At 51.3% G+C, this 57,067-nt stretch carries 54 protein-coding genes and 5 pseudogenes; 37 read left to right on the top strand and 22 right to left on the bottom strand.

The features are described from left to right. Positions 1–268: 268 nt before the first annotated feature. The 5 genes and pseudogenes from ACIOU6_RS13700 to ACIOU6_RS13680 all read left to right on the top strand — a co-directional run. Positions 269–970: pseudogene (locus ACIOU6_RS13700) on the top strand (mechanosensitive ion channel domain-containing protein); the annotation flags it as partial. 77 nt (positions 971–1,047) lie between these two features. Further along, positions 1,048–2,499, top strand: a complete 1,452-nt coding sequence (locus tag ACIOU6_RS13695; protein WP_017337087.1) for a site-specific integrase — start codon at positions 1,048–1,050, stop codon at positions 2,497–2,499. Beyond that, positions 2,465–4,357 carry a hypothetical protein gene (locus tag ACIOU6_RS13690; RefSeq protein ID WP_031318517.1) on the top strand — a complete coding sequence of 631 codons (1,893 nt, stop codon included), beginning with the start codon at positions 2,465–2,467 and terminating at the stop codon, positions 4,355–4,357. The genes ACIOU6_RS13695 and ACIOU6_RS13690 overlap by 35 nt, the downstream gene beginning before the upstream one ends. Continuing rightward, entirely contained in the window at positions 4,354–6,354 is a 2,001-nt protein-coding gene (locus ACIOU6_RS13685; protein WP_017337084.1) for a hypothetical protein, read from the top strand. The genes ACIOU6_RS13690 and ACIOU6_RS13685 overlap by 4 nt, the downstream gene beginning before the upstream one ends. Before the next feature lie 25 nt (positions 6,355–6,379). Further along, positions 6,380–6,823 carry a hypothetical protein gene (locus tag ACIOU6_RS13680; protein WP_017337083.1) on the top strand — a complete coding sequence of 148 codons (444 nt, stop codon included), beginning with the start codon at positions 6,380–6,382 and terminating at the stop codon, positions 6,821–6,823. Between the two features lie 273 nt (positions 6,824–7,096). Here the strand turns inward: ACIOU6_RS13680 and ACIOU6_RS13675 are convergent, their stop codons facing one another. Together ACIOU6_RS13675 and ACIOU6_RS13670 are read right to left on the bottom strand one after the other, a co-directional pair. Further along, positions 7,097–8,215, bottom strand: coding sequence for a reverse transcriptase family protein (locus ACIOU6_RS13675; RefSeq protein ID WP_401136990.1), 1,119 nt, complete (start codon positions 8,213–8,215; stop codon positions 7,097–7,099). A gap of 72 nt (positions 8,216–8,287) precedes the next feature. Beyond that, entirely contained in the window at positions 8,288–8,542 is a 255-nt protein-coding gene (locus ACIOU6_RS13670; protein ID WP_017337081.1) for a hypothetical protein, read from the bottom strand. Between the two features lie 226 nt (positions 8,543–8,768). On the opposite strand from ACIOU6_RS13670, the gene ACIOU6_RS13665 reads away from it, so the two are divergent. Then, a complete protein-coding gene (locus ACIOU6_RS13665) occupies positions 8,769–8,918 on the top strand; it encodes a hypothetical protein (protein ID WP_017337080.1) in 150 nt (49 codons plus the stop codon). Between the two features lie 315 nt (positions 8,919–9,233). Further along, positions 9,234–10,061, top strand: a complete 828-nt coding sequence (locus ACIOU6_RS13660; RefSeq protein WP_401136986.1) for a hypothetical protein — start codon at positions 9,234–9,236, stop codon at positions 10,059–10,061. Between the two features lie 588 nt (positions 10,062–10,649). On the opposite strand, the gene ACIOU6_RS13655 is transcribed toward ACIOU6_RS13660, so the two are convergent. Continuing rightward, complete coding sequence (locus ACIOU6_RS13655; RefSeq protein ID WP_401136983.1) at positions 10,650–11,498, bottom strand: hypothetical protein; 849 nt, start codon at positions 11,496–11,498, stop codon at positions 10,650–10,652. 501 nt (positions 11,499–11,999) lie between these two features. Here ACIOU6_RS13655 and ACIOU6_RS13650 point away from each other — a divergent pair. Further along, entirely contained in the window at positions 12,000–13,505 is a 1,506-nt protein-coding gene (locus tag ACIOU6_RS13650; RefSeq protein WP_401136981.1) for a hypothetical protein, read from the top strand. 884 nt (positions 13,506–14,389) lie between these two features. Next, positions 14,390–15,145, top strand: coding sequence for a hypothetical protein (locus ACIOU6_RS13645; RefSeq protein WP_054044287.1), 756 nt, complete (start codon positions 14,390–14,392; stop codon positions 15,143–15,145). A gap of 321 nt (positions 15,146–15,466) precedes the next feature. On the opposite strand, the gene ACIOU6_RS13640 is transcribed toward ACIOU6_RS13645, so the two are convergent. The 4 genes from ACIOU6_RS13640 to arsN2 form a co-directional block, all read right to left on the bottom strand. Continuing rightward, the gene (locus tag ACIOU6_RS13640) at positions 15,467–16,003 is read right to left on the bottom strand and encodes a hypothetical protein (RefSeq protein ID WP_401136977.1); all 537 of its coding nucleotides are present in this window, start codon (positions 16,001–16,003) and stop codon (positions 15,467–15,469) included. After that, positions 15,996–17,168, bottom strand: coding sequence for a DUF3800 domain-containing protein (locus tag ACIOU6_RS13635; protein ID WP_401136975.1), 1,173 nt, complete (start codon positions 17,166–17,168; stop codon positions 15,996–15,998). The genes ACIOU6_RS13640 and ACIOU6_RS13635 overlap by 8 nt, the downstream gene beginning before the upstream one ends. A 61-nt stretch (positions 17,169–17,229) precedes the next feature. Then, positions 17,230–17,598 (bottom strand): hypothetical protein, encoded by a 369-nt coding sequence (locus ACIOU6_RS13630; protein ID WP_055135320.1) that lies wholly within the window; start codon positions 17,596–17,598, stop codon positions 17,230–17,232. A 72-nt stretch (positions 17,599–17,670) separates the two neighbouring features. Continuing rightward, the gene (gene arsN2, locus ACIOU6_RS13625) at positions 17,671–18,135 is read right to left on the bottom strand and encodes an arsenic resistance N-acetyltransferase ArsN2 (RefSeq protein WP_401136972.1); all 465 of its coding nucleotides are present in this window, start codon (positions 18,133–18,135) and stop codon (positions 17,671–17,673) included. 129 nt (positions 18,136–18,264) lie between these two features. On the opposite strand from arsN2, the gene ACIOU6_RS13620 reads away from it, so the two are divergent. The 7 genes from ACIOU6_RS13620 to ACIOU6_RS13590 are packed head-to-tail and all read left to right on the top strand — an operon-like array spanning position 18,265 to position 23,150. Continuing rightward, positions 18,265–18,687, top strand: coding sequence for an arsenate reductase ArsC (locus ACIOU6_RS13620; RefSeq protein WP_401136969.1), 423 nt, complete (start codon positions 18,265–18,267; stop codon positions 18,685–18,687). Continuing rightward, positions 18,684–19,040: a metalloregulator ArsR/SmtB family transcription factor gene (locus ACIOU6_RS13615; RefSeq protein WP_401136967.1), complete on the top strand. Its 357-nt coding sequence runs from the start codon at positions 18,684–18,686 to the stop codon at positions 19,038–19,040. Before ACIOU6_RS13620 ends, ACIOU6_RS13615 begins: the two co-directional genes overlap by 4 nt. Before the next feature lie 24 nt (positions 19,041–19,064). Beyond that, positions 19,065–20,348 carry an arsenic transporter gene (locus ACIOU6_RS13610; RefSeq protein WP_401136964.1) on the top strand — a complete coding sequence of 428 codons (1,284 nt, stop codon included), beginning with the start codon at positions 19,065–19,067 and terminating at the stop codon, positions 20,346–20,348. 16 nt (positions 20,349–20,364) lie between these two features. After that, positions 20,365–20,835 carry an arsenate reductase ArsC gene (locus ACIOU6_RS13605; protein ID WP_401136962.1) on the top strand — a complete coding sequence of 157 codons (471 nt, stop codon included), beginning with the start codon at positions 20,365–20,367 and terminating at the stop codon, positions 20,833–20,835. Positions 20,836–20,882: 47 nt separating this feature from the next. Further along, the gene (gene arsH / locus ACIOU6_RS13600; protein ID WP_401136959.1) at positions 20,883–21,596 is read left to right on the top strand and encodes an arsenical resistance protein ArsH; all 714 of its coding nucleotides are present in this window, start codon (positions 20,883–20,885) and stop codon (positions 21,594–21,596) included. A 20-nt stretch (positions 21,597–21,616) separates the two neighbouring features. Next, the gene (arsC, locus tag ACIOU6_RS13595; protein ID WP_032894877.1) at positions 21,617–22,039 is read left to right on the top strand and encodes an arsenate reductase (glutaredoxin); all 423 of its coding nucleotides are present in this window, start codon (positions 21,617–21,619) and stop codon (positions 22,037–22,039) included. Between the two features lie 37 nt (positions 22,040–22,076). Beyond that, positions 22,077–23,150: an ArsO family NAD(P)H-dependent flavin-containing monooxygenase gene (locus ACIOU6_RS13590; protein WP_032894876.1), complete on the top strand. Its 1,074-nt coding sequence runs from the start codon at positions 22,077–22,079 to the stop codon at positions 23,148–23,150. Between the two features lie 26 nt (positions 23,151–23,176). On the opposite strand, the gene ACIOU6_RS13585 is transcribed toward ACIOU6_RS13590, so the two are convergent. Both ACIOU6_RS13585 and chrA read right to left on the bottom strand, forming a co-directional pair. After that, positions 23,177–23,728, bottom strand: coding sequence for an arsinothricin resistance N-acetyltransferase ArsN1 family B (locus tag ACIOU6_RS13585; protein WP_032894875.1), 552 nt, complete (start codon positions 23,726–23,728; stop codon positions 23,177–23,179). 289 nt (positions 23,729–24,017) lie between these two features. Beyond that, positions 24,018–25,211, bottom strand: a complete 1,194-nt coding sequence (gene chrA, locus ACIOU6_RS13580; RefSeq protein ID WP_401136954.1) for a chromate efflux transporter — start codon at positions 25,209–25,211, stop codon at positions 24,018–24,020. A gap of 178 nt (positions 25,212–25,389) precedes the next feature. Here chrA and ACIOU6_RS13575 point away from each other — a divergent pair. The 4 genes from ACIOU6_RS13575 (at position 25,390) to ACIOU6_RS13560 (ending at position 30,044) form a co-directional block, all read left to right on the top strand. Next, positions 25,390–26,573, top strand: a protein-coding gene (locus ACIOU6_RS13575; protein WP_339464584.1) for an IS3 family transposase whose coding sequence is annotated in 2 segments (ribosomal slippage) — positions 25,390–25,654 and positions 25,654–26,573 — 1,185 coding nt in all. Because the reading frame shifts where the segments join, the coding sequence is not laid out codon by codon here. 494 nt (positions 26,574–27,067) lie between these two features. Further along, on the top strand, positions 27,068–28,555 hold the full coding sequence (locus ACIOU6_RS13570; protein WP_401136951.1) for a SulP family inorganic anion transporter: 1,488 nt from the start codon (positions 27,068–27,070) through the stop codon (positions 28,553–28,555). Between the two features lie 11 nt (positions 28,556–28,566). Then, the gene (locus tag ACIOU6_RS13565; RefSeq protein ID WP_032894871.1) at positions 28,567–29,418 is read left to right on the top strand and encodes a universal stress protein; all 852 of its coding nucleotides are present in this window, start codon (positions 28,567–28,569) and stop codon (positions 29,416–29,418) included. A gap of 92 nt (positions 29,419–29,510) precedes the next feature. Continuing rightward, on the top strand, positions 29,511–30,044 hold the full coding sequence (locus ACIOU6_RS13560; protein WP_401136948.1) for an NUDIX hydrolase: 534 nt from the start codon (positions 29,511–29,513) through the stop codon (positions 30,042–30,044). A gap of 112 nt (positions 30,045–30,156) precedes the next feature. On the opposite strand, the gene nhaA is transcribed toward ACIOU6_RS13560, so the two are convergent. The 5 genes and pseudogenes from nhaA to ACIOU6_RS13535 form a co-directional block, all read right to left on the bottom strand. Then, the gene (gene nhaA / locus ACIOU6_RS13555) at positions 30,157–31,359 is read right to left on the bottom strand and encodes a Na+/H+ antiporter NhaA (RefSeq protein ID WP_401136945.1); all 1,203 of its coding nucleotides are present in this window, start codon (positions 31,357–31,359) and stop codon (positions 30,157–30,159) included. 154 nt (positions 31,360–31,513) lie between these two features. Next, positions 31,514–31,765, bottom strand: a pseudogene (locus ACIOU6_RS13550) (inorganic diphosphatase); the annotation flags it as partial. Beyond that, entirely contained in the window at positions 31,758–32,504 is a 747-nt protein-coding gene (locus tag ACIOU6_RS13545) for an S-methyl-5'-thioinosine phosphorylase (RefSeq protein ID WP_401136943.1), read from the bottom strand. The pseudogene ACIOU6_RS13550 and the gene ACIOU6_RS13545, both read right to left, overlap by 8 nt. A 420-nt stretch (positions 32,505–32,924) precedes the next feature. Beyond that, entirely contained in the window at positions 32,925–33,692 is a 768-nt protein-coding gene (locus tag ACIOU6_RS13540) for a haloacid dehalogenase type II (RefSeq protein WP_401136940.1), read from the bottom strand. A gap of 151 nt (positions 33,693–33,843) precedes the next feature. Next, positions 33,844–34,416 (bottom strand): carboxymuconolactone decarboxylase family protein, encoded by a 573-nt coding sequence (locus ACIOU6_RS13535; RefSeq protein ID WP_401136938.1) that lies wholly within the window; start codon positions 34,414–34,416, stop codon positions 33,844–33,846. A gap of 322 nt (positions 34,417–34,738) precedes the next feature. On the opposite strand from ACIOU6_RS13535, the gene ACIOU6_RS13530 reads away from it, so the two are divergent. Both ACIOU6_RS13530 and ACIOU6_RS13525 read left to right on the top strand, forming a co-directional pair. Beyond that, positions 34,739–35,269, top strand: coding sequence for a TetR/AcrR family transcriptional regulator (locus ACIOU6_RS13530; RefSeq protein ID WP_401136936.1), 531 nt, complete (start codon positions 34,739–34,741; stop codon positions 35,267–35,269). 55 nt (positions 35,270–35,324) lie between these two features. Further along, positions 35,325–36,005, top strand: a complete 681-nt coding sequence (locus ACIOU6_RS13525) for a haloacid dehalogenase type II (protein ID WP_401136934.1) — start codon at positions 35,325–35,327, stop codon at positions 36,003–36,005. A 159-nt stretch (positions 36,006–36,164) separates the two neighbouring features. On the opposite strand, the gene ACIOU6_RS13520 is transcribed toward ACIOU6_RS13525, so the two are convergent. The 4 genes from ACIOU6_RS13520 to ACIOU6_RS13505 all read right to left on the bottom strand — a co-directional run bounded on the left by ACIOU6_RS13520 (position 36,165) and on the right by ACIOU6_RS13505 (position 38,851). Then, positions 36,165–36,866, bottom strand: a complete 702-nt coding sequence (locus tag ACIOU6_RS13520) for a TIGR04283 family arsenosugar biosynthesis glycosyltransferase (protein ID WP_401136932.1) — start codon at positions 36,864–36,866, stop codon at positions 36,165–36,167. Then, on the bottom strand, positions 36,856–37,542 hold the full coding sequence (locus ACIOU6_RS13515; RefSeq protein WP_401136929.1) for a DUF2064 domain-containing protein: 687 nt from the start codon (positions 37,540–37,542) through the stop codon (positions 36,856–36,858). The genes ACIOU6_RS13520 and ACIOU6_RS13515 overlap by 11 nt, the downstream gene beginning before the upstream one ends. 98 nt (positions 37,543–37,640) lie before the next feature. Continuing rightward, entirely contained in the window at positions 37,641–38,282 is a 642-nt protein-coding gene (locus tag ACIOU6_RS13510) for a DUF1109 domain-containing protein (protein ID WP_401136926.1), read from the bottom strand. Continuing rightward, positions 38,279–38,851 carry a sigma-70 family RNA polymerase sigma factor gene (locus ACIOU6_RS13505; RefSeq protein ID WP_401136924.1) on the bottom strand — a complete coding sequence of 191 codons (573 nt, stop codon included), beginning with the start codon at positions 38,849–38,851 and terminating at the stop codon, positions 38,279–38,281. Before ACIOU6_RS13505 ends, ACIOU6_RS13510 begins: the two co-directional genes overlap by 4 nt. A 247-nt stretch (positions 38,852–39,098) precedes the next feature. Here ACIOU6_RS13505 and ACIOU6_RS13500 point away from each other — a divergent pair, with 247 nt between their 5' ends. The 11 genes from ACIOU6_RS13500 to ACIOU6_RS13450 all read left to right on the top strand — a co-directional run bounded on the left by ACIOU6_RS13500 (position 39,099) and on the right by ACIOU6_RS13450 (position 51,512). Then, positions 39,099–39,371 carry a DUF2282 domain-containing protein gene (locus ACIOU6_RS13500; protein WP_401136922.1) on the top strand — a complete coding sequence of 91 codons (273 nt, stop codon included), beginning with the start codon at positions 39,099–39,101 and terminating at the stop codon, positions 39,369–39,371. Between the two features lie 27 nt (positions 39,372–39,398). Continuing rightward, positions 39,399–40,253, top strand: coding sequence for a DUF692 domain-containing protein (locus ACIOU6_RS13495; protein WP_401136919.1), 855 nt, complete (start codon positions 39,399–39,401; stop codon positions 40,251–40,253). Continuing rightward, complete coding sequence (locus ACIOU6_RS13490) at positions 40,250–41,014, top strand: putative DNA-binding domain-containing protein (RefSeq protein WP_401136916.1); 765 nt, start codon at positions 40,250–40,252, stop codon at positions 41,012–41,014. Before ACIOU6_RS13495 ends, ACIOU6_RS13490 begins: the two co-directional genes overlap by 4 nt. 34 nt (positions 41,015–41,048) lie before the next feature. Then, positions 41,049–41,522, top strand: coding sequence for a DoxX family protein (locus tag ACIOU6_RS13485; protein WP_401136913.1), 474 nt, complete (start codon positions 41,049–41,051; stop codon positions 41,520–41,522). Positions 41,523–41,855: 333 nt separating this feature from the next. Then, positions 41,856–42,833, top strand: coding sequence for an arsenosugar biosynthesis radical SAM (seleno)protein ArsS (gene arsS / locus ACIOU6_RS13480; protein ID WP_401136910.1), 978 nt, complete (start codon positions 41,856–41,858; stop codon positions 42,831–42,833). An 11-nt stretch (positions 42,834–42,844) separates the two neighbouring features. Continuing rightward, a complete protein-coding gene (locus tag ACIOU6_RS13475; RefSeq protein WP_401136908.1) occupies positions 42,845–44,230 on the top strand; it encodes a sodium:solute symporter in 1,386 nt (461 codons plus the stop codon). Next, a complete protein-coding gene (locus tag ACIOU6_RS13470; RefSeq protein WP_401136905.1) occupies positions 44,227–45,210 on the top strand; it encodes a hypothetical protein in 984 nt (327 codons plus the stop codon). The genes ACIOU6_RS13475 and ACIOU6_RS13470 overlap by 4 nt, the downstream gene beginning before the upstream one ends. Next, positions 45,207–47,396, top strand: coding sequence for an FAD-dependent oxidoreductase (locus ACIOU6_RS13465; RefSeq protein WP_401136902.1), 2,190 nt, complete (start codon positions 45,207–45,209; stop codon positions 47,394–47,396). Before ACIOU6_RS13470 ends, ACIOU6_RS13465 begins: the two co-directional genes overlap by 4 nt. Continuing rightward, positions 47,393–48,469, top strand: a complete 1,077-nt coding sequence (locus ACIOU6_RS13460) for an FAD-dependent oxidoreductase (RefSeq protein WP_401136899.1) — start codon at positions 47,393–47,395, stop codon at positions 48,467–48,469. The genes ACIOU6_RS13465 and ACIOU6_RS13460 overlap by 4 nt, the downstream gene beginning before the upstream one ends. Positions 48,470–48,527: 58 nt before the next feature. Further along, on the top strand, positions 48,528–48,926 hold the full coding sequence (locus tag ACIOU6_RS13455) for a DoxX family protein (RefSeq protein ID WP_401136897.1): 399 nt from the start codon (positions 48,528–48,530) through the stop codon (positions 48,924–48,926). 1,014 nt (positions 48,927–49,940) lie between these two features. Continuing rightward, positions 49,941–51,512 carry a diguanylate cyclase gene (locus ACIOU6_RS13450; RefSeq protein WP_401136894.1) on the top strand — a complete coding sequence of 524 codons (1,572 nt, stop codon included), beginning with the start codon at positions 49,941–49,943 and terminating at the stop codon, positions 51,510–51,512. A 546-nt stretch (positions 51,513–52,058) separates the two neighbouring features. Here the strand turns inward: ACIOU6_RS13450 and ACIOU6_RS13445 are convergent. From ACIOU6_RS13445 to ACIOU6_RS13435, 3 genes are read right to left on the bottom strand one after another with little or no spacing between them, the layout of a single operon-like run. After that, positions 52,059–52,757: a glutathione S-transferase N-terminal domain-containing protein gene (locus ACIOU6_RS13445; protein ID WP_401136892.1), complete on the bottom strand. Its 699-nt coding sequence runs from the start codon at positions 52,755–52,757 to the stop codon at positions 52,059–52,061. A gap of 12 nt (positions 52,758–52,769) precedes the next feature. Beyond that, complete coding sequence (locus tag ACIOU6_RS13440; protein WP_401136889.1) at positions 52,770–53,447, bottom strand: glutathione S-transferase family protein; 678 nt, start codon at positions 53,445–53,447, stop codon at positions 52,770–52,772. A gap of 21 nt (positions 53,448–53,468) precedes the next feature. Beyond that, entirely contained in the window at positions 53,469–54,080 is a 612-nt protein-coding gene (locus tag ACIOU6_RS13435; RefSeq protein ID WP_401136886.1) for a TetR/AcrR family transcriptional regulator, read from the bottom strand. 263 nt (positions 54,081–54,343) lie between these two features. Between ACIOU6_RS13435 and ACIOU6_RS13430 the strand changes: the two are divergent. The 4 genes and pseudogenes from ACIOU6_RS13430 to ACIOU6_RS13415 all read left to right on the top strand — a co-directional run. After that, positions 54,344–54,468: pseudogene (locus ACIOU6_RS13430) on the top strand (transposase); the annotation flags it as partial. 67 nt (positions 54,469–54,535) lie between these two features. Next, complete coding sequence (locus ACIOU6_RS13425; protein ID WP_401136883.1) at positions 54,536–54,832, top strand: ArsR/SmtB family transcription factor; 297 nt, start codon at positions 54,536–54,538, stop codon at positions 54,830–54,832. Between the two features lie 56 nt (positions 54,833–54,888). Next, positions 54,889–55,899 (top strand): NAD(P)-dependent alcohol dehydrogenase, encoded by a 1,011-nt coding sequence (locus tag ACIOU6_RS13420; protein WP_401136881.1) that lies wholly within the window; start codon positions 54,889–54,891, stop codon positions 55,897–55,899. Beyond that, positions 55,900–56,031, top strand: a pseudogene (locus ACIOU6_RS13415) (transposase domain-containing protein); the annotation flags it as partial. It lies immediately after the preceding gene. A 115-nt stretch (positions 56,032–56,146) separates the two neighbouring features. On the opposite strand, the pseudogene ACIOU6_RS13410 reads toward ACIOU6_RS13415, so the two are convergent. Continuing rightward, a pseudogene (locus ACIOU6_RS13410) lies at positions 56,147–56,559 on the bottom strand (transposase); the annotation flags it as partial. Positions 56,560–57,067: the final 508 nt, after the last annotated feature.

Raw genomic sequence — 57,067 nt, 5'->3', positions numbered from 1 at the left:
AAAAATACTTCGAACAACAAAATAAACAACGTCCAATACAATCATAACCAAAACGACCATCTACAAATCTCAAAACACGGGTGCTACCTCGAAGATATGCAAAAAAACAGCTGCATAGGTTACCGGTTTCGAGCGCTCAGGCCGAGTTTCTTTATACAAACGGTGCTAATCAGTGGTTTTTTGTTGCCTGATTTGTCTCTTACGGTAATACACAGCGTCTTAAATGCTCTAATCGCCCATCGCGTCTTACAGAAGAATCGTTTCTCTTATGGATTTCAAACAGCTCTGGCTCAACGCCCAGGACCTCTGGGGCACCCTGGAACAGCATCCACTCTTGCAGGCCGGCCTGGCTTTGGCAGTGTTGCTGGTGATCGCGCTGGTACTCGGACGAGTGGCGCGCTACCTGATCCTGCACGCCAGCCGTATGCTAGGCCGCCAGCCTTCGCTGCACTGGATCAATGATTTTCGCCATAACAAGGTGTTTCAGCGTCTGGCGCAAATGACACCATCGCTGGTCATCCAGTTCGGCCTGCATCTGGTGCCCGAACTGAGTGACACCGCCATGACCTTTCTGGGCAACGTGGCGCTGGCGTTCACCATCCTGTTCCTGTTGCTGTCGGTCACCGCCCTGCTCAACGCCTTGCTCGACATCTATGCACGCACCGAACACGCCCGTACTCGCTCGATCAAGGGCTATGTGCAACTGGCGAAAATGGTCTTGTACGTGTTTGGCGCAATCATCATCGTCGCCACCCTGATCGACCGTTCACCACTGTTGCTGCTCTCGGGTCTGGGCGCGATGTCGGCGGTGATTCTGTTGGTCTACAAGGACACGCTGCTGTCGTTCGTCGCCAGCGTGCAGTTGACCAGCAACGACATGCTGCGGGTCGGCGACTGGATCGAGATGCCACAAGTCGGTGCCGATGGCGACGTGGTCGACATCACCCTGCACACGGTCAAGGTGCAGAACCACGCGTGAGCTCCTGCGATTTGACGGATCCCGTGAGCTGACCTTAAATGGACGGACATCCTCATCGAGCCTTGTCCATGACTGAATCAGCCGGAGTTTCCCAAGGCAACTATCACAAGGTTATCCTGAAGAATGTCCGTCTTTGGGAGCCCTGTAGTGACCAGGATTCAACTGAATGGCTTGCGCTTCCAGCTAATACCACAGGCGACCGCAAGGGCTATTCGATAAGGCCTATGCACCTCCAGCCGCAGTCCGCTCCACGACTCTACGTAATTGTCCAACCAGATGGGAGTCTTTGGCTTGAAGGCTGCCTCTACTTATTCTGGTGCTGGTCTGTAAAGGGAATCAAAGATTCCACCGCTTCGAATGCCGCCGGCGACCTCTCAGACATGATGAACAAACTGACAGACGGTGAAAGAACTTATGACATCTTTCGGGGCCCCCAGTCAGAACGGCCAACGTATTACTACAAATCTGAGCTGAAACTTGAGATCGCTCGGGGCCAAATTAAGCGGAAAACAGCGAATCGCAAAATCGGTAACATGATTGGTTTCTACACATGGAAAGTAATGTGCCGGAACTTTAAGCCCGAAGCCGAAATGTGGATTTCGACAATTAAGCGCCGTCGTTACACAGACGTATATGGAGTCATCCAGGTGAAAGAAGTGATGGCGACTGACTTGCCTTTCAAAAACAAAGAATCCATATCGACTGGCCGCTTCATTCGTGATGGGGGAAAGCTCTTTCCTATTACTCGCGAAAACCAACAGTCCCTTCTCGACGCCTTAATCCAACTCGGGAATACAGAAATGCTACTCACCCACATCGTGGGACTTACAACCGGAATGAGAATTCAGTCAATCCTGACGCTTCGACACAACTGCATAATTAGTGGCATAGGAGCGGACAACGATCCTTTCAAATACTCATTACACCCTATAACTATAGGAGACGGACAAATGACCGAAGCCAAAGGTGGTAAAAACCAGGTTGTCGAAATGCCCGCATGGGTTCACCACATGCTAAACACCTATATACACTCTCAACGACATACAGAGCGAGCAGCAAAATCACCAATAACCAACAAAGATGACCAATACGTATTCCTCACAAGGACGGGCAAACCATACTACGTTGCTGAAATCGATCAATCGCTGTTTGACTTCAGCGCTGAAAAGGGATCGGCAATCCGTCAATTCGCGAAGGTAATTCAGGAGCAACTCATGAAAAACAACACTTCATTCAAATACCAGTTTCACGACCTACGAGCCACCTTCGGCATGAACCTACTCGAAGACTATATGCAAAAGAGGGACAAGGGCGAAATGAATCAATTAGAACTCTTGGACAAACTAAAAAACAGGCTGAATCATGAAGACGTGAACGTAACAATAGGATACATCAAGTATAGACAGGATCATCCGATCCTTGCTCAAGCTCAGTCCGAGGTTGAGGCACACCTGGAAGCTATCGTCCGAAGGGAGATATCTAAGCATGATAAATCAAGAGCGTCACCCCTACGAGATTAAACTTCACGAGCACACGTTTGACCAATTCCGCACCGTTGTTACGACCCGACCTATCGAAGGGCTCATACTCCGATGTACCGATGATCGTAGAATTGATCTCGGCGCGCTCTGTTATACCGAGCGAAATTTTGATAGCCGAAAAATACCCAAGCCACTCCAGGCTGATTCTATTGCGCCTCATCGCAAACCTTACATCCAACATTGGTGTCTCGAGTATGCCGCAGCATATTATCTTGGCGGCAGTCCCTATACTCTTTATACAAATGCTGTGGAACTGGTGGCGTTTTGTGATTGGACTGATGGCAATGGACACAATGATTTTCTTGAGGGTGCGAGTTTTTACAAGCGTGCACTTGATGGCTACACTTATCATTTGACAATTGAAATGAGCCGTGAAAACGGAATCTCTGAATACACGGCGAATCGACTCCAATCACAAGTATTGAAAACCGCTTCGCTTTTTTATCCAGAAGCCACCATCAATTTTCGAAACGACCTGCCAATCATCTCTGCTACCGTTTCCTCCTCAAATCCTACGAAAACACCATCAGAGCAAGCCATGGCGGAACACTTAGTGGTCTGCCAATACTTATTTGACGGTCTTTCCGATTTCGTCCTTCAAGGAAAACCTTTTCCCCATCGAATTCCATACATGGAGACCGAAGCACTTCTGTTACCTGCCGAGTATGCAATCACGACGCCGGCAATTATTGAATCAACTTGGAAGGTGGGCCAAAGCGTCATTTGGGATTACAGATCTGGGAAAGTCAACTCTCTCGAACAGTGTATGGTCAAAGCAAACCAGTCGCGTCATCAGCTGATCCCCCAGCGGGAGCAGGCGCTAGAACTTCTTCGACACGCAAATGCTGATGCTTATCACCACAAGCGTCTGTGGCTAGCTGGGCTGGCGCAAGATGCATTTATCTCCATGTTTGTTGCGAACGCAGGTATGAACGAATCTCAGCTGAGAAGGCTTCTATGGTCTGAAAGCTATGAAACATCCCCTAGCGAGCATGCAGGCTTCGTTGTAATCAAGTATCGGGCTGGCGACATGGAGCAGCAGTTTGAGATCAAAAAGACATTTCATAAGCAATTTACGAAATTTCTTAAGCTACGTGGTTTTCTATGTCGCAAGAAGACTTCCACCTACTTATTTATAAATTACAAGAAAAACAACACGGCGAATCGCCCTATCAAAGCTAACACCATTCACAGCTTTAACTCTCAGGTACGCAGCTTCCTTGACCCTTTACATCAGGGGCTAAACTTCCAAGGCTTGAGAAAGTACAAGTCCGTCTACCTTCTATCCCAAAACTATACTATCAGCACCGTTTCTGCAGTAATGCAGAACAGCAGTGACACCATTTTGAAACATTATGCACAAGCGGAAGAGAAGCAAGCAATAGACGAGATATCCACCACATTAAGCTATGTCATCACCATTCTGGAGCGCGAACTTAAACTCCCTACCCCAGGGGGAGGATGTTCCGGGGAGCCTCCTTCTGAGGTAGAGGAAACGCCGGAGAACTATCAGCCTGATTGTCGAAACTTTGTTGGGTGTGTTTTCTGCGATGAGTTTCGATTGCACGCTGATGAAGACTCTGTACGCAAATTGCTCAGCATGCGATACGTAACCAGAGAAAGATTGTCTTCATGCGAGGACATAAAGCAATTTAATGCGGTACATGGCAAAGCCATTGAAAAAATCGACTCTATCCTGGCAGAGCTCTTAGAATTAAGGCCAGACATGAAGCCTTTGATAGAACGCGTGCAGGATGAAGTTGAGCTAGAATACAAACTGTCTCCCTACTGGGAGTCCCTCTACGGGCGTTTACTTCGACTCAAGGTGATCAAATGACAGACAACACTCAAAATTCGGGTCGAGCCCACTCTAATAGTTTTTCTGTTTTCCCTACCGATCTCAGCTTTCTGGGCACAGATGTATTCTATGGAATGTCCTTTGCTAGACTCGATTCGAACACGGTGGTTTCCCGCACGCAAAACGGTGAAATCCTGTCACGACTATCATCCGACGAGTGGATTCTTCCCGCCTTTGCTTTCCATGTGGGCGACAATATCTATTTTAACTTCCTGCCATTCTATAACGTTTGCGATCACAAAAACCATAACGTTGAGACTTGCAAAAAGCTTTTCATTATCAAGATGTTTTCAAAAAATCTGAAAAGTGGTCGACCACTACGATTGAGCACCATGCACTCAACGCATCAACTGCTCGCTAAAATCAATGACCATTGCGTATTACACAATCTTAAGCTGGAAAGCATTTTCGAAGAGTTTGACCTTTTCAAAAATTTTCAAGAGGAACTGACTCCTAGCATGAATAAAGCGCTGGTTGCGCTTGTCCGAACTTTGAACAGCATTGACAGCCTTGAACGCGGATTCCCATTGAATGGAACAATATTTCCATACATGCAAAAAGCAGCAAAAGCCATTAGAACTGAGGGCAAACAATTCCCTATCATCCCCAGCAGGATCCTTCTATTCAAATATCGCCAATATCACGCTCACATAGATGATTTCTTAGAACATCACCAAAATTTATTCGCCTTGTTAGATCGCGCAGCGGAAAACCCGTACTATGGGAAATCCAATAAAATCCACACCAATCCAAATACGAGAGCCTCAAAACTAGCGACGGCGGAACACTTAGCGCTGCATATAGATAATCCAACCAATTTCAAGAAAGCTGTTCAAGAATACAATCTTGATACCTTGTGCGAAAAATATCAATGGAAGGCGATCATTAACGTTCTTGGCTTTATTACTAAAGTATCGCACTGCGCCAAGAGCCTGATCCACCTATACACCTTGATGCGCGACCACGAAGTTAAAGGATTAACCACCGATTGCTTAGAACGCGTTAAGGGATGGAATAATGATGCACTCTACGTCGCCGGCATCACGACAAAACTCTATAGCACATCGAAGCCGACAAAATGGATTACCACAGATGCAATCCTAAAACCGGTCGACACTCTTACCAAAATCAACCGATTTCTCTCACCGCATTTCAAAACCCCCAATAACCACCTTTTAATTTCGGCAGCAGTACACCCTGTTGCAAATACCAAACCGTCGAAGGACTACTTGGTAAAAAGAATGGGAGTGGAGGCTGGGTTAGACCCTATACTCATTACAGAGGCTGACATTCAAGAACTTGAAGCAGTCGACCCCCTGAGAAACTGGCGTAGCGATCCGAAATACAAGATAGGAGCTCCTTGGATAATATCTTCTCATCAATTTCGTCGCACCATGGCAGTATTTTGCGCGCAAACAGGACTCATCACTTTACCTTCGTTAAAGAGGTTATTGGGACATCTGACCAAGGTGATGAGCCTCTACTATACTAGGGGATGCTCCGCTCAGAATTACCACTTCAACCTTATCAATCCTGAGCTCGCAGCCGAGCTCAGGAGGGCAAAATCCGAAGCTGACGGTGCCATGTATATTCGTGAAGCACTAAGAACCTCAGAAAAACTGCTAGGCCTCAAAGGTATGGATATCTCAGGCCAGCGCTCAAGTTCCGTTTGGGTAGATCGCGCCGTAGCTGAGACGGTGCAACTAGCAGCTAAAGGCCTAGCGGCCTACACCGAGATCCCACTAGGTGGTTGCGCCTCGCCCGTGCCCTGTGATAAGCGTGCTCATGGTAATTTTTTCACGTGCCCTGGATGCCGCCACCTAATCGGGAAACAATCTGTCCTAGATGCCACATTAGAAATCATGAAGTTTGATATTTCAGAGCTTGACTCCGACAGCATGGAGTACAAAGCTGAAATGCAAAATTTTAAAGATTTTACTGAGCTTCGCGACAGGCTTATAGCCAAATCAAAATAATTTTTTTGTTAAGTATGGAGCGAGCATGTCTACTACAGAAAACTTTACGACCACCCTTAAGCCTTATTACGACGCCCTCAATCGCATTATCGACGGCTCACCCGACATTGTAGACAAGGATACTAAAATCACCTTGAACGCTGTAGCTATTGAGGCTGGCAAAAGCCCAGGAAGCATTAAGAAGAGCCGAGACGTATATAAGCCACTAATCGAAGAGATTTTAACCCGAGCCGAGCAACAAAAAAAGCTGGTAAAACCGGGCGCCTCACAAGTTCAGCATGCCAAAATCAAAGCCAGCAAGGCAAAAGCAGTTGCTGATGATTACAAATCTAAATATGAGGCAGCGTTAGCACGGGAACTCATGTTAATAATTGCTTGGGATGACGCCAACCAAGAACTACGAAAAGGCAAAGTCGTACCGATAAGGCCCCATGTTAGGCCTCTGACTGATTCTAAAGAGAAAGAATAATGGGGCAAGGTACTTGAAGTTACTCCCCCGGAGCACTCAAAGCCAAGATCCGTCCCGGCTTTACCACCGTCAAAATCAAGCAAGCCCTCAAGCGCTACCTGGGGAAATCGAATCGAGCCGCCACAGCGCTATCCTTGCAATTGTTGGAAGATGCCTGCCCTTCAAGCGCTTGAGGACTCAGAGATAGTGTGCAGCAGGCGGCAGCAGACCAGTGACTAGGCGTACAGCAGCCACTTCCAATCCTTCACTCTCATCCTGGCTGCGCGGCTTTTGCTAGCCCGCTTCCCACGGCAGATCCACCGGCAGCTCAATTTGCAATTTGCTGGCCGGAATTAAGCTCAGATCTGCGGAGACTTCCCTAACCATCTGTCGCTGAGACTCGGTGCCTGCATATCGCTCCAGGAGCGGTGGCCGAGTCAGCAACACTCGAATACGAGCCTTTAGACGCTGCCCCTCTGGATGCCCACAAGCGATCAACCTGCCTATGCGCCCCATCACTCGACGCACTTCCTTATCATCCTCAGCGGATAGATGACCTGAATTACCTCTGACGCGATCCTCCAGCTGTTTTACGGCAGAACGGATAGCCAGCCGGGCTTTTTTGGGAAGCGCCGGTATCGGCCCGTTAACCACCAATCCGGTCACAGTGACGGCCTCGGCTTTCTCTCCAGTAATCAATGCTTGCCCACGCTTACGAACATGCAGCTTGCTTCGCTTCTGCAGGCAGCCTTTTTGTCCGAGCATCCATGTGACAGAGGCAATAACTTGGGTGGTGGTAGCTTGATCAATACGAGTTTTGCTAGATACAGTAATGTCATCTGCGAAGCGCGAATACGCCAGTCCCTGAGCTCTAAAGCGAGTGACGAGCGCCGGCTCGATATCCCAAAACACTAGGTTGGCCAAGTAGCTACTTGTACTCGCCCCTTGTGGAACCTGGCCCTCACGAGTAACTAGATCCGCAAGCAGAGTGGCTACATCTGCGGAGAAGCGGAAGAGACCCACGAACAAGCGATGAATGTGCTCGTTTGTAATTGAGGGGAAGAAATCAGCGATGTCCTGAAGAATGACTGTCTTGGCGCCGGTATGAACCCGAGCGTTCGAGTAAATGCTGCGGGGTAGCTTGGGATCTCTGATACCGCCGTGCAGGTATCCAGGGAACGCAACCTTGCTGAGGATCCGATCCACGATCTTGCGCTGGATCGTCTTCAGAGGCTCATGAGCATCATAGGTATGTCTGGGTGTTATGCCGTCTTTTTTTGTTTGCGGGACATATCGATAAAGGCGAGAGCTACGATGAGTAAGTGCGATTAGCCTCTCGACTGGCTCTCCGAGAGCACGTGCTAAGGCGCTGATGCTGTGGATAGGGCTATGAGGATAGAACGGAGCATCCATGTCCAAGCTTCCGTTGATGGGCCGGCCCCGAAGAACCGGCCCCTCTGAATTCGAATGATGTGGTTTGTTGTGTCATGGGAGGTTCTCAATAAATGGAATCACCACTGTCTCGACAAAATCCCAGCCCTCAACAGCCTTTTCCCATAACCAGATGCATAGACGAATACGTGCGATCCACTTGAGCAGGGTTACTGCCTTCGCCTTTACCCACGCAATCCGACCCGCTTTAGGTTCTTGAGATGGAGCTGTCTCGATGACACGAGCATCTTCACTGTTGTGCATAGACTGACGCGCCTTGCGGCGCGCTAGGTTCTTTAAATTAACCATGACTGATGTTCCCAACGACAGGCGAAATTGCCCCGCCGCCAAGCATTCCGGGCCGAAAGGAACGCTGAAGATGCCACTACAAACCACAGTTCTGCTTATCAAGTCCCTTGATAAGCCGTCCGCCGCATTACCGCCGCATCACATTTCGCCTCAACGCATCAAACGATCAGAGACAAACCCTTGGATCACCTTTGGGATTGCCCTAGGCGCTAAGCACTGAGGAGCGATGGGCAGCACCAACCTGCGCGGCGAAGAAAGCCAAGGCGAACACCAAGGCGACCAGTTTCCCGGTCAAAAACCGCAAGCCCAAATTTCAGTCATATTTAAAGAGCACTTGGGTGGTAGCACCCAACAGATGCAGTATTTATCAGAATAAACAAACCGGCGACAACTGTTATTTTTTGCAAGAGTTGTTTTTCGTCTAAGTCGTATTTTTGACTATATAAAGCGTCAAAATTTAAGTGTCGCTCGTATTAACGCCACCTAGGAAATTTAGCATCTTTCGAGTTGTCGAGTTGGGCTCGTTGACCTATGATCCCAATAGGCGGTGATGGTCGCCTGGCGCCTGTTTCGCGAAGCAATAGCCCATCTGTGACACCCTTCAGTTTTACATCGGCATGTCCCTAACCAGACGCTGCCCGGTGAACAGGCAATCGGACACCTAAGCGTCGTTGATTTAGGAACCTTTGCCATGTCTGATTTTTCCCCGCTAAACATCTTCAAATCCCAAGCTAAACAGCTTGCTCGTGATCAGGGCCTGAAGCTTTCTGTTGCTCAAGAAACCCATGTCCAAAAAGCGGGCTTCGCTGATTACCATGAGTTTTCTGTCGTCGCCCAACGGAACCCCAAGGATCCGCGTCTGATGTTGGCCGTTTTTGGGATCAAAGACTTTTCCCAAGCGATCCATGAGGATGATGTCTACGCCGACCTGGATCTAGAGTTGGAGGATCAGCTCTCCGGTGCGATTGCGGATACCAATGCGAGCGGATTCACGATTAATGTTCTTGAAGTGGAAACCACGGCCTACAGCGATACAACCGGAAAGCTGACGTTGGGGCTCTCCCTTACGTATCAGGGGCAGCAAGACCAAGAGAGGATGTATCACGGTGCAGCGTTCTATCTTAAAGCCACGGTCGAATTGCTACGCCGTGATGGTATATGGCTGCTTGCTGAGGAAGGCGTGGTCATCTCCAGCAGTGAGTCTGATGCTGATCGCGACCGTAGGTCTGAATGGGAGCACTGGGCCCAGGTTAAAGAAGCTGAACGCGGCAACCGCATAACCATGGCCCAAGCCTTGGCGTGCGAGTTGGACATATCTGTAGAAGACGCAGAGCTTCTGTCCGATGCGGAGGTCACGATTAATGAATCGGATGAGGGGCTCGTATACAGCTACTGGATCAATCTTGAACCTGTAGCCGAGGGTAAGGTGAGAGCAGACCTCCTAGCGCGATTTGGTTCTCTGGAGTACGAGCTAGGCCCGAACTTCTTCGACGATATTGAGCACAACCTCCGAGATTGATGAAGTGGTGGCCGGCCTCACCGCTGACCATTATGTCTTTCAGCATATCCAGGCTCCGTAAATCCGCTTTCACTGGCTGGTCTGTCCTTCCCTGTTCAAGTTTCAATACTAGATACCGAACCCTGGGTGGTTATGGCGTTAATATCTTCGCCGGAACAGAGATCTCATCGAGGCCTACTGGCGCGTCTAAAACTTTGAGGTGACCGAAGACTCGCTTGCCGTGTACCTACAGCAGCATATGCCCGAGGTGTATCGGTGCCACACCCAGGCGATGTACTTCTTCCCTGAGCGGTTGACGCTACAGCATGTCAGCGGCCACATTCGAAGCGGTAATATCCGATAGGCGCGTAACGGGCCGGTGAACGTGAGATTGCAATACATCAGCGATCACTCGAGATCAAGATGTTGGTGCACTGGGACGAAGAGGTCTAAATGCAGGTGATCTGCGTACCGCAGGCAATACGGCGCTTCAAGCGGATCATGCAACTCCTGCAGGAAGGCCAGTCATTCGTGATCACTAGGAATCGAAAGGCCGCCTGCAAGCGACCGCCTGAGGTCAATTGACTCAAGGAATTGGCAAGATTAGATTTATCCCTTTTTACAGTTCCGCGCTGATTTTTTCTTGGCTTTGGCAACAAAATCCTCCGCCGCTGAGGCAGCCTTGTTCAAACTAGGAAGCTTTTCAAAGGCCTCGATAAAGCCTGGGAATTTTCGCCGATCAAGATGATCGTCGGGCAGACCAATAAGTGGTTTTCTAGCAGCTTTGTAGCGTTTGTGCATCCAAACGTATTTTTCGAGAACGCCCGGATGAGAGCTTTTTAAACCCTTCTCAATCATCCCAGACAAAGTTTTCAAGTATTTTGGATATTTCATGGGGTCACCCCCAACAACATCAACGACCACATTAATTGAAATATAGTCGAAGTACCAAAGCTTACATTTCTTATCCCACTTTAAAAACTTTTTAACGGTTTTGATAGTGTCATGAGTGGGATTAAATAGGACGTCATTGAATTCAACAGGGTCAAGAATGACGCGAGGCACCTTAGCGACCTGGGACTCGAGGTGGTATGCCCGGCTCATGGCAGGCCCTAAAACAAGCTGTTTGGTATGGAGAAGATCCCCAAATGTCAGGCCTCCGCGAATGAGATACCCTAGCTCTGCTGCTCGTACCACAACGTGGCTTAGCTTGTTCACAATGTCAAAAATCAGATTAAAATCTTTCACTCCATAGGAGAGTACCAGGCAATCCGAGAACTGCGAAACCTCAAACTCCTTGGGGTCGCCCTCTTTGGCTATGGTTGCCACCTCGGTCATCACATAAACCAATTCCTGCAAAGATTTATTATCACTTTCTGTTTCTTCGATCTTTTCCTTAAAGCCCAAAAAATCAACGAACAAAGTTAGCCGAGTTTCATAATTAATCTTCTTATCCATTACTCCCCCAAGGAAACACAAAAAATACCTCCATTTAAAAAACTGGAGTCGCTTAAGATAACTCACAGTGAGCGAAATACACTACCAGCTTTGAGGCGACTTATGAGCCCTGGATACGTCGAGAAGACGTATTCGTGTCCACAGGGGCAAGTTGCATGGTAGGTCTACCGTCCCCTGATTTCTCCCTGGATCAAACGATTGTCTCGTGGGATGCAACATTATTTCTCCTCGGACGCATCTCATCGAGTCAGCGAGCAGCCGACACCCTGACGACCGGAGATTTACTTACAAATCCCAGTCCATCCAGACAATCCTATACGGAACCGTAGTGTCAGAAGCTTGGCCAAGCAGTTGAGTGGCGTTTCCGTATTGAGTTGAGCGTCACGCCGCCGGCGAATGGGCGTCCGTTATCAACCCTCATCAGCTCAAACTGGCATCGCCAAATCGTAAAATATGGCACTATGCCATCCAATTCACCCCCCCCTTTACATGGAGTTTGTTGTGGATATAGAACTGTTTCGGCACCTTATTGAACACGATGTCAAAAAGAGCTTTGGCGAGGATGCCATGTTTGCCTCACACGAATATGTACATCACCGCAAGTTTAGAAAAAGTCGCGTAAACAATAGAATTCTGGGTGGTGGGCCAGAAGGGGTGAGCCAACTGTATGAGTTGGTTAATAGAATACTGACTGATGAGGAACGAGACAAAGTATTTCCTGGAATGTTTGATCTTGGGAACTTCCGGGAGGCTCCAGAATCGTTCAGAAAATATGTGCACTTGGAAGAAGAATTGCTCAATGAAAATGACGTAGACCCGCGCGACACTTTAAAAACAATAAAAACCCGTATCACTTCGATTCTTGATAAACAGTTTTCCGAGTTTTTTGAAGAGGACAAGTCCAAAGCCCTCAAGGTGCTCAAGACGCTTTACAGATTTCAGCGTGATTATTCGACGTTATTTACGCTCTTAGCACCACCACAAAAAAGTGGCAAAGCTTCGTTTGAAGTTCGTGACTCATATGGTATTGATGGCTCCAGTGAAGAGGTGGAAATCATAGCAGATCTGAAAGCACATTTGAGCTTTGAGATACCGCGTGAACGGCTGAAGAACATTATGTCCACTTATGGGCAAATGCGAAGTGTACTGGATAGTGTTGAAGAACTGCTGGCTAATAGCGCAGCGTATCAGAGTCAGGGCAACCTTAAAGTCTACGGCGATCTGGCCCTGCATATAGCAGAGTGCACTACCCGGATTCTTGATTTTTCAGAACGTCAACCTGCAAAGCTGCCACTGGACGAACATCTATTCACGTACATGATTCAGCTTGAGCACTACCATCATATGCAGGCCTACGCTGAGTTACATGATATTGTCGTCGCGGCTGAACCACCATTTGGCAGCGCCATTGAAGACATCGAAACGCTGATGCAGAATGTTGACCTTGGCACCACCTCTCCACAGATAGTTTACATAAAGACCAACAGTTGTGAGAGTTTCTTCCAAGACTATCAGCCTTGCTTCATTCACTTCTACTCCAAGTTATTTGGCAGGCCCATCGACGAACTAACATACAAAAAAGCAATTCCGCATATAGGTAAGCTCTCAGAAATGTTCGCACGTGCGGAGCTTGATGACAAAGTCACTCTCATGACGCTTATTGGCATGGTTGCACTGGTACTAACTGAGCAAGCTAAAAGCACTCCCTATAAGCCTTTCTGGTACGGTAGAGGAAACATATCGGGGGGCCTAATTGAGTTCTTGAACAAGGTTGACTTGAAGCATATCAATCTTAATGCTTCGGAAGGTTCGCTTCGTTATTGGATGGCCCGCGCAAGCTACATGGTGTCGACCATTCTAGGGCAACAGGAAATCTACAAACTACGCCTACATATAACGAAGTGCGTTAACGAGGGGATCACTCGCATCCTCGACACCCGTGACCTCGCTCTGCTGGATGAGAAGCTGTCTTTGTTTGTCTCTACCGACGGAGGCACGGCCCCGTAGAAATGGAAAAGACCCGCCTGAGTTGCCTCAGGCGGGTTACTGGTTAAGGATTGTGACGGTCATAGTAGTCAAGTACCGCGAGGCACGCACGGAGCACTCGAGACACATCAACCACCAAGCGCCAAACAGATCGGACGAAGTCTTTCATTCTGTTCACCGTTTTCGCGGCGTTCACCCTGCACAACCGTCGTTGCCATGTACAGGATCGCTATCGTCCAAGGACGACGCGGCGAACGCAGTGGCCTTCAGGCCGACGCCGGAATTCCTTCCGGGGCTTCCCCAAACCCAAGGGGAAGGCGAACGGTGTGAGTCAATCAAAATCCTACCGTCCAAGCGACAAGCCGCTACTGCACATCTATGCGCAAATGGACGGTGACATGTGTCTCCCCACAGCTTTCACCGGACAGGCCATACGAGATGGCGTCTGTCTGGATGCGATTCTGAGGACTCACCGCGAAGGCTTGTAGGGGACTAAAATAAATCTATACAAATCAATTGGTTAACAATAAAACTAACCATTAGGAATCTGACGGCTATCGAGCTGAAATACCAGCGCTGGTGACACTGCGAGACCTTACACGCAGGCGCCTGGGGCACGCAACAAGACTACAGCCCAGTGCCCGAAGATGTTCAATTCCTAGCTGTAGGGGTGCAGTTGAACGTAATGCCATCCACCTCTTTCGGGAGCGTCGGAAGCTGCCCTTCCATCCAGTTAGCATCAAGGCTGAACCTCAACCCGATTTTGATGACGCCGTAATGGGATTCCAGGGCGGTCAAGCCATTGTCATGTGCCCGTCAGTAGGACTGGCATCTCGGGTTCCAGCTTGACCTGCTGCAGGGCAAATTACACACTCGTGGCTCCCCCTTCTGCTGTGATGGAAAACATGCTTCGACTGGTTGGCAGCTCCCTCGATATCACATCAGCCATCAACGACTTCAGGCTGTCCTACCACCAGGACTTCTCAAACGTGCAATCGTTTGCATATCGATATCTCAATGCGCCGTCGGGCCGCGCAAATGCAGCACTACTCGCCCAGGCGTTATCGATAGCGTTACGCAACTGGGGCGCTTGCAGACGGAGAAGCCCAATTCTTCGCCCCGTCCCGCAAATCGTAAGTGCTCTGAAGGACAAGCGGCTTCATGAGCGCCTACTCAAACTGAGCCAGCAAAGCCTTGCGGCATTCAGCCTCAATCTGCAGGAGCATCGTCTCCTGAACAGCGATGCACCACTCAATGATGTTGGAGCCTTCGACCAGGAAATTCTGGGGATCCTGAATACGCTGGCGGATGTGCTGTTTTTCAACAACACCAGCATCACTTATCCCATGAAAGCCCTGCTTCTCATCACCGGGCTGATTCCTGCACTGGATAGCCAGGTAAGGGGTGGGCTAGCTCGAGCGGGGAAAGCGGGCTTTACGGGACAGCAACTCCTGCCGAGGAACGTACAGCAAGCAGCAGGCCGTCGAATCTGCGAGCTACCGTTTTATCTGGGGCACTGCTGGAACCTAAACCGGGAAGTATTCGAGGAGGGGATTCTGACGAGCAACCACAAGGGACTAGAAGACACCCCAGGCCGGGTTTTCGACATCCTGCTGTTCATGCAGAACCAAGCTAGCCGGAATCAAATCCTCGCCCTTTAAATGGAGCGTGAATGGCCATAACAGCCATGCCTTCCACTACTCCAATTAAGACTAAAGGGTTGGGTAGTCGGTGTTCCACCTGCGGTCAGCTTCATTGAGTGGGCATCAGTAATGTTCAAGACCACCGGCACCCTAGTCGGCAATTGAAGGATGTTCAGCATGTTGTCCCGTACAGTGGCAGCAATTGTCACTGGTTGCCGCAATCCATCCCTCATCCCAATGTACCCAAATAGGGCCATTAAGCCTAAAAATGATGGTTAATGTGCCTTATTGGGGACATTAAATATGTATCTCAGAGCAACATACCACTAGCGCTCGATTCTAGGAGGGAAGTAGATTCTCTGATTCGCTGGCCTCGTGGCGAGCCCAGCGCAAGGTAGCTATCGACATGAATTGCCTAATCGCCAGAGCTCCCCGTTCATTTCTGGCTTTCGACCCTGGCAGGGTCAGCGCTGCCTCTACTTTGGCACGACTCGCTTCGTACATTGCAAATGCGTTGAACTCAGAATCAAGCAGCACTAAGAGCACAATATCGAAGGGCTGTCGTAGATCAATTGCGCCCATGCGGCCCGTAATCTTTAGCGGGTTCAGGATACAGCGGCCCTTGATCTGGATTCTCGCGACGCCATCTTCCAGCGTCTCTGTAGCGTCGTAACCTGCCTGCCTTGCAGGATGTAGTAACAGGCCGAGTCGAGTAGCAGCTTCGTACTCTGCGACCTCGCCTGTCACGCCCAGCGGCTTGCCGGTCAAGCGATAGAATCTAAGCGCAAGCACCTTGGCTTCTTTCAAGATCTCTAGGATTTCATCCTGGATCAATGCAGCCTGCTGAGGTTCGTTGCCATGACTGAGTTCAGTCATCTGCAAACGCCTCGAGCGCAGTGAGCAGCTTGGCAAGCTCAGCCAGGTTGGCTGCCGTCACGATGTCATATTCTCCTCGACTACTCAGCCGATATACTTCTCGAGCCTTTTTGACCCGTTCCAGTAGAGGAACAACAATGCCTGACGCTCTTTCAAGAAATTCGTTAATGTCCGCCCGTGTTTGAGGGATCTTGTAGCCTTTGGCCGCACTTGTGATGATGACGTCCGCATCCCGGAGCTTGGCAATGCCACTGGATCGGATTCTCTGGCCGTTGACCTCTCCCAATCCGCTGTCTTTTAGATGGGCCATGATCTCCGTAGTCAGCACGTAATCCTTGGTGACGAATTCGCTTTGAAATCTTAAGAACCGCAGGATGCTCAATTGCAGGCGCTCATCCTCATCAGGGTGCTCACCAGCCCGCTCGCTAAAACGATCAGCTTGGCGGAGAGCTTCTTGGTGTACCTGGTAGTCTGCATACCCAGATTCATGCGTCGGCGGCGGCAGAAGAGACTGGTACTTGGATGGCCACTCAAGCATTCCGAGAGTCAGGCTGCGGAGGATTTTCTTGTAGGCAAGAACAGCTTCTTCCGAAGCTTTCTCTTCGTAGATCTGAGCGACTGAGCCAGCGAAGAAATCTGCAACCTGAACCAAAACGTTGTCCTTACTGGCCATCGTCTGGAAGGCATCCTTATCGCCAAATAGGTCGTCCACGAATCGTTCTGCAACGTAGCTTTTGAGGCTCTCCTGAAATTCCTGGCCACCATGCTCGTCAACGATCATCTGGAGGTCAGGGTATGCGCGGAACAAGCGTTCATAGAGCAACCCGTTCACGTATTTTATGAACGAGGTCTTGATACGGAGGCCGCCGTCTTTGTGGATTCGGGACTTATCAACGACGGTGAAATAGAGCTTGAATGGCAGCTCGGCTAGCTCGTTTAGGATCCGGGCGCGGCGATCTGAATCCTTGGGCTTCAGATTGCTAGATTTGATCTCGCCTGTTTGAAAATGCCGCTTGCGGAGCGCTTCAGCTTGGGCATAAGCAGCCTCCAGGTCTTTCTCTGCCACTAGAATGGAGCACACGATGAAGAAGTCCGAGCTTCCAGCTTTCGACGTATCAAGGTCGGAATTCCCGGACTCATCCACGAAGGCATATGTTCTGTCCATGATCTTGCTCCATCAACAACGTACTGAGCGCGGTGGGTCGCCCGATGGCAAGGTGGCGAACTTAGTTCGTCGCTGTGGTAGTGCCTGGAGCGGGGCCTTCGCTGAACGTGTAGTTGATGACCACATCATTGCGGATCAGGACATCAAGCGTTTTCTGTGTGCCAGTAGTCGTCACCTTCATGGTGACCACGTAGCTTTGGGCATGGGCTGAGCCATTGGTGTAGGTGTAGATCCACTTTTCGTCAGTCTCGCTGACAGCACTCTTGGCGTAGGGCTCACCAAACAGGGACTTCAACTCAGCAGTCGTGGTTTTACCTTTGGTGATGCTCGCTACACTGGCCGAAGGAAAGTCTCGGCCTGCCGTGTAATGGGACGTAGCGCAACCGCCAAGTGCGACACAGATCCCCATTACTGCGATGAGCTTTTTCATATCCTTCCTTGATCGTAGAAAGCTCCAAATCTAGCCGGCATCGAGGCTAAAAGCCATCACCAAGGTGATCAGCTACTTTCGTGCATTCGCAGATAATGCCTTGCACATGTAGCAAGCCGAGCCAGGGCAAAGCCCCCTGAACTGCTCCGTCTGAGAAATCAGAGGCGGCGCAGAGCCTCGTTGATTCACTGCATAGCCATGTTGCTCAAAAAAGCCTGACGCAGTTGTTGTCAGCAAATGAAGTCGAGCAATTCCCTGCTCGGCGGCTATCGCTTCAATGAACCGAAGCACCTCGACACCGACCCCCTTCGATCTATATGTCGACACTACGACCAGAGAACGCAACAACCCGTCCCTACCATGCGTTTCGAATCCTCCCCATGCGACCGTCTCACTGTCCAGTGTGAACTCAAAAAAGGTTCGGCCTGGAAGATCAATATCGTCTGCGGGAAGGTCGGCGGATTTCAATGCAGCGCGAAAACGCTGCCATTGCTCTCCGGCAATTTTCGTTGCCTGGATCATCATCTTCCTCTCCATGCTTTTATCTCCTTTATGCCGCTTTACATGGACTGTTACAGCTCAAGCCGAAGCAGCACTCATCATATTCGCTTTACCGAATATTCGCCAAAGCGTATATTCGATTTTCCGTATATATTGAGTCCTACCATGAGCCCTGCGTTCAAAGTGCTTTTCGTGTGCGTTGCCAATTCAGCCCGCTCCCTGCTTGCAGAGGCTTTGCTGCGGCACACCGACCCGCGCTTCGAGGCCTTCAGCGCAGGATCCGAACCGTCTGAGGTTGATCCGCGCACGACTCAAGCATTGGAGGCAGTTGGAGTCGATGCAACGGGCCTGCGCAGCAAGTCCCTCAGCGAGTTTCAAGCTGATCGATTCGATTACGTAATCACTCTTTGTGATAAATCCGCAAGCGAGTGCCTACCAATGCCCAGTGCAGATGAAGTCATTGCCTGGGGTTTTCCTGACCCAGTAACTAGCGATGATCCTGCCGCATTTCGCCATACGCTCCACGACATCCACGAGCGCATCAAGCTCTTCGTTTTGGTCAAGACCAAACACCTGGAGGATCTATGACAGAAGCCATGAACCCCATCACGCTATTCAAGTGCCTAGCAGACGACACCCGAACCAAAATTACGATGCTCGTCGTGAGTGAAGGCGAGTTATGTGTCTGCGAGCTGACAGCCGCTCTTGAGATGAATCAGCCCAAAATTTCTCGTCACTTGGCGCTGCTTCGTTCAGCAGGCTTGCTGATGGATCGTCGCCAGGGTCAGTGGGTGTACTACCGCCTGAATCCCGATTTGCCTGCGTGGGTAACTGCGGTTTTGAAAGAAGTCGTACACGCCAATCAGCAATGGCTGGAAACCGAGACTAAACGCCTGTGCGGTATGAACGACCGTCCGATCAACCAGGCCGTGTGCAGCTGATTCACGCCCAACCGGATTAACGAAATGCTGATTGCCGTATTGATCTTTATCGCCACCATCGTCCTGGTCATCTGGCAACCCAAGGGGCTTGGGGTAGGCTGGAGTGCGATGTTCGGTGCCATCGTGGCGTTGCTCGCAGGCGTCGTTACACTTGCCGACATACCAGAGGTTTGGCGCATCGTCTGGAATGCCACTGGGACTTTCATCGCGGTCATCATCATTAGTCTGCTGCTTGATGAGGCAGGTTTTTTCAAGTGGGCTGCGCTGCATGTGGCCCGATGGGGAGGCGGGAGCACCCGCAAGCTTTTCGCATTTATCGTACTGCTGGGCGCAGCGGTGTCGGCCCTGTTCGCCAATGACGGAGCAGCATTGATCCTCACACCCATTGTGATCGCGATGTTGCTGGCGTTGCGTTTTTCTCCTGCTGCTACGTTGGCATTCGTTATGGCAGCCGGTTTTATCGCCGATACGGCGAGCTTACCGCTGGTAGTTTCCAATCTGGTCAACATCGTTTCTGCCGACTACTTCGATATCGGCTTTAACGAATATGCTTCGATCATGGTGCCGGTAAACATCGTCAGCGTTGCGGCGACATTAGCCATGCTGCTGTGGTTTTTCCGCAAAGATTTACCAAAGACCTATGACCTCAACCAACTGGACAATCCGGACGAGGCAATCCACGACCGAGCCACTTTTGTAGCCGGTTGGTGGGTGCTGGCACTACTGCTGATCGGCTTCTTTGTCATTGAGCCATTGGGGGTGCCAATCAGTACCATTGCAGCGGTCTGTGCATTCATTCTTTACGTCATCGCGGCTCGTGGTCACGCCATCAACACATGCAAGGTGCTCAAAGAGGCGCCATGGCAGGTGGTGATTTTTTCTTTGGGTATGTACCTGGTTGTTTATGGCCTGAAGAACGCCGGCCTGACCGACCACATCGCGCAGATCCTGAACGTGTTCGCCGGTTATGGCGTTTGGGGCGCGTCCCTTGGGACAGGGCTGCTGACAGCGTTGCTGTCTTCGATCATGAACAACATGCCCACCGTTCTGGTAGGCGCCTTATCCATTCATGCCGCCGAAGTCGATGGTGTAGTCCAGCAAGCGATGGTTTACGCCAACATCATCGGCTGCGACTTGGGCCCGAAGATCACCCCAATTGGGAGCTTGGCAACTCTGTTGTGGCTGCACGTGCTCGCCCGGAAAAACATAACGATCAGCTGGGGTTACTACTTCAAGACCGGGATCGTGCTGACCGTGCCCATCCTCGTCGCCACATTGTCCGCCCTGGCACTGCGCCTCAGTTTCTGAATCAAGGAATCGTCTGATGAAAGTCTTGTTCATGTGCACTCACAACAGCTGCCGCAGCATTCTGTCCGAGGCGCTTTTCAACCATTTGGCGCCCGAGGGTGTAGAAGCAGTCAGCTCAGGAAGCTTTCCTAGTGGCCAGGTGAATCAACGGGCATTGCAAACGCTGGAGGCGGAGGGTATCTCCACTGTGGGCTTGAGCAGCAAGGCTTCGGATGCTTTTGAAGGCTCGCCTCCAGACATCGTGATCACTGTCTGCGACCGGGCAGCGGGTGAAGCGTGCCCAATCTTCTTTGGGCCAGCTTTGAAGGCGCATTGGGGGCTGGCCGACCCGTCTGAGGCTAGCGGGTCGGAAGCCGAGATCACCGCAGCGTTTGAAGCCACACTGGCCAAAATTCACGAGCGGGTGAGTGCGTTTCTTATGCTGCCGCTCAAGACCATGAGCCCTGACCAGCTCAAAGCTGAACTGAACCGCATCGGTTCGCTTTAAAGATCAACCGAGGCGGCGTCCTAGCCGGCGCCGTGGTAGGAGTTTATATGCAAGACACATTGCCGAACGTACACACCGACCTAATCGACATTCCGTCGCTGGAGCAACTGGAGCCGCGTATACCGTCACTCCATAAGCCTCGAATTCTGCTTTTGTACGGATCGACGCGAGAGCGCTCTTTCAGCCGTATGGTGACTCAGGAAGCAGCCCGTTTGCTGGAGAAGTTTGGCGCCGAAACCAAAATCTTCGACCCCTCGGGTTTGCCGCTTCCGGATGACGCTCCCGATACACATCCCAAGGTCACTGAGCTGCGCGAGCTGATGCAATGGTCTGAGGGACAGGTGTGGTGCTCCCCTGAGCGTCACGGCTCCATGAGTGCAGTATTCAAAGCCCAAATTGACTGGGTTCCGCTTGCGATAGGTGCTGTACGACCTACGCAAGGAAAGACCCTTGCAGTGATGCAGGTCTGTGGCGGTTCCCAATCCTTCAACGTGGTTAACCAACTGCGGGTACTTGGACGGTGGATGCGGATGTTTACCATCCCTAACCAGTCTTCCGTGGCCAAGGCGTTCACCGAGTTCGATGAAGCAGGCCGTATGAAACCTTCCTCGTACTACGACCGTCTCGTGGACGTGATGGAAGAACTGATGAAGTTCACCCTGCTGTTGCGGGATCGCCAGGATTATTTGGTTGATCGGTACTCCGAGCGTAAAGAGTCCGCCGAAGAGCTGTCCAAACGCGTCAACCAGCGCTCCATCTAACGTCAGCACGAGGAAGCGATATGAGCCAGATCACGATCTACCACAACCCCGAATGCGGCACTTCTCGCAATACCTTGGAGCTGATCCGTAATAGCGGGGAAGAACCGACGGTTATCGAGTACCTGAAGACCCCGCCTGATCGCACCACACTTGCCAGGCTCATCGGGGATATGGGTATCGGGGTGCGGGCTCTTTTGCGTATCAAAGGAACTCCGTACGAAGAGCTGGGATTGGGTGATGCATCGCTGACGGACGAAAAGCTCATCGATGCCATGATGGCTCACCCTATCCTGATCAATCGCCCCATCGTCGTGGCGCCTTTGGGGACACGCTTGTGTCGTCCCTCAGAGGCAGTCCTCGACCTGTTACCGCAAGAGCAGCGTGGGAGTTTCGTCAAAGAGGATGGCCAAGTGGTCATTGATGAGCACGGTCGCAGAGTCTGATACGACGACGGTGAGGTGCCGCGATTGAGCCTGGAGGATGCTGGTGATTCAGAATTCGAAACTTGATGTTGTGGTTATCGGCGGTGGTCAATCCGCGCTGACAGTCGCCTATTTTTTGAAGCGGACAAGCTTGTCTTACGTGCTGCTCGATGCGGAGTCGGCACCAGGAGGAGCCTGGCGGCATGGCTGGGATTCGTTGCGACTCTTCTCTCCATCGGCATGGAGCTCGATTGCAGGCTGGCCGATGCCTGCCGTATCAGAAGAAACGCCTCACCGTGATGATGTTATCGACTATCTGACTCTGTACGAGCGTCGATATGACTTCCCCATCATGCGATCCACCAGGGTGACCCGTGTCGAGAAAATCGAAGAAGGATTACGGGTTGTCTCCGGGGATAGAAACTGGGATGCCAAAGCGGTTATCAGTGCAACAGGCACCTGGAGCCGCCCATTTACCCCGAGCTATCCCGGACAGGAGTTGTTCGTAGGGCAGCAGCTTCATTCCGCTCATTACGTTGGGCCGGATGAGTTTGAGGGGAAAGCCGTCCTTGTCGTGGGTGGTGGCAACTCGGGAGCCCAGATTTACGCCGAGGTTTCTAAAGTGGGTCAGGCAACCTGGGTAACTCAAGAGGCCCCAAAGTTTCTACCTGATGAGGTTGATGGGCGTGTCCTGTTCGAACGAGCTACTGCCCGATTGAAGGCGCAACAGGATGGCGTGGAGCCTGAAAACCCCGCTGGGGGGCTGGGCGACATCGTAATGGTGCCATCGGTGAAGGACGCTCGTGAACGCGGTGTATTGAGCGCAGTACGGCCATTCACGCACTTCACTTCAACAGGCGTTGTCTGGTCATCAGGAGACGAAACAGCGGTGGATGTCGTCATCTGGTGCACTGGGTTTTCTCCAGCGCTCGACCACCTGAACAGCCTGGGCATTGTAGGCCAGGATGGCAAAGTGGCTGTGAACGAAAACCGGAGTGTTGCTTCACCCAGTCTGTGGCTGGTGGGTTACGGCGATTGGACGGGGCTCGCCTCTGCGACATTGATCGGAGTAACCCGCACCGCTCGAGATGTAGTCAACCAAGTCCAAAGCTATCTCACTAGCGAATCCTGATGGCTCGCGACGCAAATCGAGTGTACCTACTGTGATGCGGCTTCAAGCTCAGGAAAGAGGATAGGCTCCAGTGGCGGAGTTGCCTGGCACAGCCCGAGCCGCCAGTAGCCGACGTCGTGCCATTTCCCAAGCTTGAAGCCTACCTCCGGATATGTGCCGATATGGACGAATCCCAGCGACTCGTGCAGCCCCACACTGCCTTCATTGGGCTGTGCGATTCCGGCATAAGCTGCACGAAAGCACTGTTTTTCAAGGATCGGAAGCAAGGTCTCATAGAGTTCACGGCCAACACCCTGACGGCGAGCCGATTCGGCTATGTACACCGTTACGTCAACGGCCCATCGGTATGCCGGACGTGCACGGTGTTGGCTGGCATAGGCGTAGCCCTTGATCTCCCCACCTTCTTCGGCCACCAGGTAGGGATATGTCTGAAGTGTCGTCGCTATTCGCTGAGCGATTTCCTCAGCGCTTGGCGGAATCTCTTCGAACGAGATCGCCGTTGTCGAAACGATGGGAGCGTAAATACGCTGGATAGCTTGTGCATCTGCAACAACTGCAGCGCGAATTGTGACTGGCATGTAAGTCGTCCATGAATAAGAATTTGAACATTACCTTTCCCGGATCAGTTTTCGCCATTAGCCCATTTGAAAAAAATGCGCAGTCTGAAATCTGAGTACCTCACCTGGGGACTTCTCTTTCGTCTAGTTCTAGCTCAGACCGTAGAAGGCTAATCGCGAAATTCAGGTCGCAATGCATGTTCTCAGTTCTGCCCCCTTCGGCTCATCAAATCCATCGGCTGCATCAACAACTCAGCACACTGTAAGCGTGCGCTAAACAACCAGTCCTGACGGAATCGCTTAGTCGACCTCAAAACTCAATGCCGAGTAACCATCCGAGGAGACCTCCCGCCAGGACGACCAACCATGGAGGAACCTTCCAGAACATCAAAGCCACAAGCGCTATCAACGCTAAGCCAAAGTCTGCAGGAATCAATATGGCGCTCGTCCAGACTGGGTTATACAAGGCCGCCAGGAGAAGGCCCACAACTGCTGCGTTTACGCCTGAAAGTGCAGCTTGGGTGCGTAAGCTTTTCCGCAGTTGCTCCCAAAATGGCAGCACGCCGATTACGAGCAAGAACGAAGGAGCAAAAATAGCAATGACGCAGGCAGTAGCCCCGAGCCAACCAGAAGGTTGGGCACTCATGGACGCGCCAAGAAATGCTGCGAAGGTAAAAAGCGGGCCTGGTACGGCCTGTGCTAAACCATATCCGGCAAGAAACGTGTCATTGGCTACCCATCCGTTCGGTACGGTCGCCGACTGAAGCAACGGCAGCACAACATGCCCACCTCCGAAAACTAATGACCCAGCGCGGAAGAAGGCGTTTACCACAGCTAATGCTTGTGAGGGCCACAGCTGAACCAGCAATGGCAGACCAACTAACAAGCCGAGGAACACCAGCAAAGACACCACACCGACTTTCCTACTCACCGATACCGGCAAAGACTCCGTAGCCTGGTTCTGATCGGTTCTGAAGAGGATCAATCCTATGATGGCGCCGAAGAAAATCACGCCGATCTGTCCCCAGGCATGCGGCCAAAGGAGTGCAGCATAAGCAGCAAACACGGCGATAGTTATTCGAGGCGCGTCAGTGCAAAGACTACGGCCCATACCCCAGACGGCTTGAGCAACGACAGCCACCGCGACAATTTTAAGACCGTGCAAAAGACCGCTCGGAAACGCGCCTCCCCACGCGGACATACCCTGAGCGAATAAAACCAGGATTATTGCCGAAGGCAATGTGAAACCTGCCCACGCAGCGACTGCTCCAAGAAACCCGGCGCGAGATAGTCCTAAACCTATGCCAACCTGGCTACTGGCGGGCCCCGGCAAGAACTGGCATAGGGCAATCAAATCCCCATAACTGCGCTCGCTCAGCCATTGGCGTCGAGCAACGAATTCTTCGCGAAAGTAAGCTAGATGCGCAATCGGGCCTCCAAAAGAGGTGAGTCCTAGTCGCAGGAACACCAGAAAAACCGTCCAAGGGGAGTCAGTCTTGACCACCGTTGCACTACCTTCGGCTGACAATATTCACCCCTCCCAAAATGATTGCGGTACGAAACCAAATACTATGGAGCCAACTAAACATGGGCTAAACGATGGCTTTCCTTAGACATATGTAGTGGTCTAATTTCCCCGGACACCCCGATAGGTGGAAAATGCATCTATCGAGGAGTTTTTCATGACCGACAAACGCAGAACATTCGACGACAGCTTCAAGCTGCAAGTCGTGAAGATGATCAAGGATCAGGGATTGACCGTGCCGCAGGTCTGCCGGGATCTGAATATTGGTGAGACGGCTGTTCGACGCTGGGTGCAGCAGTACGAGGCCGAGCAACTGGGACAATCCGGAATCGGTAAACCGTTGACGTCTGAACAGCAGCGCATCCGCCAACTGGAGCAAGAGAACCGGCAGCTCAAGGTGGATAACGACATCTTAAAAAAGGCTACCGCCTTCTTTGCCCGCGAGCTGAAGTAACGTATCGACTGGTTCGGCAGCTGCAACAGAAGGCTTATTCGGTGGCGTATGTCTGCCGTTTATTAAACGTCAGTCGATCCGGCTTCTACGAGGCCCAAAAACGCGCTGAGGCGCCTATTCGGCAGAGCTGTCCTGTCGTTGTGCAACTCAAGGCATCGTTTGCTGCAAGTGGTGGCTGCTACGGTAGCCGCCCGTTGCGTGATGCTTTGCGCGGCAAAGGTATGGCTGTCGGTCTTTATAAAATCCGTCGTTTAATGCGTGCCAACGGCCTGCGTTCGGCCTGGAAGCGCAAGTTTGTGCACACAACCGATAGCAACCATGACTTGCCGATTGCAGAGAATATATTGGGCCGTCAGTTTGACCCAACGGCGCCAAACAAGGCTTGGGTGGCCGACATAACCTACATCCGCACTCGCAGTGGCTGGTTGTACCTGGCGGTGGTGTTGGACTTGTTTTCACGCAAGATAGTGGGCTGGGCCATGGCCCCGAACATGCCGGCAGAGTTGGTGTGTAGCGCGATGCAGTTGGCCATCGCTCAACGCCAGCCGCCACCAGGACTGATAGCCCACTCAGACCGTGGCAGCCAGTACGCGAGCGCAAGTTACAGAGCGTTGCTGGCGCGAAACGACATGCAGCAGAGCATGAGCCGTAAAGGTAACTGCTGGGACAACGCGGTGATGGAGCGCTTCTTCCTGAGCTTGAAAATGGAGCGTGTATGGCGACGTGATTATGCCAACCATGCAGAAGCTATCCGCGACATCACTGAGTACATCGTTGGGTTTTACAACAACGAACGGCTGCACTCAAAACTGGGGTATCTGCCGCCGACCGTTTACGAGCGGGCGATGGCATCGAAACCACCTATCGAGGTGTCCGGAATTAGTTGACCACTACAATACGAGGCTAACCCTGCGAGTGAATGTGAACTTGGTTTCATAATGTACCAACCTAATCGAAAAGCCAGCTAGAGACCTAAGCGGGTCTCGCGAGATACTTAAGGCTATCCCCTCGCATCACTCGCAAACTTTGCTCAAAAACCTGCTCTTCAGCTAGCTCTCTTTCAGCATTCAATGCTCGTGGAGCTTGACACGGAGTCGCAATCAACGGCGGCTTCAATGTATACTGACGGTTCTGCATACCCTTTGAGCTACAGGAACATCAGCATGACTGTACTCCAAACGATCTACTGGCAGCCTACGCCGCCTTAGCGCTACGCCCCCTCGCAACACCTTGCTTCCGCTAGCTTCGCTCGCGGGTGCGCACTGCTGTACGCCCGGTTTTACACCTAAAGCACACAGCGAAAAAATCCTCAAAATTTGAATTTGTATCGATTCGCTCGCCGTCCGTTTGGCGTGCGCGATGCTTTGCCTTGGATATTTCTATGCTGCAAAAAATTAAACAAACGTGGTTTTCCAACGTTCGCGGAGACGTGCTCGCGGGAATCGTAGTCGCACTCGCGCTGATTCCGGAAGCTATTGCCTTTTCCATCATCGCCGGCGTCGACCCTAAGGTCGGCCTCTACGCATCCTTCTGTATCTGTGCCGTGATTGCCTTCATCGGCGGTCGCCCTGGCATGATCTCGGCGGCTACCGGTGCCATGGCACTGCTCATGGTTACCTTGGTAAAAGATCACGGGCTTCAGTATCTGCTGGCCGCAACCTTGCTCTGTGGGGTTCTTCAGATACTTGCTGGATATCTCAAGCTGGGCTCACTGATGCGCTTTGTCTCGCGCTCAGTAGTCACAGGCTTTGTGAATGCACTGGCGATTCTGATTTTCATGGCGCAGCTGCCCGAACTCACCAACGTAACCTGGCACGTCTACGCCATGACCGCAGCGGGCCTCGGAATCATCTACCTGTTTCCGTATATACCGAAGATCGGCAAGCTGATTCCTTCGCCGCTGGTGTGCATCCTGACACTGACCGCTATCGCGATTTACCTGGGGTTGGATATCCGCACCGTAGGTGACATGGGCCAATTGCCGGACACGCTGCCGATTTTCCTGTGGCCTGAAGTCCCGCTGAACTTTGAGACTCTGCGGATCATCTTCCCGTACTCAGCAGCGCTTGCCGTTGTAGGCCTACTGGAGTCCATGATGACCGCGACCATCGTCGATGACCTGACCGATACCACCAGTAACAAAAACCGGGAGTGCAAAGGCCAGGGCGTTGCCAATATCGCAGCAGGGATGCTTGGTGGTATGGCCGGCTGCGCCATGATTGGCCAGTCGATCATCAACGTGAAGTCTGGTGGCCGCACCCGTCTCTCGACATTGTGTGCCGGCGTTTTTCTGCTGCTGATGGTGGTGTTCCTTGGCGAATGGCTCTCCAAAATCCCCATGGCGGCACTCGTCGCTGTGATGATAATGGTGTCCATCGGCACCTTCAGCTGGGATTCCTTGCGCAATCTGAAAGAGCATCCGCTGTCGACCAACCTTGTCATGGTGGCGACCGTCGTGGTCGTCGTGGCCACTCACAACCTTGCATACGGCGTACTGGTAGGTGTGCTGCTGGCCTCCCTCTTCTTTGCCAATAAGGTCGGGCACTACCTGGATATCAAGAGCACTCTGGAAGAGACGGAATCACATCGCACTTACCATGTTGTGGGCCAAGTGTTCTTCAGCTCAGCAGACAAATTCACCAACGTTTTTGACTTCAAGGAAGCCCTGAACAAAGTCACCATCGACCTGACCCAAGCCCATTTCTGGGATATCACTTCGGTTGCAGCGCTGGATAAGGTGGTTATCAAATTCCGCCGCGAAGGCGCAGAGGTTGAAGTGCTCGGTCTCAATGAAGCCAGCGCAACAATCGTCGACCGCTTCGGCGTGCATGACAAACCCGATGCCATCGACAAGCTCATGAGCCACTAAGGAGAACGACAATGACCCACGTAATGGCCTGCATTGATAACTCACAATCCTCATTGGCGGTCTGCGACTACGCAGCATGGGCGTCGCAACAACTTAACGCGCCCCTTACCTTGCTGCATGTATTGGATGAGGAGAAATACCCCGCATCTGCAGACCTGAGCGGTAATATCGGCCTTGGCAGTCGAGAGCATCTGCTGGAGGAGCTGGCTACATTGGATGCCCAGCGCGCCAGGCTTGCTCTGGAGCAAGGTCAACACATGCTTGAAAAGGCCAGGGAGCGAACGGTCATTTGCGGAGCTGCATTTCCTGAGCTAAAGCAGCGCCACGGACACTTGATAGAAAGCCTGGTTGATCTTCAGGACGATATTCGACTCTTGGTCATTGGACGAGTGGGTGAGGACAGCACACGTAGAGTGCACAGCCTTGGCAGCCAAATTGAAGCTGTCGTGCGCACAATTCACCGTCCAATTTTGATCACGAGCAGCAGCTATAAAAAGCCAGAAAAAGTAATGCTCGCTTTTGACGGCAGCCCCACAGCCCACAAAACCGTTGAGCTGCTTGCCGCCAGCCAGCTCTGCAAAAATCTACCAATTCATCTCGTTATGGTTGGCGCTGACTCGGAAGGCAACCGAGAAGCGTTGGAGAAAGCCCAGAGCACGCTCATGAGTGCTGGCTTTGTCGTCCAAGCTCAGATCGTAAAGGGGGAAGTGGAAGCGGCGCTCCACGTGTATCAGGCCGAGCACGGAATTGATCTGCTAGTCATGGGGGCCTACGGCCACTCGCGCATCAGACAATTTCTGGTAGGTAGCACAACTACAACCATGCTCCGCACAGCTACCATGCCGGTATTGCTGCTCCGCTGAATTGACTCGCCTGACCGCAGTGTTTCCAACACTCTGGAAACACTGCGGTCATCCTAGTTAATGAATATCTGAACATGTCCTGTTGAGACCTCATGCAACTCATTACTGAAATCCTTCACCCGGATCTGAAATCTATACAAGGGAAAGTATTCCGTCGTCATGCCGCACGCGGAATCGTGTTGCGGAACGAACAGATCCTGTTGCTGTTCACTGAGCGCTATAACGACTTTAGCTTTCCTGGGGGCGGCCTTGATGCTGGCGAGGACATTATCGTAGGTCTTAAGCGTGAGCTTGAGGAAGAGACTGGTGCACGCGAGATTCGGGTGCTCCAGCACTACGGTTACATCGAGGAGTACCGGCCATACTGGAAACCAGAATATGACCTGATGCACATGACGTCGCATTTTTATGTATGCGAAGTGGCGTCCCAGCTAGAGCCAGTCAAAATGGAAAGCCACGAAATCGCTAATGGTATGCGGCCTGTCTGGATCAACCTGCATGAGGCCATATCGCACAACGAAGCCGTGATGCAGCGCCAGGAGTCATCGATGGGGCAGTCAATTCAGCGCGAAACTTTCATGCTGAAAAAAGTCGCATCCGACTTGTTGGTGACGATTCGCGGTTAAGAGGACGCCTCGGTAGCTTTTGGTGTAAAGCGCGATGACCAAACTTCGCCAATCGATGTTACGGCCACAGGATTTCGATCAGGGAGAAATTCTGTGGCCGTCTTGCTTACGCTTAACTGGAAATCGTGGCGGGCGCAGCGGCAGGAACAGCACTGCGTCGCAAAATCAGGACACCACCGATTGCAGCCAGGGTCGAACCAATCAACACACCCACTTTTACTTCGTCAATCAGGTGAGCTGACCCTGCAAACGCCAGGTTCCCGATGAACAGGCTCATGGTGAAGCCGATGCCACACAAGAGCGCAACGCCGTAAAGCTGTGCCCAATTGCTGCCTTCCGGCAGTTTGGCCAAGCCCATACGAATGGCCAGAGCAGCCAATAGGAAGATGCCAATCTGCTTGCCCACCAACAAGCCGAGCGCCACACCCAACGGAACTGGGTCAACTAGGTTCTCCATGGAAATACCGGCCAGTGAAACTCCCGCATTGGCGAAGCCAAAAATCGGCACCACAGCGAACGCTACCCACATGTGCAGCTTTTCTTCTAGGAACAGCAGTGGAGACCGGGCTTCCTCTTCAGGCTTGCCCATAGGAACGCAGAGCGCTACAGCGACACCAGCAAGGGTGGCGTGCACTCCCGATTGCAGCACGAAGAACCACAGCACACCACCGACCAGCAGATATGGGAGCAATCGTCTGACGCCCAATCGATTCATTGCGATCAGAATGGCCAGGGTTGCAAGCGATGCCAGCAACATCGGCATGGAAAGACCAGTCGTGTAGAAAAAGGCGATGATGACCACAGCACCCAGGTCGTCGATGATCGCCAAAGCGGCGAGGAAAACCTTCAGCGAAGTCGGGACACGCTTACCCAGCAACGACAAGACGCCCAGTGCGAATGCGATGTCGGTAGCGGCTGGGATAGCCCACCCCTTCAAGGTCTCAGAGTTACCCCAGTTGATTGCGATGTAGATCAGCGCAGGCACAACCATGCCGCCTAGAGCACCAAATCCAGGCAAAGCGCGCTGGCCCCAAGTGGAGAGCCCGCCTGCCAGAACCTCTCTTTTGATCTCAAGTCCGACCATTAGGAAGAAGATCGCCATCAGGCCATCGTTGACCCAATGCTCCACAGACATACCCAGCCAGACACTGTGCAAGGCTGCAAAATAACCTTGAGAGAGAGGTGAATTGGCCACAATCAGTGCCGCGAGTGCTGCGCCCATCAGCACCAGACCGCCAGCGGATTCCGACGACAGGAAGCGAGCTAAAATTGCGGCTGCTCTTGGGGTTTCTGCAGGAGTTCTATTGTCGGTCATCAGTGTCCTTGCGCTTCGATCTAAAGAGAATATTTTAACATCCGACGTTTACCGGTGCGGCTGTCCAAATAGCCTGTAACGATTATTGTCACAGGCGAAATCAGCTTCCAGCTTGTTCAACTACGCCCCAGCACCGGCTCGTTCACGAGATTCAGGAGCACTCCTTCACGTTGCTGTACATGGAGCTCAGTTTGTCATGAGGCATTGCGATCACCTTCGTCAGCACCGGCTTCGTCTGTCATATACATCACGCCGACAGGACGACTACGAACGACAACGCCAGGCGGTACCGGGCAAAAGCAAATAACCAGAACGTCCAAAGGATCACCTTCAGCGGTCAAGCTATATGGGGCTAACCTTTGTTGGCCGAGCAAAACAAAGGTGTACCGAAGAAGCGATCAACGAAGGTCAGAGCCAAGAAGCCTAACCAAAACAGCCTTGGCATTGCTAACTCCTACTCGCAACACCGACTCAATCTCCGCCATAGAAATCGCAGACGAAGATTTCCCCGCCGCTGGGTTAACAACCAACGCTAAACATGCATATTCGAGTTCTAACTCACGAGCCAGTGCCGCTTCTGGCATTCCGGTCATACCGACAATGTCACAGCCGTCACGCTCCATTCGGATTATTTCCGCAGCTGTCTCTAGGCGAGGGCCTTGCGTGCAGCCATAAACACCTCGTGCACTGAAATCAAAACCCTCAGCCTCCAATGCAGTAATCAACCTAATACGCAACTCATCAGTATAAGGTTTGCTGAAATCAATATGAGTGACTTTTTCTAGATCTTTATCAAAGAACGTCGGCTGACGGCAGTATGTATAGTCAATTAGGTCGTGAGGAACACAAAATTTACCAGCTCCCATTGCATGATTAATCCCACCAACAGCGTTGAAGGCGAGAATTGAATCTGCTCCGGCCTGCTTAAGGGCCCAAACGTTAGCTCTGTAGTTAACTTGATGGGGCGCATAGCGATGTTGCTCGCCATGGCGCGACAAAAACATAACCTCCCGATCTCCATAGTCGCCTATATAAATATCACCAGACGGCTCACCGTAAGGAGTATTGATTGATATAGACTTTCTATTTCTAAGGTCTTCCAAGTCGGCTAGCCCAGAACCACCTATAATTGCGTAAACGGTCATATATAATCCCTCAATAGAATAGTCGCACCTTTCAGAGCCGAGGGGGTGCGCTAATTTTGGATGTGCAGTTGTATACTGAGCGACCTGAAGGCTGCTTGGTCGATTAACTGGTTGTCCATTCGAGCTAGCCGACTTGAACACACTGTACGGCCAATTTTAAAAAACCGTCAAGGCAAAATAAAGTGGCGGTTAACAATAGACCTTGCCTCGAAGTCTTATGGGTGCGTTTTTATTTGGTTTTTTAGTGGCGCAATGCTTAGGAGTGTGGGGAGAAAACCAAAAAAGAAATGTATAAAGTCTATACGGTAACCGGTGTTAAAAGTGCGGCGAGTGGAGTGCGCAGCAAGTTTGAATGATACTCCACTCAACCTCAATAATTTAAAGTCCGCTGGCAAGTAACGTCAGTAAGCAATTTTTGGCTTAACGCTTCGGCAGTAAATTCGAGAGCTCAACTAAGTCATTGACTGTGTAATCAGGAGATTTCGCTAATGGATACATTGCCTGTCCAGTTCGTGCTACGAATGCTGTTTTCATGCCTGCCTCCTTAGCGCCCGCTACATCCCAACCATGTGCGGCGACTAACAAGGATTCCATGCCGCTTACTCCGATTTTTTGCATCGCCCAATCATAGACCTTTAGATTTGGCTTATAGCTGTGCACAGCTTCACCACTCAAATACTCGTCAAACAAATCATACAATCCTGCGTTTTTCAGTTGTTTCTCTACGGTGGAACGTGACGAGTTTGTTAACGCCACTAATTTGTAGCCTTTGTTCTTTAGCGTTTCTAATCCAGTGCGAACATCAGGATGCGCCGGAAGGCTAGTGATGGGGGCGATAGCGTTCTTTGCCTGGTCTTGAGTAATAGTCAATCCATTCGATTGAGCAACCATGATTAGTGCTGCAGCACCAATCTGGCCAAAGTCATGGTATTGATTAATTGATGTCTCTACTAATGAATAATGCAGCATCGTCGAAAACCAAATGCTCAACAAGTCAGGCCTGCCACCAAGCGCATCTCCGACTGTTTTTTGTAGAGGATGAAGATCTAGAAGGGTTTCATTTACATCAAAAAAAATAACTTTGACATCTGCGTCCGAAGCTTTTGTTTTCTGGCTCGCGAATGCTAATGGGGAAGCGACCAGCAATGCAGCTATTAGAAAATTAAAAACAGATCGAATACTTTTCATCTTTGGTCTATCTCTCATAATTTGAAAAATTGGGCAGCATTTGAGTAATCCTGTGTTCTATGTTTCTTGCGCGAACACGCATTTCTTGCAACCAAACCAGTGAGCGCTAAAACGCAACCTGGAAGCGCTCAACCGGCATGACAGGTTGAAATCAGTTCTGCGTCCAGGCGCGGGCTGCAAACTTTTCATCTAGGGGTGTATGAAAGAGGTGATTGGAGTAATTGCTGAGGGTCTTCACGGCCAACGCGAGAACGATTTCGAGGATGTGCCGCTCGCTGAAGCCGGCCTTCAAAAACGACTGAACTGACTCTTCAGTTGGTAGGCCACGGGTCTGGAACATTACGCTGGTAAATTCGGCTAAAGCGGCAAGCTTGAAATCACTGATTGGTGTGCCATTGCGAATTGCGTCCGTCACCTCCGGGGCCATCCCTGACATGACGTCTGCCAAGGTGCTATGAGCAGCCATGCAGTATTCACATCCGTTCTCGCGGCTGATAACCAAGAAGATGACCTCTTGCTCCTCCGAGGAGAACCCTGACTCTTTTCTGAAGGCCGCATAGCCTTGCAGGTAGGTTTCGAGCAAACCTGGCGAGTTAGCCATGCGTGCATACATATTAGGGATAAACCCTGTCTGTGCTTTTGCCTTAGTCAGTACATCCCGGCCATGACCTTCGGCAGACTCAGGAGTAAGCGACGGGAGAGAAATCTTGTATTCGCTGAGCATTATGAGCTCCTCTATTTGCGGACTGATCAGTCCTTAATTTGACTCGGTTGCGGCTCCGAGTGTCCCAAGACCTCTGGAAAAATTCACGGAGGGTCACTTTTTATTTTGGGACTGATCGGTTCATAAGTCAATTTCTCCCGAGAAACGAATCTTGTGGAATGATGCTCGCACCAGTTTCAGGGGGCTAAAGGGATGGATTCCTCTTTGTCGTCAGCAGCCTAACCCGGTCGGGCTTTGAAAAAAAATCCGATCAGTCCATAATGGCCGCATGAATCGTGGACGCCCCAGAATCTTTGACCCTGAACTTGTACTGGAAAATGCCATGGAGCTTTTCTGGAGTCGAGGCTATGACGCCACGAGCCTGCAGGATCTGCTTGAAGCTACTGGTCTTTCCAAAAGCAGTCTTTATGAAAGCTTCGGTAACAAACAGAGTCTATTCGAGACTGCATTCACTCGATATTTCGAGGGACGGGCAAGGTTTATGCGTGAGCGCCTTGACGAGTCCGAGTACGCGCTCGAATTCATTCGAGAATGCCTGATGTCCGTGCTCGAGGATGCTTCGCGAGACAGCCCCCGTGGCTGTATGCTCGTGAACGTAGCCAACGAATTTTCATCTTCCGACCCGGCGATACATCGCCTAGTGATCCTGGCTTCCAAGCGATTCCGTCGAGTGTTCGAGTTAGCCTTTGAGCGAGCCCAGGAGAGCGGTGAAATATCTGCTGATAAGACGCCGGAAGAGCTTGCCCTCTTAATGCATTGCGTAATGAATGGTCTGCGCACCCAAACCAAATCTGGGCTCTCGCATCGAGAGCTGCTTACGGTGATCGATCTGGTGATGGCGCGCTGGGCTTAAATTTAATTAATTATGGACTGATCGGTTCTAAATTAACTCAAGACGGATTACCACGATGATCAAGGCAGTTGCATTCGATATCTACGGAACGTTAATCGACACTCAGGCTGTACTAGGCCAGTTGACCCAAGTGGTTGGTGAGAAAGCTGTAGATGTGGCGAAGACTTGGCGACAGAAACAATTGGAGTACAGCTTTCGCAGAGGTTTAATGCGGGATTATTGCGACTTCTCTGTATGTACTCGCGAAGCATTGATCTTCGCCTGTCGTGAGCAGCAGATTGAACTGGACGGTGCTGAGATCAAGGTGCTCATGAACACCTACTCTGAGCTTGATGCATTCGCTGATGTAAGCAGCGCGTTGGAGGAAATGGTAGGCAGTGGCTTGCGTCTGTACGCATTTTCAAATGGTAGCAAGCAAGCCGTCGAGCGGCTGCTACAGCACGCAAATATTCTCGATTACTTCACGGAGATTGTAAGCGTAGAGTCGGTGCGCTCCTTCAAGCCCGCGCCAGAAGTTTATGATCATCTGGTCGACGTGTGTGCGCTGCCCTGGGCAGAAATCTGTTTGGTTTCAAGCAACACCTTTGATGTCTTGGGAGCAATGTTTTCGGGCTTGAAATGTGCCTGGGTTAATCGTGAATCAGCGGCGCAATTTGATCCTTGGGGAATTAAGCCGCACATAGTCTTGGATGGCTTGGCAGGTGCCTGCCACGAAATACGAAGTCTTGATGTGTAAATAGCGCCCTAAGGAGTCAGGTCTGGAAGGAGGTCTGGCTGAATATGGTCGTATTGGTCACCACACTGCGCACAAGGTGCTGGGGGAGCGCTAGTAATATGTTGCCTATGATTAGTGCATTTTCGGGAGTGCGTGGGTTGGTTACGCTGGTAGAGGTAATCATTTTCTCGAACTATAAATAGCTGCTAATCGGGACGCTGGGACACCCATCCAATAAGCTATCGCGAGCAAACGATTACGAAACGAACGATGCCACCAGCCATCGCGCTGCCAACGTCTTGCATCAACCTCCAAACCTTTAGCCAACTCTACGAATCGGCCTTGGTCACGGACGCGCCTCACAAGTTCGACCTCCTCGAACAACGGTGACGCATCATGTTGTCCAGATGACAGGTAGATATCGCGCTGGAAAAATAATCCCTGGTCGCCGTAAGGAATCCCAAAGCGGGTACGCATGTTGATCAGTTTTTCTAACAACCTGCTTTGCCAGCAATTGGCATTGGAGAATCTGAATGCGAAATAACCTCCTGATGCACCGGAGTCGGTTGCATTGCGGATAGCAGGCAGGCAATCAAACGTTAGATGAGCGTCAGCATGCAAAAACCAGAGAATAGAATGAACTGCGTGGCTTGCCCCCAAGCGCAGCTGCTCACCTCGGCAGGGTGATGCAGGTATCCAAAGCGAACCATAACGTTGACAAATTTCTAGGCAACTCGTGCTTTGGGCCGCATCAACCACGATCAGTTGTAGTGACTCACGCTCATTTTTTGCCATTAGATTTAGATGATTGAGCAGCTTTTCCAGCGCTGCTTCGTCATTCCAGCAAGGCACGATAATGCTGACAGAGGCGTTATTTTTCATCTGATACTTCCAGCAAACCTGCCAACGCATTTTTCAGTTTTAATCTCGCAGGTCGTGCATCCTGAGCCAGTGCCTCTAGCAAGGGCTTTAGGTCTTCTTGGAGGTCGATGTCGAATAACTCACCAGCCAGTGAAACCGAGTGGCCCGAACTCCGGCAACATTCGAGTAATGCTTGACCGAGATGCTGAGTGCTCCAAGGCAAAGCGCTCAAGGTCGGCCAGGGCTTACGAGAGGCCATAAGAACAACGCCACCATCCTGCGCCATCATGAGCACTGTATCTGAGTGCCGAAGTTGCTCGTTCACACGTTGATAGTCGTCAGGGCCTAACAATGGACAGTCGCTTCCTATGTAAATCAGGTACTGGTGACCCAGGTTACGGAGTTGCATATCCAATGCATTCAACCGTTCACCGAGGTTCCCTTCGCCCTGTGGAATGCAGAGTGCGCTCTCGCACAGAGCCTGGCCCCATTGCTGGTGTTGTGCTTGATCAGGAGCCAAAGCTCGAGTGCCTGGAAAACCCCAAAGGTCTTCTATAGCGCACTCGAGAAGCAACTGAGCTACAGCCAGGGCGCGCTCCTTACCAACGCCCTCTGCCAGCCGCTGTTTTGAGTAACCTAAAGCAGGTCGTTTGCAAAGCAGTACCAAGCATGAATCATGATTGTTCAGCGAGCTCATCTGCTTGATCCCAATATGTGTCAGGTATCGTGCATCGCCAGAAGCGATGGCGTACGCGGATATCTCAGACCGCCAGCGTGGGTGACGCGCACGATCTGTTACCAGCGCAGCCAACGTCGTCCGAGTAATGCGCCTAGTACCGTCGGCACCAGCATGCCCATCAAGTACCACACCCCCCAAAATGGTATCTGCATCTCGGGGCACCGAAGGGAGTATGCAATCGTTGCCATTGAGCCTGCTAGAAGTCCGCCGCAAGCACCTGCCAGCGTCAGGTTGGTGGGTGCGAAACCGCTTAGCGCCCAAAACACAGCGACAAACCCAGGGATCGACAGCAACGTGATGCTGAGCGCGCATACCTTCCAAGTTTCGCCGAGGATGATCGCAACGCGGTCGTCAGGTTGGGCCACCAAGAGTACATAGATAGATGCGACCCACACCGAAGCGACTGTGGCAACAATCAGAATTTTGCCGGGGCCCGAGGCCACTCCCGGTCTAGCCAGCCTCGCTACCATGCTCAGCGCACCGATCATCAGGCAGAGCGGAAAAGCGATCTTAGCCCAAAAAATCGGTGTGGCGATGACTTGGCCCAGGTCTGGTCGAACGCCCATTATTGCTATTACCAGCAAAGTGGCGCCCAGGAGGCCGGCTAGCACAGCGCCGCTGAATCGCTTAGCGAGCGCCCTGCGGTCAACCGGGGTCACGCCCGACGCGAGCATGGAAATAAAATCATCAGTAATCATCTTGCACCTCTAACTCTTAACGCCAGTGCTTTAAGCCCACGGTGTATGCCTATCTTCACCGCAGACTCAGATAACCCAGTCATCCGCGCAGTTTCAGTAACGGACAAACCTTCAAGTTTCACGTGCACGATAGGCAGACGCTGACGCTCCGGCAGTTGCTCAAGCAACCTGCCTAGGTCACGACTGGCCTGCGCAGGTTCAAGATGTGGCTCGGCAAATAGCTCTGCCGCATCGTCGAGGGAATCGTTGAACACGTCACTACGTGACCTCCCACGAAAAAAATCGGTGAGCTTGTAACGCGCAATGGCAAAAACCCACGCCGTCAGCGGTTGGTCTATCCGGTAGGTCTGACGCGCATTATGAACGGCCAGTAAAACCTCCTGCAGCAAGTCCTCGACTTCCCCAGGTCGCTGCTGAAGTCTCGAGCGTAAAAAACCACGAAGATGGCCACTTAGCTCCGATAAAAACGTTCTATAAGACCGCTCATCTCCGTCCAGACCTGCGATAAATAGAGCCTGAAGGTGGAGCTCTCGACTGCGCAACACGTCGTTATGTGTAGTTCGTTCCATCGTTCGCTCTGGTTACACGAAAGGTAAAAATATCTCGCTCCGGCATGAAGCCAGCGTTAGTGACGGGCAGCGGATCTTACATGCGGTTACCGGCATAAGGTAACAAGCGAATCAGTTTTGCCGGTTGAGAAATATTTTGCGGTCGCTGTAACCGAATGTGAAGAACCATCGAACTACCTTTTGGATCGCAAGCACAGTGCATCAAGCGCTGATGCGACGACCAACCCCCATCATCTGGAGACACACCATGAACAATCTCAAACTTGCCGCCTTCGCCGTTGCCTTCTCTACATTTGCAGCAGGTGCTATGGCTGCAGAGACTCCTGCTGCCGCAGGCGCTATGGAGAAATGCTATGGCGTTGCGATGGCCGGCCATAACGATTGCAAGGCGGGTGCGGGTACTACTTGTGCTGGCACCGCAAAAGTAGACTACCAGGCAAATGCCTGGAAAAACGTTCCTGCAGGTACTTGTACCTCCATCAAAACGCCAAAAGGCATGGGCTCGCTCGAATCTAAGTAATCGTGACAGCGCGGGGGCATGCCAACCATGAAAACTGAACGCCAGATGGGGGCCGGACTCGGCCTGAAATCGAATCATTACTCAGATGCGCTCGACTGCAGGGCTGAGGGTCTCTGGTTCGAAGTTCATCCGGAAAACTACATGGTAGGTGGTGGCCCCCGTCTCGCATGGCTGGAGGCAATCGGGAGTCAGCACCCGCTGGCGCTGCACGGCGTTTCGCTTTCACTTGCTGCCGATTGTCCGCCGGACGAAAACCATTTGAAGCGCCTGAAAGCGCTGGCAGATCACGTTCAGCCTGCGTTGATTTCCGAACACCTAGCTTGGTCAGCTTGGCGTGGTCAGTATCATCCTGACCTACTGCCATTTCCTCGCACGGTCGAGGCATTGCAGCGCATCGTAAGCAATATCCAACGGACACAAGACGCCCTGGGGCGTCATATCGCAATTGAAACCCCCACCCATTACCTAAACCTGGATGGTCATGAATTCAGCGAGCTCGATTTTTTGACCGAGCTGAGCGTGAGAACTGGCTGTGGGTTGCTGCTGGATGTCAATAACGTGCATATCAGCGCGCATAACCTGGGCTTTGATGCCGCGACGTATCTAGACGCCTTCCCGGCTAAGGCGATTGTGGAAATCCATTTGGCGGGTCACGCAGTGGATCCGGGAGATACGCGCCTGCTGATAGACACTCACGATGCTCCAATCGCAGATGACGTTTGGTTGCTGTATCAACGAGTTATCGAGCGGATCGGCATGCGCCCGACGTTGATCGAGCGCGACGACCATATCCCAGGATTCGACGTCTTGCTGGCCGAAAGAGACAGAGCACAGACTCTGTTGAACATCGGTAAGAAGCGACCATCGGAAGTGACGATATGAACACATCACTCGAAAGCTTTCAGGATGCATTCGTCGATGCGTTATATGGGCGTGATTCGAGTGGAATGACTGCTCTAATCGAACAGCCCGGTTTTTTGGTGTACCGCAATACTGTATTGAAAGGATCCACGGATGCACTACTCGCGAACTTTCCCACCATAGAGCGTTTGGTCGGGACAGACTGGCTCAAGGCTGCCGCAGCGATCTATGCCCGGCAGTCTCCGCCAACGGATTCCCGGTTGCTGCACTACGGCGCTGGTTTCCCGGACTTTCTCGATGCCTTTGAGCATGCGCAGGAAATGTCTTATCTGGGTGACGTCGCACGCCTGGATCTACTCTGGACAGAAGTCCATTGCGCTAAAGATGAACCCGACATTAATCCCAAAGCGTTAGCGAGCCTATCCCAAAAGGAGCTGGCCCATAGCCGGATCTCACTGAGAGCAGCTTCCCGTTGGGCCTGGTTCCCTGACCACCCGGCCTACACCATTTGGCGCTTCAATCGAGAACAACGGGACATGCCTGACGAACTCGACTGGCGCGGCGAAGGAGCACTTCTGACGCGCAAGCAGGGCCGGGTTTGTTGGGAGGCGGCCAGTGCTGCGGATTGCACGTTTCTGGACGCGTGCGCGGCACACTTACCGCTCGGACTAGCAGCAGGAAAAGCCCTTGAGGTTCAGCCTGATTTGGATCTGGCAGACCTCATTGCCCGCTTGTTGAGTGCCGACGCGTTCGTCGCTGTAAACACCCAGAGCTCTTCCTGAAGACTTAACACCGACTTAACCAACGGAGCAGATCATGGACGCCATACGAAATACTTCGTCCACAGCCGACAAATCTTTGCGTGGCCTTTGGAACCGCATTGCAGATCGACTTGGCTTGATGATTGGTGACTCGCTATTGGTGCTGGTAGCTCGCCTCTCCATCGCAGCCCTGTTCTTTATGTCAGGACGCACCAAAGTCAGTGGCTTTTTGACGATCACACCCAGTACCTATGAGTTGTTCCGCACAGAATACGCACTGCCACTGATCTCTCCGCAACTGGCCTTGCATCTCGCTACCTATAGTGAGCATTTGTTTCCTCTGCTTCTTGTGCTGGGCCTATTCTCACGGCTATCTGCTTTGGCATTACTGGGAATGACTTTTGTAATCCAAGTGTTTGTCTACCCTGATGCCTGGCCAACACACCTTTCCTGGGCAGGCCTGTTATTGCTCATCGTTGCACGTGGTGGTGGTTCAATGTCGCTGGATCGACCACTCGGCATCAAATGATGCTTTGTACCTTGTCCTCGTCCTGTCTGTCGGAGGACGTGTGATAAGTCAAAACCAATTTTTTCGAACAGATAACAGGCTTTAAGCGTCGGTGCTCAATACTGAGATAGGTCTATTTTCCTGGTTTGCGGACTGAAAAGTCCAAAAGTCAGCAATTGAGTATTTTGTGCTCGTCCGAATAGATATTTGGCGACATCGGGGTTGAGGAACCGTGCTTGTTCCATTGCATGTACTAGGAGCCTCAGCACGATCACTAGCCGGTTACGAGAGATCCATCTGTAACACCGAGAGGCTATGGCCTCAGAACATCAGTTTTCGAGAGTAGGTATCACCATGCACGCAATGTTACCGCTTCTGAATGCCCTGAGCTTTCCACCTCTGCACCGTGGTCATTTGGAAGCCTTGCAGGTCAACCTCACGTACCTTTGCAACCAGCGTTGCCTGCACTGCCATGTCAATGCAGGCCCGACTCGCACAGAATCCATGACGGATGAAAGCCTGGCATTGTTGCATCAAGTTATTGACGCCCATCCAGTGAAAACCCTCGACCTGACCGGGGGCGCTCCTGAGATGCATCCCCGCTTCAGAGAAATCGTTGTACATGCTCGACGCGAAGGATTGCGTGTAATTGATCGCTGCAATCTGACAATTCTTTGCGAGCCTGGGTATGAGGACTTAGCGGCATTTCTAGCAGAGCAAGGCGTTGAGGTGACTGCATCTCTGCCTTGCTACTCCCGTGAGAATGTCGACAAGCAACGAGGTGATGGCGTATTCGACGCCAGCATTGAAGGCCTCAGGAAGCTCAACAAGCTCGGGTACGGTAACTCAGAAACCGGATTAATCCTGAACCTTGTCTACAACCCTCAAGGCGCAAACTTGCCCCCGCCGCAGGCCCAGCTAGAAATAGATTACAAAGCTCACTTGGCGGAGGATTTCGGCATTCAGTTCAACCATCTCTTAACTATTACCAATCAACCCATTGCCCGATTTGGAAGCACCCTCGTTAGCAAAGGACAGTTCGGTAATTACATGCAGCTGCTTAGAGACAGCTATCGACCAGAGAATCTAGATGAAGTCATGTGCCGGAATTTGGTCAGCGTTGACTGGCAAGGTTACCTCTACGACTGCGACTTCAACCAAATGCTAGACCTGCCGATGCTCATACCTGATCTGATTGGTCGTGATCGGCCTCATTTACGAGATTTGCTCGAATCGTCAAGCCTGGAAAATAACCCAATAAGCACTCGTGATCACTGCTTTGCGTGCACAGCTGGTCAGGGTTCGAGTTGTGCTGGCGCATTGAAGGAATAGAGGAAAGACCAATGGAGCCGAATAGCCTGTTAGGTGTGTTTTTTTGGGGTTTTTTACTGATTTACGGTCTCATCATGTACGCATTGTCGCCTCGTGCTGTAACCCTGGGGGGCTTCTTCCATGGCGAAGATTCCCAAGGTCGTAGCGCGGCTCCCTGGTTAGTGACATCAAGTATTTTTATCAGCTGGATTTTCGCTAAGTCGGTGACGAACGCTGCCAACTTGGGCGCAAGCTATGGATTGATTGGTGGCTTGGCTTATGCCACCTATTGGCTTTCGATCCCGCTGGCAGGTTTAGTCATATTCAGGCTGCGCCGAGGTTTTGGAGCGACGGGATTGGTCAGCTTTCTGACCACCAATTACGGTCTATCTGCGGCACTGGCTTTCAGCGCAGCCATTCTGATCAGGCTCTTTAACGAGGTATGGAGCAACACCGCCGTGGTCGGTGGCTACTATGGGGCTGCCGGTAGCACTGAGTTTATTGTATCCGCCTCGTTGTTCACCGTAGTGACGCTGGCATACAGCCTTCGTGGTGGACTTCGCAGTTCAATCATGACCGATGCGGCCCAGGCAGGAATTTTCTTGATTGCCCTTGTTTGGGTGCTTGGCTTGGTTTTACCGCAGCACAGCGCCAAGGAGTTGATGAGTACCAGTCATTGGGCGATGAGCTCTGGTGTTGATTTATTACTGGTCGCAGGGCTCCAAATATTCAGTTATCCGTTTCACGATCCCGTCCTGACGGATCGTGGCTTCATCAGCGAAGAACGAACAATGCGTAGGTCTTTCTTCGTTGCCGGCCTGCTGGGTTTTGTTGCCATCCTTGCTTTCAGTTTGATCGGCGTACATACCACCCTAATTGGAATAGGTGTTTCCGATAACGTCCCGGCAGCACTGGCGAAATCCATGGGAGTAGTCGCTCTGCTGGTCATGACCGTAGTGATGGTCTCAGCAGCAGGCTCCACTCTTGACTCTACTTTTTCTAGTCTGGCCAAGTTAGTGGGTCGAGAGCTGCCACTGTTGGCTGGCTATGACATAGGCAAAAAGGCAATCGGTGTAGGCATGTCTGTGATGATGATATTCGCCGTCTTGGGCAACATTCCAATGCTCACCGGAACCGACATTCTCAAAGCAACAACCTTGAGCGGCACAATGGTTATCGGTCTCGCACCCGTATTCGTTTTACATGGAATGGTGACTCCGACTCGGTTGGGGTTTCACCTGAGTTTCTGGTGCGGCATTGCCTTGGGCATAGCTCTTACGTTGGGTTGGATACCTCAAAGTTGGGCTATTGGTGATGGCAAATATGCCCTGCTGTTGGGTACCAATCTTTACGGATTGGCGCTATGCATACTGGGTTATTTGATCCCGGGCTACCTAGCTAAGCGAGTCGCAATATGAGTCTTGACAGGATGCTCATGCGACCTGGGCGCGATTGTCCTCTGGACTACAGATTGCCGCACACGGCATTCGACGGCCCCGCGCAATTTGGCTGCAAAACGCTCTACGTCGTAGGCGGCCTTTACGGAAACACTTATGCGTTAGATGCGCTGGAAATGTTGCTAGCAGATGAGCCAGAAGCTCGTGTTGTGTTCAACGGCGACTTGCACTGGTTTGATCGTGATCCAGAAATCTTCCGGCGCCTCGAGGATCGCGTTGCCCCTCACGTTCTTCTTCGCGGTAACGTCGAGACTGAGTTAGTCCGCGTGGAAGACAGCGGAACGGGATGCGGGTGCGCCTATCCTGAGGAGGCAACAGAACTCACGGTCGCTTGGTCTAACTCTATCCATGAACGGCTGTGCGAAACCTTCGCTACTCTTCCCTCGTTGAGAGCTTCAGTCGCGTTGCGTCCTGCCCATGCGCTGGTCGAAATTGCTGGACGTACAGTCGCCATCAGTCATGGTGATGAGCGCTCACTTGCCGGCTGGCAGTGCTCACGCGAGGCATTGAGATCTGTTGATCGCCAAAGGGAATTAGCGGATTGGATGGCGAAACGAAAAATCGATGTTTTCGCCACCAGTCACACCTGCTCCCCCGCAGCCTTGAGCTGGGGCTCTGGGGCGGTGATCAACAACGGTGCTGCCGGCATTCCAAACTTCAGCGCAGAACGTAAAGGACTTGTCACACGGATAGCTTCCTCACCACATCCCCAGGCGCTATATCGCGCCCAAATACTCGGGCTCTATGTCGAAGCGATTTCGCTTGATTACGACCATGTGGCCTTTCTCCAAGACTTCGACCGGCAATGGCCCTCACAGAGCCCGGCAGCGCTTTCTTATCGTGATCGTTTGCTCAACGGAACTGACGATCTTCCATCATCAGCCTTGCTGGGCGGCTTTCAGGAGTGTTCAGTTTCTACGCAAAAGGATCCACTCTCATGAATCTTCGTAAGCTCATACTTCTAGTGGTGATAGCTACGCTGATCGCTTCTTTTTTTATCTTCGATCTGGGCCAATATCTCAACCTGACAAACCTCAAAACCCAGCAGGAAGCGTTTAGTGAACAGGTGTCTGCCAACCCTTGGCTTATTGGGGGGGCGTATTTCTTTATATACGTTTTGGTGACAGCTCTTTCGCTACCCGGCGCGGCTCTGATGACGCTGCTTGGCGGTGCATTATTTGGCTTATTCGGCGGTACGCTCCTGGTGTCCTTTGCATCTACGCTTGGGGCGACATTGGCGATGCTGATCAGTCGCTTCATGCTGCGCGACTGGGTGCAAGCCAAGTTCAGTAAACGCCTGATGGGAATAAACCAAGGGGTTGAGCGCGAGGGGGCATCCTACTTATTCGCCTTGCGCCTGGTACCCGTATTTCCCTTCGTATTGATCAACCTGGCGATGGGATTGACCAAGTTGCCTGTGCGCACATTCTGGTGGGTCAGTCAGCTGGGTATGCTGCCCGGCACGCTGGTTTACGTGAATGCTGGTCGCGAGCTTGGTCAACTCAATTCGTTAGGTGGAATCCTATCACCCAGTCTCATCGGTGCATTCCTGTTGCTTGGTTTGCTACCGATGTTGTCTCGCAAAACTCTGGAATGGTTCAAGACTCGAAAAGTGTATTCAGGCTGGAAGAAGCCCAAGCGATTTGATCGCAATTTGGTGGTTATTGGCGCTGGCTCCGGTGGCCTGGTATCGGCGTACATAGCAGCGGCTGTGAAAGCAAATGTCACGTTGATCGAAAAGCACAAGATGGGCGGCGACTGCCTTAATACGGGGTGCGTTCCTTCTAAAGCACTCATTCGGTCTGCCAAATTTGCCCACGAACTTAAAAAAGCCGAGAACCTGGGCTTTAAGTCCGTGGCCGGCGAGGTTGATTTCGCGGCAGTCATGCAACGTATTCAGCACGTGGTGTCGACAATCGAGCCACATGACTCCATCGACCGTTACACAAAGCTAGGCGTAGAAGTCATTGAGGGAGACGCGAGGATCACCTCTCCCTGGACGGTTGAGGTCAATGGTAAAACCCTCAGCACTCGATCCATCATTGTCGCCACTGGCGCCCGTCCATTGATACCCAAAATTGAAGGTATTGAGCTCATCACTCCTCTTACCTCGGACAACATATGGGCATTGCGCGAACAACCAAAGCGATTGCTCGTTTTGGGAGGTGGGCCAATCGGTTGTGAGTTGGCACAAGCGTTCCAGCGCTTGGGAAGTGCTGTGACCCAGGTCGAGATGGTTGAGCGACTATTGATCCGTGAAGATGTAGATGCGAGTGACCTCGTTATGACAAGCCTCAGGGCGGATGGTGTCGATCTCAGGTTGCAGCATAAAGCGATACGCTTTGAGGTTATTGAAGGCAATCAGCAGCTGATTTGCTTAAACCTCGCGGACAACAACGAAGTGACAATACTTTTCGATCAAGTGCTTTTGGCCTTAGGCCGGGTCGCTAATGTAAAGGGTTTCGGCGCTGAAGAACTTGGTCTGGAGGTGCGAGGCAATGGCACTCTGAACACCAATGAATACTTGGCAACACGCTTCCCCAATATATTTGCTGTAGGGGACGTCACGGGGCCTTATCAATTCACCCACACCTCAGCGCACCAAGCCTGGTATGCCGCCGTGAATGGACTGTTTGGGGGCTTTAAGCAATTCAAAGTCGATTACCGGGTGATTCCTTGGGCGACGTTCACTGATCCAGAGGTGGCACGTGTTGGCTTGAATGAGCAAGAAGCCAAATCCCAAGACATTGCCTACGAAGTCACCCGCTTTGGCATTGATGATCTAGATAGGGCTATCGCCGATGGCGCAGCCTACGGCTACGTCAAAGTGCTGACTGAACCTGGCAAGGATCGGATCCTTGGCGCAACAATTGTAGGCCAGCACGCGGGTGATCTAATCACCGAATACGTAGCTGCCATGAAACATGGCTACGGTATGAACAAAATACTCGGGACGATCCATATCTATCCTACTTTGGCCGAAGCGAACAAATATGCTGCCGGAGAATGGAAGCGTGCTCATGCCCCCATCGGAGCACTGCGCTGGCTTTCAAAATTTCATCGCTGGCGCTTGGGCGGGCTCCAGCATATTGAGTCTGGCTTCAATACGGACGAGAAACCGTCTTGAACGCGGAATTTGACCTCCTGCTTGCAGGAGCTGGCCATGCCCATTTGGGAGTGCTTCGCCAGTGGCTTTCTGTTCCTCGGCCTCACGGACGTATCGCTCTCATAAGCGATGGAGCATCGGCTTGGTACTCTGGGATGCTTCCGGGCTTGCTGGCTGGAAGGTATCGGCCAGAGCAGTGTCGAGTACCTCTTCCTGCGCTCTGCGCTAGCGCAGGGGTTGACCTGATACAGGGGCGAATTGTTGGCATCGACCCCAACTCAAACTCATTGAGGCTTGCCGATGGGCGTGTTTGTTCGGCTACTTGGTTGTCTCTAAACGTCGGCTCAAAACCAGAGGCACTGCCGGGAGATTTTCGCGAGTTGGAACTGGTTCCAGTTAAGCCTTTCGAGGGGCTCGTCTGCGCCTGGAGTACCTGGCAGAAATCACCTACGCCCTTGGCAATTCTGGGTGGCGGTGCCGCAGGGGTTGAGCTCGCTCTTGCCCTTGCACCTCAAGTCTCAGAGTTAACACTTATCAGCTCTGGAGAGATCCTTGCTGGGCATCCGCCAGGGCTGAGGGCTCGGGCAATACGGTGCCTTGTGAGGAGTAATGTAAAGCTTATTGAGGGCTCCGCAGTCGAGAAGGTGGATGGCGATGCATTGTTGTGCGGATTGCAGATCGTTTGGCGCGGTAAACGACTCATTTTGGCTACCGGAGCAGCGCCTCTGCCTTGGTTAAAAGAGGGAGTGCTTGCTCAAGATAAACGCGGGTTTGTCGCTATTACTCCGACTTTTCAGAGCGTATCCCACAAGCAAATTCTTGCGGTGGGTGATTGTGCCAGCCTGCCTGATTGCCCGCGTAACGGTGTTTATGCGGTGCGCCAGGGGGCTTTACTCGCCAAAAATCTGGCTGCGGCTTTAGAAGGCCAACATCTGATCAATTTTGTGCCTCAACGCCACGCATTGGCACTTTTGGCAGACGGTAAGGGCGGTGCCTTGATGAGCTGGGCGGGGATAACTGCGGAGGGCCGTTCATTTGGATGGTGGAAAGATCGACTTGATCAAAAATTCATAAACAAGCTAACGATCATGTGACGACAACATGGCGTTGAAGCAAGTAACTAATTCCACACACAAACATTGAGGTTCTGTAATGAAGAGTTGGACACTGCTAATGCTAAGGGTTTCACTTGGCTGGCTGTTGGTCATCTGGGGAGCCGATAAGGTTATTAATGTGGCGCACAGCGTGGCCGTGGCTAACAAATATTACCTGGGCTTAGGAACTGAAAATATCCTGCAATTTGGTGGAGTAGTTCAAATACTCATTGGATTGCTGATCATTGTTGGCTTCGCTCGCCGTTGGGTATACCCCATACAGGTGCTATTCAACGGCGCATCCCTTCTGGCCGTGATGAAATCAGTCATAGACCCATGGGGTTGGATTTTTGAGGGATCCAACGCGTTGTTCTACCCATCACTTATCATCTTTGCAGGAAGTTTGCTTTTGATCGCGTTTCGAGACGAGGATCGGATGGTCTTGGATAAGTGCTAATAACCTCCCCATAGCCTAGCAGTTCACTGAAAAAAACTGGGTCAAAAATCTATATATTGGCGACCCAGCAATGCACATCTGACACCTGACACCTGACACCTGACAATGATTTTATTCCGTCAAAGTTAAAAGTTCAAATTTCGCCGGAGACGTGGATATTGCGCTTCTATTGATCAGGTTTTTTTGTAATAAATACAAATCCATACGCGATTCGTGATCGGATCTTCCGCTCAAGTTTTGTGCTTCTAGTGATGTTGTGCTTGATGCCCGTCGCAGCAAATTCAATTTTTTTCCGTCAAGCTTTGGTGGAGGGGCAAATTCCCCCTGAGTCATTTACTGTAATCCGACTGCTAAGCGGCGGTCTCTTTGTGCTGCTATTGATCAGATCACGCAATCCTAGGGTAACTGTCGGGGGAAGCTGGAAGGGAGGCTTTTCACTCTTTAAATAAGCTTATCTTTTCTCCATTGGCTATGTCCAATTGGGCGCAGGTATGGGAACATTAATTTTGTTCGGCGCGGTGCAAATCACGATGTTCATTGTCTCCTGGATGAAAGGTGAACGTTTTCGTAAGATAGTGCTAATTGGCATGGTGACGGCATCTTGCGGCGTACTTTTCTTGCTGCTGCCAAGCGCCAGTTCTCCGCCCCTCGGTAGTGCAGTGCTAATGACAATCTCCGGTGGCGTGCGGCGCCTATTCACTACTCGGTAAGACCACTGTGAATCCACTTGCGGAAAACACCGGGAATTTCGCAAGGCGTCTTCCATTTTTGCTATTACTTGCTCCAGTCACTTTTTTTGGAAATGGTCTTAACATGAGTTTGCCAGGAGTAATGTATGCGCTCGCTTCAGGTGTGTTGGCGTCAGGCTGTGGTTATGATTTCCCCCCATAGATCACGCATATTCAGCCCTATATCGTCAGCGTAAAGCCCCCCCCCCCCCGCAAACAAAAATACAGAAAGAACTAGACATATGGTGTAATATGTAATCCACCTTCTAAAGGTAGACTTTGCACAATGAGATCAATATTTAGCGCCGCACCTTTTTTTCGTATAAATTTACCTCGCCTGATATTGCTTCTTGCCCTTCTCAGCGCGCTGACTTTCCAATCCAATACGTTTTATGCTAGCTATGGCGTCCAGCATCAACTGCTAATTGACAACACTCTTGAAAGCAATCGAGTCTACTCCAAGAAATTAGCCGACAGCATCGATGACTTCTTAAAATCTGCACAACAGCAACTGGCTTATAGCGCTAAAGATCTTGCAAAAAATTTCAGAAATCCAACCGCATTGATAGTGGAAGCTAATCGCCTGCGTTTGCAGACGGATAGTTTCAACTCCGTCGTATTTGTTGATATGAATGGAAAGGTATTAGCCACCTCCCCAGAAACCCTTAATATTTTTGGAAAAATAATTGAGTCCCCAGGAGCTAAAGAGGCTATACAGAAAAGGCGCCCACTGATTAGTTCGCCCTATATTTCGGCAGCAGGCAACCTATTAATTTTTATTTCTAATCCTGTCATTGACAACAAAGGCCAATACCTTGGTTACATTGGCGGAACCATCTACCTTAAGCAAAAAAACATTCTGAATAATTTACTTGGCGAACACTACTATAGCGACGGCTCTTACCTATATGTAGTCGACCACAACAGACATCTGTTATATCACCCAGACCCTGAGAGAGTGGGGAAAAATGTCATTAACAATCTAGCCATCGATGCGATAACTCGCGGTGAGAGCGGGCGTATGCGGCTTATAAATAGCACAGGTATAGATATGTTGGCCGGGTACGCCATAGTATCGAGTACGGGCTGGGGAGTCGTCACACAGAGACCGACTCAAGCCACTCTAGCGCCACTCAATGGGTTAATGATCAACGTTCTACTTAACACGTTACCTTTAACATCTTTAATCCTATTATTAATATGGTGGTTCACTAAAAAAATAACATTACCATTACGGGAACTTGCCGACAGTGCTCAGCACATGGATCGACCCACTACCGCAGATCGCATACAGAAAATTCGCTCTTGGTATTTTGAATCCAATGAAATAAAACGAGCACTGCTGTCCAGTTTTAAGAGAGTTCATTGCAAGATAAACAAACTGCTTTTGGATGTCAAAAGTGATCCATTAACTGGTCTTCACAATCGACGCGGACTAGACATGGCCCTAGACATCATGCAATCAGAAAACGAAAATTTCGCCATAGTGTCTTTGGATATCGATCACTTCAAATCCGTCAATGACACTTACGGCCATGACGCCGGCGACAAAGTCCTATCCAGTCTAGCAGACAAACTAAAAATGCTTTCGCGTGATGATGACATAGTCTGTCGAGTGGGCGGTGAAGAGTTTCTAATATTGTTACCCAGCCTAAGTTCAAAACCTGCTGAAGAGTTTGCTAAACGCCTCCGAAAAGAAGTCGAGCTAATGAAATTCGAAATAGTAGGCCGCATCACTATCTCTCTAGGTGTTGCATGCTGGAGCCGTGACACCGGAGATATCAACGGGGTGCTGAAAATCGCGGACGAGATGCTTTACAAGGCCAAACACAATGGAAGAAATCGAGTCGAAGTCTAAAAGATATCTAACGAACATCTCCATCAAGATATATGTTATCGACATTTGTCTCGTCAGGCACGAATGATTTAGAAAGGGAAAACTAAACGCTTCACATCCAGTTCCGCGCAGGAAGCACTCAATTTTATGGGCAGCAATAAAGCGCCCCTAGGCTGGAAGCAATTATACGACCTAAGCCGCCACCTGAAGCAAACCCTTTGACTAAGCGTTATTGCGCTAATAATTTCTATATACAGGCCCCTTCAGCGGTCAGCGGCGCAATGGGCCTTCGGCGTGCGAGTATTCGACACTGCCCCGCATGCATGTCCTTGTTGGATCCTGAAGTAGGTTCAGCATGAGCAGAGCGTATGGGCATAGTCAATCGCAGCTTGACGCCTACCTCTGGTTCTAAGTGGGCAATTGATCGCCAGCGGAACCATTTATGCAAATACGGTGAATCTGCTCATAAACTGGATTCTAGCTCTCTCATATAACGGCGCTTACCCTTGAGCCTGAAGAAGCATGATGAGACGGGCCGCACGCCATTACAGCATGCGGTGCATCCGTTTATCGGACGGTGCTCGCATCTTGATTGAACAGCAGCTTTCGGGTTTTCTCGTCAACTACCGGTGCGGTGTTGATTTGCTCTGCAAGAGCATAAGCCCGCTTCGTGGCTGGTCGATTACCTACTTGCTCAAACCAACGTGCCAAATGAGGAAAGTCAGCAAGATCTTGCTGCTGCCGCAGGTGAGGCACAATCCACGGGTAACAGGCCATGTCGGCAATGCTGTAATCACCCGAAATGTAGCCGCGACCATCAGCAAAGTGCTTGTTCAATACGCCATATAGTCGAGCCGTCTCCTTGATGTAGCGCTCCTGCGCATAAGGGATTGGCTCGGGAGCGTATTGTACGAAGTGATGATTCTGCCCCGCCATCGGCCCCAACCCACCCATTTGCCAGAACAACCACTGCAAGGTTTCGTTGCGTCCTCGTAGATCGCCAGGAATGAACTGATGAGTTTTATCTGCTAGGTACAACAAAATGGCGCCCGACTCGAAGACTGACAACGGCTGACCACCGTCCAGTGGCACATGATCGACAATGGCTGGAATACGATTATTGGGAGCAATTTTTAAAAATGAAGGCGTGAATTGCTCTCCTTTCCCAATGTTCACCGGCACGATGCGATAAGGCAGGCGCGACTCTTCAAGGAACATGGAAATTTTGTGCCCGTTGGGGGTAGTCCAGTAATGCAGGTCGATCATGATCTTGCACCTCTACTGAGTAATCTGAGGGAACATCGCTTTACGGGCTTTAGCATCCATTTCGGTCTTGTAACTGTGTTGGCTTTTCAGTGCTTCAGCTCGCTGAGCTGCCGGTCGCGCATTGATTTCATCAAGGAGCCGTTTGACGCTTGGAAGTTTCCCCCAAGCTTCGTCACCCAGGATGAAAGGTACTGCACGCGCCCAGCCCCACACCGCCATATCCACCAGCGTGTACTCATTTCCTAACATATAAGGCATGTTTGCCAGGCGGTCGTTGATGATCGTCCAGTGACGCCAGGCTTCGAAGGTGTAACGGGTAACGGCGTAATCTTTCGGGTCGGGGGCGAAGTGTTTGAAATGCACTGCCTGACCAGAGTACGGGCCGATGCCAGTCGCGACGAACATGAGCCAGGAATACATTTCTCCACGGGCTTTCAGATTGTCAGCAGGTAGGAATTTTCCGCTCTTTTCCGCCAGGTAAAGCAGTATGGCGTTGCTGTCGAACACTACGGTGTCGCCGTCAACCAAAGCAGGTGTCTTGGCGTTTGGGTTGATCTTGAGAAACGCCGGATTGTGCTGCTCTCCCTTGCGGGTATCGACAGGGACGAGTTCGTACGCAAGACCTGCTTCCTCGAGGAAAAGCGCAACTTTTGCGGGGTTGGGTGACGGGTGATAGTAGAACTTGATCATGTTGATTCCGTGTAGTGGCGGTCAGTGAATGTCGCAAAGTGCCAGGGGCGGAAGCCCTAGACATTTGAGTGCAATACCAATAGCGTCTGTGACACACGCAGGATCAGGATTAATTCTCGCCAACACTCGAACGCCTAGCAATACGCTAAGGAGAAGATTGGCGCCCTCCGTTGCATCGACTTCTTCAGCAACGTCGCGTTGCGTGGTGAAGGCAACCAGCCGGCCTTCAAAAAAACTTCGAATTGTCTGGAGCTCATCTACCACTGCCTGACGCAAGTCTGCGTCATCTGCTCTCGCCTCGATGGCCGAATTCACCAACAGGCATCCGCGATGAAGGGGATCGTTCAGCGTGCGATCTACCAGTTCTGCAAAAAACCTAGTAATGGCCATTCCAGAATGAGGCAAGCCTTCAAGACGCTGAATTCGCTCACGCACGCTGCATTCCAGATAGTGATCAAGGGAACGACGATAAAGGCTGCGTTTATCGCCAAAGGCGTTGTACAGGCTTGGCTGGTTTAGGCCTGTTGCCTTGACCAGATCTCGGGTGGAAGTACCCTCATATCCATGCGTCCAGAATGCTTCGACTGCGGCGCCTAGAACCATTGACTCATCGAATGTACGGGGGCGGGCCATTGACTGAATAATCTCTGCAGGTTTGTAACAGACCATAACACATGTTTTGTATCATCCGACACAAAACTAATCTTCGACTCCGTATTTTTCAGGTTTGCGATTTAACCGAGGGGCCCTACGCAGCAAGCATCAGGGCTCCCGTCGCGAGGCTATTGGTTGACGAATGCGGGTCTCAATTCAGTAACTCAGGGAAAGCTCAATCTGAATCGGCCCAGGTTTCATACACACCTCCTTGCCTCACACTGAGCCAATCAGGAGGCGCCATGAGCAACCCACGTCATCTCGAAGAATCAAAATCCAAGCGGTCAATCAAGTGACCGAAAAGAAGCTGCCTGTCGCTGATGTGGCTATGCGTCTTCGTGTGTCGACGCATAGCCTCTTTTCTTTCAAACCCTTGCGAAGGGGTAATAGATTACTTATTGAACATTTCGTAAAAAAGCGTAACATCCCCAACCATGATACTCGAACAGCTTAAAGCCTTGGGCAATGACACTCGCATGCAAATGATGGAGTGGCTCAAAGACCCACTCAGTAATTTCCCACCTCAGGATCACGGCGATCCTGCGACAGGAGTGTGCGTAACCCATTTGCAGCACAAGGCCGGGCTTTCACCTTCTACCGCGTCTGCACATTTAGCTATCTTGCAACGTGCAGGCTTCGTGCTAACCACCCGCATCGGAAAGTGGACTTACTACCGGCGAAATGAGCAGGCGATTGATGACTTTGCGGCTAGGCTGATCATCGAATTGTAATTTTTTAAATTTTCATTTCGTTATTTCGCGTAATTAGAAAACATAAGGAAACCCCTATGAGCAGCAAAACTATCTTCGTCGAACCCGGTGGCGGCTATGAAAATGTTGTGGTTGGCAGCAGCGAAGTCCGAGCCGCAGCGCGTGGCGAAATCACCGTACGCCTTCACGCCAACTCGCTTAATTACCACGACTTCGCGGTGGTCAGCGGCATGTGGGGCCCTAGCGAAAAACGAATCCCCATGGCCGATGGTGCGGGTGAAGTCATTGCTATCGGCCCAGATGTCACTGAATTCAAGGTGGGTGATTCGGTCGTCAGCACCTTCTTCCCCGAGTGGATCAACGGTGCGCCCCTGGTTGAAGGCTTTGTCAGCGTGCCAGGTGATGGCATTGACGGCTACGCTCGTGAGCAAGTGACGGCCAAAGCCACATCGTTCAGCCTCTCGCCTACTGGCTACAGCCATGCTGAAGCGTCAACGCTTACCACCGCCGGCGTTACTGCATGGCGCGCCCTGATGGCTGATGACTCCCTCAAGCCGGGCGACACCGTGTTAGTTCAAGGCACTGGTGGCGTTTCAATTTTCGCCCTGCAGTTCGCTAAAATGGCCGGTGCTACCGTCATTGCTACCTCTTCAAGCGACGAAAAACTTGAACGTCTGAAAGCGCTAGGTGCTGATCATGTAATCAATTACCGCAAAGACCTTAACTGGGGCGAAACTGCACGCGCTCTAACAGGTGGCCGTGGTGTTGACCACATCATCGAAGTCGGCGGCCCTGCGACGCTAGAGCAATCGATGATTGCAATTCGGGTTGCTGGTCACATTTCCGTCATCGGGATATTGAGTGGCGTAAGCGGTGCAATGAATTTTGTACCGGCACTGATCAAGCAAGTGCGTCTGCAGGGTGTATTGGTGGGTAGCCGCAGCCATCAGCAAGACATGATCCGAGCCATCAATGCTAATGGTATGCGCCCGATTATTGATCGTCATTTCCCTTTGAGCGAGATTGTCGAAGCGTTCAAGTATCAGGAAACCAACCAGCATTTCGGCAAAATTTGCTTGGATATCTAAGCAAGCATGAATGGGCATGATCCGTATGCCTATCTCATAGAGATGCTGACACGGCTGCCGACGCTGCGGCCTACTGAAATCGATCAATTGCTGCCACACAACTGGCACCAGGTTTGGTTGCGCGGGGCGTGATCCCGGAGGCATGCGCGCCGCGTAGCACTATATCTACTGCTCGTTTGTTCGATATACAAGGTAACCATAATCTTTTAAGTAGCTCTTCGATCAGTCAAGGGGATAAAACAGTGGATAACCGAAGCCGTTCAACATCAGGAGTCCGACGTCTGAGACTATGGTCGGAGTAACCTGAGCGGTTGATTTCAAACATCCTGCATAGCCATTCAACCGGCTCACGGACGCTCAGCTGATTGATCAGCGCGTACGACCAAGAGCGCGGCATCCTATTTATATCGACCTCTCCCGCTCAACGCGGGCGATTCGGGTGCTCAGCTCCTGGATCTTTTGTCGTTCCGGTGTCAGCGCTTTGCTCTATGGGGTAACGCCTTCGCGCTCCTGCTGAACATGATCCGCCCAGCGACGCAGCGTCGACTAGCCGATGCTAAGTGAGCGACTCGCTTCGAGATAGCTGTAGTTTTGCATGAGCACGAGGTCGGCGACCTTGCTTTTGAATTTGGCTGAAAAGGTACGGCGTTGTTTGGTCATCTGACACCTCGATCTGGCGAGCACTCTCGCCTAAATGGGCGTTCGGCTCCATTAGACAATTTCACTGCACCGGTAGCTCTCGCCTTGCCCACGTTGTGAAAAGCGATCTCAAGGCTGTTGACACCGAGAGCTGAAACAATCTGATACGTCTGATGGAGCAATTATCTAGGATGACGATTATCGATACTGACTGGTCTGCCAGAACAGGATGCTCAGCAGCGAACAAAACAGATGAAAGACAGACGGTGATATGGTTTTCTTCGTTATCGGCAGGAATAACGATACCGATCATAGATGTTAGCTCCAGATATCATAGTTACGTCCACAAACCTCCCTATTCGACCCGTCTTTGCCCATTAGTTTTAAAAAGTCGAAGAGGCGGCTTAATGTCGTGTAGTACCAGGAGTCTTTACGTAACCGTCCGGTCAGCACCCACTCCTGACCGTTCTCCAAATTAGACAAGATAGTGGACACCATTTTTTAGTGGACACTATCTTGGATATAGCTC

This window comes from Pseudomonas sp. NPDC087615, from assembly GCF_044743445.1.
Lineage (GTDB): Bacteria > Pseudomonadota > Gammaproteobacteria > Pseudomonadales > Pseudomonadaceae > Aquipseudomonas > Aquipseudomonas baetica_A.
Note: the sequence above shows the minus strand (reverse complement) of the source record. Positions and strands in the feature narration are given on the sequence as shown.

Coding starts and splice junctions, on each gene's coding strand:
- ACIOU6_RS13695 (WP_017337087.1), top strand. CDS start 1,048: ATGACTGAATCAGCCGGAGTTTCCCAAGGCAACTATCACAAGGTTATC.
- ACIOU6_RS13690 (WP_031318517.1), top strand. CDS start 2,465: ATGATAAATCAAGAGCGTCACCCCTACGAGATTAAACTTCACGAGCAC.
- ACIOU6_RS13685 (WP_017337084.1), top strand. CDS start 4,354: ATGACAGACAACACTCAAAATTCGGGTCGAGCCCACTCTAATAGTTTT.
- ACIOU6_RS13680 (WP_017337083.1), top strand. CDS start 6,380: ATGTCTACTACAGAAAACTTTACGACCACCCTTAAGCCTTATTACGAC.
- ACIOU6_RS13675 (WP_401136990.1), bottom strand. CDS start 8,215: ATGGATGCTCCGTTCTATCCTCATAGCCCTATCCACAGCATCAGCGCC.
- ACIOU6_RS13670 (WP_017337081.1), bottom strand. CDS start 8,542: ATGGTTAATTTAAAGAACCTAGCGCGCCGCAAGGCGCGTCAGTCTATG.
- ACIOU6_RS13665 (WP_017337080.1), top strand. CDS start 8,769: ATGGGCAGCACCAACCTGCGCGGCGAAGAAAGCCAAGGCGAACACCAA.
- ACIOU6_RS13660 (WP_401136986.1), top strand. CDS start 9,234: ATGTCTGATTTTTCCCCGCTAAACATCTTCAAATCCCAAGCTAAACAG.
- ACIOU6_RS13655 (WP_401136983.1), bottom strand. CDS start 11,498: ATGGATAAGAAGATTAATTATGAAACTCGGCTAACTTTGTTCGTTGAT.
- ACIOU6_RS13645 (WP_054044287.1), top strand. CDS start 14,390: ATGCTTCGACTGGTTGGCAGCTCCCTCGATATCACATCAGCCATCAAC.
- ACIOU6_RS13640 (WP_401136977.1), bottom strand. CDS start 16,003: ATGACTGAACTCAGTCATGGCAACGAACCTCAGCAGGCTGCATTGATC.
- ACIOU6_RS13635 (WP_401136975.1), bottom strand. CDS start 17,168: ATGGACAGAACATATGCCTTCGTGGATGAGTCCGGGAATTCCGACCTT.
- ACIOU6_RS13630 (WP_055135320.1), bottom strand. CDS start 17,598: ATGAAAAAGCTCATCGCAGTAATGGGGATCTGTGTCGCACTTGGCGGT.
- arsN2 (WP_401136972.1), bottom strand. CDS start 18,135: ATGGAGAGGAAGATGATGATCCAGGCAACGAAAATTGCCGGAGAGCAA.
- ACIOU6_RS13620 (WP_401136969.1), top strand. CDS start 18,265: ATGAGCCCTGCGTTCAAAGTGCTTTTCGTGTGCGTTGCCAATTCAGCC.
- ACIOU6_RS13615 (WP_401136967.1), top strand. CDS start 18,684: ATGACAGAAGCCATGAACCCCATCACGCTATTCAAGTGCCTAGCAGAC.
- ACIOU6_RS13610 (WP_401136964.1), top strand. CDS start 19,065: ATGCTGATTGCCGTATTGATCTTTATCGCCACCATCGTCCTGGTCATC.
- ACIOU6_RS13605 (WP_401136962.1), top strand. CDS start 20,365: ATGAAAGTCTTGTTCATGTGCACTCACAACAGCTGCCGCAGCATTCTG.
- arsH (WP_401136959.1), top strand. CDS start 20,883: ATGCAAGACACATTGCCGAACGTACACACCGACCTAATCGACATTCCG.
- arsC (WP_032894877.1), top strand. CDS start 21,617: ATGAGCCAGATCACGATCTACCACAACCCCGAATGCGGCACTTCTCGC.
- ACIOU6_RS13590 (WP_032894876.1), top strand. CDS start 22,077: ATGCTGGTGATTCAGAATTCGAAACTTGATGTTGTGGTTATCGGCGGT.
- ACIOU6_RS13585 (WP_032894875.1), bottom strand. CDS start 23,728: ATGCCAGTCACAATTCGCGCTGCAGTTGTTGCAGATGCACAAGCTATC.
- ACIOU6_RS13570 (WP_401136951.1), top strand. CDS start 27,068: ATGCTGCAAAAAATTAAACAAACGTGGTTTTCCAACGTTCGCGGAGAC.
- ACIOU6_RS13565 (WP_032894871.1), top strand. CDS start 28,567: ATGACCCACGTAATGGCCTGCATTGATAACTCACAATCCTCATTGGCG.
- ACIOU6_RS13560 (WP_401136948.1), top strand. CDS start 29,511: ATGCAACTCATTACTGAAATCCTTCACCCGGATCTGAAATCTATACAA.
- nhaA (WP_401136945.1), bottom strand. CDS start 31,359: ATGACCGACAATAGAACTCCTGCAGAAACCCCAAGAGCAGCCGCAATT.
- ACIOU6_RS13545 (WP_401136943.1), bottom strand. CDS start 32,504: ATGACCGTTTACGCAATTATAGGTGGTTCTGGGCTAGCCGACTTGGAA.
- ACIOU6_RS13540 (WP_401136940.1), bottom strand. CDS start 33,692: ATGAAAAGTATTCGATCTGTTTTTAATTTTCTAATAGCTGCATTGCTG.
- ACIOU6_RS13535 (WP_401136938.1), bottom strand. CDS start 34,416: ATGCTCAGCGAATACAAGATTTCTCTCCCGTCGCTTACTCCTGAGTCT.
- ACIOU6_RS13530 (WP_401136936.1), top strand. CDS start 34,739: ATGGAGCTTTTCTGGAGTCGAGGCTATGACGCCACGAGCCTGCAGGAT.
- ACIOU6_RS13525 (WP_401136934.1), top strand. CDS start 35,325: ATGATCAAGGCAGTTGCATTCGATATCTACGGAACGTTAATCGACACT.
- ACIOU6_RS13520 (WP_401136932.1), bottom strand. CDS start 36,866: ATGAAAAATAACGCCTCTGTCAGCATTATCGTGCCTTGCTGGAATGAC.
- ACIOU6_RS13515 (WP_401136929.1), bottom strand. CDS start 37,542: ATGAGCTCGCTGAACAATCATGATTCATGCTTGGTACTGCTTTGCAAA.
- ACIOU6_RS13510 (WP_401136926.1), bottom strand. CDS start 38,282: ATGATTACTGATGATTTTATTTCCATGCTCGCGTCGGGCGTGACCCCG.
- ACIOU6_RS13505 (WP_401136924.1), bottom strand. CDS start 38,851: ATGGAACGAACTACACATAACGACGTGTTGCGCAGTCGAGAGCTCCAC.
- ACIOU6_RS13500 (WP_401136922.1), top strand. CDS start 39,099: ATGAACAATCTCAAACTTGCCGCCTTCGCCGTTGCCTTCTCTACATTT.
- ACIOU6_RS13495 (WP_401136919.1), top strand. CDS start 39,399: ATGAAAACTGAACGCCAGATGGGGGCCGGACTCGGCCTGAAATCGAAT.
- ACIOU6_RS13490 (WP_401136916.1), top strand. CDS start 40,250: ATGAACACATCACTCGAAAGCTTTCAGGATGCATTCGTCGATGCGTTA.
- ACIOU6_RS13485 (WP_401136913.1), top strand. CDS start 41,049: ATGGACGCCATACGAAATACTTCGTCCACAGCCGACAAATCTTTGCGT.
- arsS (WP_401136910.1), top strand. CDS start 41,856: ATGCACGCAATGTTACCGCTTCTGAATGCCCTGAGCTTTCCACCTCTG.
- ACIOU6_RS13475 (WP_401136908.1), top strand. CDS start 42,845: ATGGAGCCGAATAGCCTGTTAGGTGTGTTTTTTTGGGGTTTTTTACTG.
- ACIOU6_RS13470 (WP_401136905.1), top strand. CDS start 44,227: ATGAGTCTTGACAGGATGCTCATGCGACCTGGGCGCGATTGTCCTCTG.
- ACIOU6_RS13465 (WP_401136902.1), top strand. CDS start 45,207: ATGAATCTTCGTAAGCTCATACTTCTAGTGGTGATAGCTACGCTGATC.
- ACIOU6_RS13455 (WP_401136897.1), top strand. CDS start 48,528: ATGAAGAGTTGGACACTGCTAATGCTAAGGGTTTCACTTGGCTGGCTG.
- ACIOU6_RS13450 (WP_401136894.1), top strand. CDS start 49,941: ATGAGATCAATATTTAGCGCCGCACCTTTTTTTCGTATAAATTTACCT.
- ACIOU6_RS13445 (WP_401136892.1), bottom strand. CDS start 52,757: ATGATCGACCTGCATTACTGGACTACCCCCAACGGGCACAAAATTTCC.
- ACIOU6_RS13440 (WP_401136889.1), bottom strand. CDS start 53,447: ATGATCAAGTTCTACTATCACCCGTCACCCAACCCCGCAAAAGTTGCG.
- ACIOU6_RS13435 (WP_401136886.1), bottom strand. CDS start 54,080: ATGGCCCGCCCCCGTACATTCGATGAGTCAATGGTTCTAGGCGCCGCA.
- ACIOU6_RS13425 (WP_401136883.1), top strand. CDS start 54,536: ATGATACTCGAACAGCTTAAAGCCTTGGGCAATGACACTCGCATGCAA.
- ACIOU6_RS13420 (WP_401136881.1), top strand. CDS start 54,889: ATGAGCAGCAAAACTATCTTCGTCGAACCCGGTGGCGGCTATGAAAAT.